This is a genomic window from Rhodobium gokarnense, assembly GCF_025961475.1.
Lineage (GTDB): Bacteria > Pseudomonadota > Alphaproteobacteria > Rhizobiales > Rhodobiaceae > Rhodobium > Rhodobium gokarnense.
In genome coordinates this window covers 111,198-167,898 of sequence record NZ_JAOQNS010000001.1, presented here as the reverse complement: position 1 = coordinate 167,898, position 56,701 = coordinate 111,198, and the positions used below count along the sequence as shown (strand labels likewise).

51 protein-coding genes and 1 tRNA gene (2 of these 52 only partly in view) are annotated in these 56,701 nt (G+C 65.9%); 17 read left to right on the top strand and 35 right to left on the bottom strand.

Annotated features, from left to right (window positions below):
* Positions 1-1,059 carry the 5' portion of an ABC transporter substrate-binding protein gene (locus tag M2319_RS00810; RefSeq protein WP_264599528.1) on the bottom strand. The gene continues 177 nt to the left of window position 1, outside the view, so 1,059 of the gene's 1,236 nt are visible here — the first part of the coding sequence; its start codon is at positions 1,057-1,059; its stop codon lies beyond the left edge, outside the window.
* A gap of 261 nt (positions 1,060-1,320) precedes the next feature.
* Here M2319_RS00810 and M2319_RS00805 point away from each other — a divergent pair, with 261 nt between their 5' ends.
* Complete coding sequence (locus M2319_RS00805; protein WP_264599527.1) at positions 1,321-2,340, top strand: LacI family DNA-binding transcriptional regulator; 1,020 nt, start codon at positions 1,321-1,323, stop codon at positions 2,338-2,340.
* Positions 2,337-3,110: a metallophosphoesterase gene (locus M2319_RS00800; protein WP_264599526.1), complete on the top strand. Its 774-nt coding sequence runs from the start codon at positions 2,337-2,339 to the stop codon at positions 3,108-3,110. The genes M2319_RS00805 and M2319_RS00800 overlap by 4 nt, the downstream gene beginning before the upstream one ends.
* Before the next feature lie 93 nt (positions 3,111-3,203).
* Here the strand turns inward: M2319_RS00800 and M2319_RS00795 are convergent, their stop codons facing one another.
* The 16 genes from M2319_RS00795 to M2319_RS00720 form a co-directional block, all read right to left on the bottom strand.
* Positions 3,204-4,178, bottom strand: a complete 975-nt coding sequence (locus M2319_RS00795; RefSeq protein WP_264599525.1) for a quinone oxidoreductase family protein — start codon at positions 4,176-4,178, stop codon at positions 3,204-3,206.
* A gap of 4 nt (positions 4,179-4,182) precedes the next feature.
* Positions 4,183-4,593, bottom strand: coding sequence for a carboxymuconolactone decarboxylase family protein (locus tag M2319_RS00790; protein ID WP_111432496.1), 411 nt, complete (start codon positions 4,591-4,593; stop codon positions 4,183-4,185).
* 17 nt (positions 4,594-4,610) lie between these two features.
* Positions 4,611-5,447, bottom strand: coding sequence for a branched-chain amino acid aminotransferase (locus tag M2319_RS00785; protein ID WP_264599924.1), 837 nt, complete (start codon positions 5,445-5,447; stop codon positions 4,611-4,613).
* A 48-nt stretch (positions 5,448-5,495) separates the two neighbouring features.
* A complete protein-coding gene (locus M2319_RS00780) occupies positions 5,496-6,992 on the bottom strand; it encodes a sugar ABC transporter ATP-binding protein (RefSeq protein WP_264599524.1) in 1,497 nt (498 codons plus the stop codon).
* Complete coding sequence (locus M2319_RS00775) at positions 6,992-8,029, bottom strand: SMP-30/gluconolactonase/LRE family protein (RefSeq protein WP_264599523.1); 1,038 nt, start codon at positions 8,027-8,029, stop codon at positions 6,992-6,994. Before M2319_RS00775 ends, M2319_RS00780 begins: the two co-directional genes overlap by 1 nt.
* Entirely contained in the window at positions 8,026-10,149 is a 2,124-nt protein-coding gene (locus tag M2319_RS00770) for an ABC transporter permease (RefSeq protein ID WP_264599522.1), read from the bottom strand. The genes M2319_RS00775 and M2319_RS00770 overlap by 4 nt, the downstream gene beginning before the upstream one ends.
* Positions 10,150-10,233: 84 nt before the next feature.
* Positions 10,234-11,253: a sugar ABC transporter substrate-binding protein gene (locus tag M2319_RS00765; RefSeq protein ID WP_264599521.1), complete on the bottom strand. Its 1,020-nt coding sequence runs from the start codon at positions 11,251-11,253 to the stop codon at positions 10,234-10,236.
* Positions 11,254-11,304: 51 nt separating this feature from the next.
* Positions 11,305-12,291 (bottom strand): ABC transporter permease, encoded by a 987-nt coding sequence (locus M2319_RS00760; protein WP_264599520.1) that lies wholly within the window; start codon positions 12,289-12,291, stop codon positions 11,305-11,307.
* A gap of 124 nt (positions 12,292-12,415) precedes the next feature.
* Positions 12,416-13,450 (bottom strand): LysR family transcriptional regulator, encoded by a 1,035-nt coding sequence (locus M2319_RS00755; protein ID WP_264599519.1) that lies wholly within the window; start codon positions 13,448-13,450, stop codon positions 12,416-12,418.
* 76 nt (positions 13,451-13,526) lie between these two features.
* On the bottom strand, positions 13,527-15,035 hold the full coding sequence (locus M2319_RS00750) for a tripartite tricarboxylate transporter permease (protein ID WP_264599518.1): 1,509 nt from the start codon (positions 15,033-15,035) through the stop codon (positions 13,527-13,529).
* 41 nt (positions 15,036-15,076) lie between these two features.
* Positions 15,077-15,592, bottom strand: a complete 516-nt coding sequence (locus tag M2319_RS00745; RefSeq protein WP_264599517.1) for a hypothetical protein — start codon at positions 15,590-15,592, stop codon at positions 15,077-15,079.
* A 66-nt stretch (positions 15,593-15,658) separates the two neighbouring features.
* A complete protein-coding gene (locus M2319_RS00740; RefSeq protein WP_264599516.1) occupies positions 15,659-16,678 on the bottom strand; it encodes a Bug family tripartite tricarboxylate transporter substrate binding protein in 1,020 nt (339 codons plus the stop codon).
* Between the two features lie 76 nt (positions 16,679-16,754).
* Positions 16,755-18,419 (bottom strand): hydantoinase B/oxoprolinase family protein, encoded by a 1,665-nt coding sequence (locus M2319_RS00735; RefSeq protein WP_264599515.1) that lies wholly within the window; start codon positions 18,417-18,419, stop codon positions 16,755-16,757.
* Positions 18,416-20,452 (bottom strand): hydantoinase/oxoprolinase family protein, encoded by a 2,037-nt coding sequence (locus M2319_RS00730; protein WP_264599514.1) that lies wholly within the window; start codon positions 20,450-20,452, stop codon positions 18,416-18,418. The genes M2319_RS00735 and M2319_RS00730 overlap by 4 nt, the downstream gene beginning before the upstream one ends.
* Before the next feature lie 281 nt (positions 20,453-20,733).
* Entirely contained in the window at positions 20,734-21,480 is a 747-nt protein-coding gene (locus M2319_RS00725; protein ID WP_264599513.1) for a GntR family transcriptional regulator, read from the bottom strand.
* 104 nt (positions 21,481-21,584) lie between these two features.
* A complete protein-coding gene (locus M2319_RS00720) occupies positions 21,585-22,529 on the bottom strand; it encodes a LysR substrate-binding domain-containing protein (RefSeq protein ID WP_264599512.1) in 945 nt (314 codons plus the stop codon).
* 244 nt (positions 22,530-22,773) lie between these two features.
* Between M2319_RS00720 and M2319_RS00715 the strand changes: the two genes are divergently transcribed.
* Entirely contained in the window at positions 22,774-23,847 is a 1,074-nt protein-coding gene (locus M2319_RS00715) for a GntG family PLP-dependent aldolase (protein WP_264599511.1), read from the top strand.
* Positions 23,848-23,950: 103 nt separating this feature from the next.
* Here the strand turns inward: M2319_RS00715 and M2319_RS00710 are convergent.
* From M2319_RS00710 to dnaG, 5 genes are all read right to left on the bottom strand, one after another.
* Positions 23,951-24,027 (bottom strand) — tRNA-Ile (locus M2319_RS00710).
* Between the two features lie 128 nt (positions 24,028-24,155).
* Complete coding sequence (locus M2319_RS00705; protein WP_264599510.1) at positions 24,156-25,397, bottom strand: adenylate/guanylate cyclase domain-containing protein; 1,242 nt, start codon at positions 25,395-25,397, stop codon at positions 24,156-24,158.
* 67 nt (positions 25,398-25,464) lie between these two features.
* Positions 25,465-26,853, bottom strand: coding sequence for a cytochrome-c peroxidase (locus tag M2319_RS00700; protein ID WP_264599509.1), 1,389 nt, complete (start codon positions 26,851-26,853; stop codon positions 25,465-25,467).
* A 229-nt stretch (positions 26,854-27,082) separates the two neighbouring features.
* Entirely contained in the window at positions 27,083-29,110 is a 2,028-nt protein-coding gene (gene rpoD, locus M2319_RS00695) for an RNA polymerase sigma factor RpoD (protein ID WP_264599508.1), read from the bottom strand.
* 601 nt (positions 29,111-29,711) lie between these two features.
* Positions 29,712-31,682, bottom strand: coding sequence for a DNA primase (dnaG, locus tag M2319_RS00690; RefSeq protein WP_264599507.1), 1,971 nt, complete (start codon positions 31,680-31,682; stop codon positions 29,712-29,714).
* 100 nt (positions 31,683-31,782) lie between these two features.
* Here dnaG and M2319_RS00685 point away from each other — a divergent pair, with 100 nt between their 5' ends.
* Both M2319_RS00685 and M2319_RS00680 read left to right on the top strand, forming a co-directional pair.
* Entirely contained in the window at positions 31,783-32,205 is a 423-nt protein-coding gene (locus M2319_RS00685; RefSeq protein ID WP_319801756.1) for a BrnT family toxin, read from the top strand.
* Positions 32,117-32,434 (top strand): BrnA antitoxin family protein, encoded by a 318-nt coding sequence (locus tag M2319_RS00680; RefSeq protein ID WP_264599506.1) that lies wholly within the window; start codon positions 32,117-32,119, stop codon positions 32,432-32,434. Before M2319_RS00685 ends, M2319_RS00680 begins: the two co-directional genes overlap by 89 nt.
* A 24-nt stretch (positions 32,435-32,458) precedes the next feature.
* On the opposite strand, the gene M2319_RS00675 is transcribed toward M2319_RS00680, so the two are convergent.
* Entirely contained in the window at positions 32,459-32,908 is a 450-nt protein-coding gene (locus tag M2319_RS00675; RefSeq protein ID WP_264599505.1) for a GatB/YqeY domain-containing protein, read from the bottom strand.
* 319 nt (positions 32,909-33,227) lie between these two features.
* Here M2319_RS00675 and carA point away from each other — a divergent pair, with 319 nt between their 5' ends.
* The 3 genes from carA to M2319_RS00660 all read left to right on the top strand — a co-directional run bounded on the left by carA (position 33,228) and on the right by M2319_RS00660 (position 36,646).
* Positions 33,228-34,451: a glutamine-hydrolyzing carbamoyl-phosphate synthase small subunit gene (carA, locus tag M2319_RS00670; RefSeq protein WP_264599504.1), complete on the top strand. Its 1,224-nt coding sequence runs from the start codon at positions 33,228-33,230 to the stop codon at positions 34,449-34,451.
* 303 nt (positions 34,452-34,754) lie between these two features.
* Positions 34,755-35,855 (top strand): GSCFA domain-containing protein, encoded by a 1,101-nt coding sequence (locus M2319_RS00665; RefSeq protein ID WP_264599503.1) that lies wholly within the window; start codon positions 34,755-34,757, stop codon positions 35,853-35,855.
* Entirely contained in the window at positions 35,852-36,646 is a 795-nt protein-coding gene (locus M2319_RS00660; RefSeq protein WP_264599502.1) for a hypothetical protein, read from the top strand. The genes M2319_RS00665 and M2319_RS00660 overlap by 4 nt, the downstream gene beginning before the upstream one ends.
* Before the next feature lie 36 nt (positions 36,647-36,682).
* Here M2319_RS00660 and ypfJ read toward each other — a convergent pair whose 3' ends face one another.
* From ypfJ to M2319_RS00640, 4 genes are all read right to left on the bottom strand, one after another.
* Positions 36,683-37,537, bottom strand: a complete 855-nt coding sequence (gene ypfJ, locus M2319_RS00655) for a KPN_02809 family neutral zinc metallopeptidase (RefSeq protein ID WP_264599501.1) — start codon at positions 37,535-37,537, stop codon at positions 36,683-36,685.
* Positions 37,538-37,716: 179 nt separating this feature from the next.
* Positions 37,717-37,842, bottom strand: coding sequence for a hypothetical protein (locus M2319_RS00650; RefSeq protein ID WP_264599500.1), 126 nt, complete (start codon positions 37,840-37,842; stop codon positions 37,717-37,719).
* 194 nt (positions 37,843-38,036) lie between these two features.
* Positions 38,037-38,162 carry a hypothetical protein gene (locus M2319_RS00645; protein WP_264599499.1) on the bottom strand — a complete coding sequence of 42 codons (126 nt, stop codon included), beginning with the start codon at positions 38,160-38,162 and terminating at the stop codon, positions 38,037-38,039.
* 399 nt (positions 38,163-38,561) lie between these two features.
* Complete coding sequence (locus tag M2319_RS00640; protein WP_264599498.1) at positions 38,562-38,687, bottom strand: hypothetical protein; 126 nt, start codon at positions 38,685-38,687, stop codon at positions 38,562-38,564.
* A 197-nt stretch (positions 38,688-38,884) separates the two neighbouring features.
* On the opposite strand from M2319_RS00640, the gene M2319_RS00635 reads away from it, so the two are divergent.
* The 3 genes from M2319_RS00635 to greA all read left to right on the top strand — a co-directional run bounded on the left by M2319_RS00635 (position 38,885) and on the right by greA (position 43,528).
* Positions 38,885-39,262, top strand: a complete 378-nt coding sequence (locus tag M2319_RS00635; protein WP_264599497.1) for a helix-turn-helix domain-containing protein — start codon at positions 38,885-38,887, stop codon at positions 39,260-39,262.
* Between the two features lie 146 nt (positions 39,263-39,408).
* Positions 39,409-42,927 carry a carbamoyl-phosphate synthase large subunit gene (gene carB / locus M2319_RS00630; RefSeq protein ID WP_264599496.1) on the top strand — a complete coding sequence of 1,173 codons (3,519 nt, stop codon included), beginning with the start codon at positions 39,409-39,411 and terminating at the stop codon, positions 42,925-42,927.
* Between the two features lie 127 nt (positions 42,928-43,054).
* On the top strand, positions 43,055-43,528 hold the full coding sequence (greA, locus tag M2319_RS00625; protein WP_264599495.1) for a transcription elongation factor GreA: 474 nt from the start codon (positions 43,055-43,057) through the stop codon (positions 43,526-43,528).
* Between the two features lie 30 nt (positions 43,529-43,558).
* On the opposite strand, the gene M2319_RS00620 is transcribed toward greA, so the two are convergent.
* Positions 43,559-44,032, bottom strand: coding sequence for an Lrp/AsnC family transcriptional regulator (locus tag M2319_RS00620; protein WP_264599494.1), 474 nt, complete (start codon positions 44,030-44,032; stop codon positions 43,559-43,561).
* 255 nt (positions 44,033-44,287) lie between these two features.
* Between M2319_RS00620 and M2319_RS00615 the strand changes: the two genes are divergently transcribed.
* Positions 44,288-45,265: a mitochondrial fission ELM1 family protein gene (locus tag M2319_RS00615; protein WP_264599493.1), complete on the top strand. Its 978-nt coding sequence runs from the start codon at positions 44,288-44,290 to the stop codon at positions 45,263-45,265.
* Positions 45,266-45,279: 14 nt separating this feature from the next.
* A complete protein-coding gene (locus M2319_RS00610) occupies positions 45,280-45,912 on the top strand; it encodes a 2OG-Fe(II) oxygenase family protein (RefSeq protein WP_264599492.1) in 633 nt (210 codons plus the stop codon).
* A 269-nt stretch (positions 45,913-46,181) separates the two neighbouring features.
* Here the strand turns inward: M2319_RS00610 and M2319_RS00605 are convergent, their stop codons facing one another.
* Positions 46,182-46,841 (bottom strand): 2OG-Fe(II) oxygenase family protein, encoded by a 660-nt coding sequence (locus M2319_RS00605; protein WP_264599491.1) that lies wholly within the window; start codon positions 46,839-46,841, stop codon positions 46,182-46,184.
* A 198-nt stretch (positions 46,842-47,039) separates the two neighbouring features.
* Between M2319_RS00605 and trxB the strand changes: the two genes are divergently transcribed.
* Together trxB and M2319_RS00595 are read left to right on the top strand one after the other, a co-directional pair.
* On the top strand, positions 47,040-48,002 hold the full coding sequence (trxB, locus tag M2319_RS00600; RefSeq protein ID WP_264599490.1) for a thioredoxin-disulfide reductase: 963 nt from the start codon (positions 47,040-47,042) through the stop codon (positions 48,000-48,002).
* Between the two features lie 126 nt (positions 48,003-48,128).
* A complete protein-coding gene (locus M2319_RS00595) occupies positions 48,129-49,019 on the top strand; it encodes a LysR family transcriptional regulator (protein WP_264599489.1) in 891 nt (296 codons plus the stop codon).
* A gap of 672 nt (positions 49,020-49,691) precedes the next feature.
* On the opposite strand, the gene msrP is transcribed toward M2319_RS00595, so the two are convergent.
* From msrP to M2319_RS00565, 6 genes are all read right to left on the bottom strand, one after another.
* The gene (gene msrP / locus M2319_RS00590) at positions 49,692-50,684 is read right to left on the bottom strand and encodes a protein-methionine-sulfoxide reductase catalytic subunit MsrP (RefSeq protein ID WP_264599488.1); all 993 of its coding nucleotides are present in this window, start codon (positions 50,682-50,684) and stop codon (positions 49,692-49,694) included.
* Positions 50,685-50,909: 225 nt separating this feature from the next.
* Complete coding sequence (locus tag M2319_RS00585; RefSeq protein WP_264599487.1) at positions 50,910-52,961, bottom strand: elongation factor G; 2,052 nt, start codon at positions 52,959-52,961, stop codon at positions 50,910-50,912.
* A 284-nt stretch (positions 52,962-53,245) separates the two neighbouring features.
* The gene (locus M2319_RS00580) at positions 53,246-54,448 is read right to left on the bottom strand and encodes a pyridoxal phosphate-dependent aminotransferase (RefSeq protein ID WP_264599486.1); all 1,203 of its coding nucleotides are present in this window, start codon (positions 54,446-54,448) and stop codon (positions 53,246-53,248) included.
* A 120-nt stretch (positions 54,449-54,568) separates the two neighbouring features.
* Positions 54,569-54,892 (bottom strand): c-type cytochrome, encoded by a 324-nt coding sequence (locus M2319_RS00575; protein ID WP_264599485.1) that lies wholly within the window; start codon positions 54,890-54,892, stop codon positions 54,569-54,571.
* Between the two features lie 109 nt (positions 54,893-55,001).
* Complete coding sequence (locus M2319_RS00570; RefSeq protein WP_264599484.1) at positions 55,002-55,244, bottom strand: hypothetical protein; 243 nt, start codon at positions 55,242-55,244, stop codon at positions 55,002-55,004.
* A complete protein-coding gene (locus M2319_RS00565; protein ID WP_264599483.1) occupies positions 55,241-55,639 on the bottom strand; it encodes a hypothetical protein in 399 nt (132 codons plus the stop codon). The genes M2319_RS00570 and M2319_RS00565 overlap by 4 nt, the downstream gene beginning before the upstream one ends.
* A 267-nt stretch (positions 55,640-55,906) precedes the next feature.
* On the opposite strand from M2319_RS00565, the gene M2319_RS00560 reads away from it, so the two are divergent.
* A complete protein-coding gene (locus M2319_RS00560) occupies positions 55,907-56,107 on the top strand; it encodes a YgaP family membrane protein (protein WP_264599482.1) in 201 nt (66 codons plus the stop codon).
* A gap of 142 nt (positions 56,108-56,249) precedes the next feature.
* Positions 56,250-56,701 carry the 5' end (the start) of a PQQ-dependent sugar dehydrogenase gene (locus tag M2319_RS00555; RefSeq protein ID WP_264599481.1) on the top strand. Its footprint extends 715 nt past the window's final position, so 452 of the gene's 1,167 nt are visible here — the first part of the coding sequence; it begins with the start codon at positions 56,250-56,252; the stop codon falls past the right edge of the window.

Genomic DNA, 56,701 nt, shown 5'->3' with positions numbered 1-56,701 from the left:
CCAGCGGTACTTGGCAACCACATCGGCATCCTTGTAGACGCTGGCGCGCGTCGGCGGGGTGCCGACTTCGAGCGCAAGCGTCTTCTGCATCTCAGGCGAGGTCAAAAAATCGATGAAGTCGCGGGCGCGGTCCTTGTTGTTGGAGTCCGCCGGAACGGCGACCAGCCAGGAGCCGAGCATCGGCGCCGGACCCTGGGCCTGGCCGGGAGCGGCCATGATCTCGATCTTGCCCGGCACCTTGGAGGCGGACGGGTCGTCGAGGGACGGCGCCCAGGCCGGCCACAACTCGATGGTCATCGCCGTCGTGCCCTGCATCAGCGCGTCGCGGACTTCCGTCGCGTTGTAGGTCTCAACGCCCTTCGGCGCGTAGGACTTCAGCTCCAGCCACAGGTTCAGGGCATCGAGCGCCGCTGCGCTATCGAGCGAGGCGTTGCCGTCGCCATCGACGATGCGGGCGCCATGGGCCCACAGGATCGGCAGGAAGCCGGTGACGATCGGATTCGCCTTCTGGCCGCGATAGACGACGCCGGAAACGCCGTCTTCCCCTTCCGAGATGACCTTGGCGGCCTTGACCACGTCGGTCCAGCTCTCCGGGGCGCCGAGGCCGAACTTGTCGAAGAGGTCCTTGCGATAGGCGAAGAGCTCCACATTGCCGACGAAGGGCACGGCGTAATAGGGGCCCGTCCCGACCGGATAGCGCGAGACGGCCCGGGCTGGGGCGACGAAATCCTCGTCGACGCCGCCGCCGAGCGCGGTCAGGTCGGCGAGCCAGCCCTTGGCCATGAACTCCACCGCCCACGGATCGTCGAGCATGATGACGTCATAGGCGCCGGACTTCTCGCGCATGGCGATGGTGACCTTCTCGAACAGGCCGCCGCCGGTCAGTTCCAGCCGTTCGATCTCAAGGTCCGGATTCTTTGCCTTATAGGCCTCGACGGCAAGGGCTAGCGCCTTGCCATAGCCGCCGTCGCGACCGGCGATGACCAGCGTCTCGGCCTTGGCGGCGACCGCCGTCAGCGCCAGGGCACCGGCCAGGAGGGCCGAAGTCAGCACCTTCATGTTGCATCTCCCGTGATTGCTTGGTTCCTGTCAGCGGACCGCCACCCGGCGCCCCGGAAAATTCGACGCCCGTGTTCCGGGCTAAAGCTGCTTCCCATGCATCGCACAAGGCAATTGCAAACGTTTGCACGACAGTCTCACATTACCGCTTCGAGGTGACGCTTTTGTGAAGCCGAAAGGAGCTTCGACGGCTAAAAACTGCGGCTTTGAAACATCAAAAACGATTGCAAAAATAACGCCGCTCTTCCAATAATCTCCGCCATGACTCGGGTTACCATCAAGGACGTCGCCAGGATCGCGGGGGTCTCGCCCTCGGCCGTCTCGCGCGTCTTCACCGACGGCGCCAGCGCCTCGGAGGCAACGCGCGAAAAGGTGCTGGCGGCGGCCAGGGACCTCGGCTACCGGCCCTCCCTGCTCGCCCGCGGCCTCGTCGGCACGCGCACCAACCTCGTCACCCTGGTGATGGGGCGGATGAACGACCCATTCGACGCCCTCTTCCTCGACGAACTCGCCGAAGCGCTGGCCGCCCGCGGCACCCGGCTGATGCTGGCCTCGGCCGGGCGCGACGCACCGGGCGACAGCGGCCTCCTGCAGGCGCTCGACTACAAGTCCGATGCGGTGATCGTCGCCGCCGGCACCATGTCGCCGGAGCATGCCGGGCTCTGCGTGCGCGCCGGCCTGCCGGTGATCCTCTCCGGCCGGGTGCTCGACGCCCCGGGCGTCGACAGCGTCCTTGCCGACAATGTCGGCGGCGGACGCCAGGCGGCCGACCTTCTTATCCGCACCGGCTGCCGCCGGCTCGCCTATCTCGGCCGCGGCGGCGCCACCTTTTCCGACCGCGAGCGCTATGAGGGGTTTTCCGCGACCGCCGCCAATGCCGGCCGCGCCGTTGCGACCACGGCCGTCACCGACCGCGATCATAACGCCGTCTTCCAGGCGGCAACGGACCTCCTTGCCGGGCCAGCGCCGCCGGACGGCCTGTTCGCCTCCACCGACAGCATGGCGGTGGCAGCGGTCGAGGCCGCCCGCGCCGTCGGCCTCTCGGTGCCGGGCGATATCGCCATCGTCGGCTTCAACAACGTGCCGATGGCGGCCCGGCGCAGCTACCGGCTTACCACCATCGACTACCCGATCTCCGCCGTCGTTTCCGGTATTATGGACCTGCTCGACAGCCGCCTTGCCGATCCGGACCGGCCAAGCGAGATCCGGCGCATCCCCACAAGGCTGGTCGTTCGCGAAACGACCCGCGAAAAAGCCCCCGCACAGGAAAGACTTCCATGAAGTTCGTCGTCATGAGCGATATCCACATCAAGGCAAACGCCGACATTTGCGGCCGCTCGCCCCAGGCGTCCCTCGCCCGCGCCGTCACCCATATCGGCGAGCACCATGGCGACGCCGACCTCTGCATCCTCCTCGGCGACCTCGCCGACGAAGGGCTGCCGGCGGAATACGCGGACCTTGCCGACCTCCTCTCGGGTCTGCCGATGCCGATCGCCTACACCCTCGGCAACCACGACGACCGCGCCAATTTCCTGAAGCAGTTCGGAGAAGTCCCGCGCGACGGCAACGGCTTCATCCAGTCGGTTGCCGATGTCGGGGACCGGCGCTGCGTGCTCCTCGACACCAACGTGCCGGGCTACCACGGCGGACGGCTCGACGGCGGACGCCTGGAATGGCTGGACGAAACGCTCGCCGCAAGCGACCGCCAATGCCTCGTCTTCCTCCACCATCCGCCGATCGACACCGCCCTGCCGGCCTTCGCCACCATCGCCCTCGACGATATCGAAGCCGTCGGCGCCTGCCTGTCGCGGCACTCCGAGACGGTCGAGGCGGTCTTCTTCGGCCATTGTCACATGAGCGTTGCGGGCATGGTGGGGCGCATTCCGGCCTTCGGGCTGAGGTCGCTGATCTACCAGGCCATCCCCAACCTTGCCGACGACACCTTCATCAGCGCACCCGGCCTGCCGCCCGCCTACAGCGTCATCGTCGAGACCGGCACCGGCCTTGCGCTCCATGTCGTCGAATTCGGCTATGACGGGCCGACCGAGTGAGGAAATGCGCGGCCGCACAGGGCTCCTGCCCCGTCGCCAGGCCTTGGCTGTGACGACGGGGCAGAAAGCTTGCGGTCCGCAGTCGGCCGCTCCTCAGACGAGGAGGATGGTCGAGCCGACGGTCTTGCGGGCTTCCAGGTCGGCGTGGGCGGCAGCCGCCTCCTTCAGCGGCCGCGTCGCCGCCACGTCGAGGCGGATGGTGCCGTCGAGGATGCGCTCGAACAGGGCCGAGGAACGCTCCAGCAGTTCGCTGCGGTCGACGATGTAGTCGAACAGCATCGGCCGGTTCGCCGACAGCGAGCCGCCCTTGGCCAGATCCGACATCTGGAAGTCGCGGAGCATGCCCGACGACTGGCCGAAATTGACGAACATGCCGCGCCGCTTCAGGCATTTCAGCGAGCCGCGCCAGGTATCGGCCCCGACGCTGTCATAGACCACCTCGCAGCCCGCCCCGTCTGTCAGCCGCTCGACCTCGGCGACGAAATCCTCCGACTTGTAGTCGATCACGTGGTCGTAGCCATGCTCCCTGGCGAGCGCGACCTTTTCCGGCCCTCCGGCGGTGCCGATGGCCGCGACGCCCAGCGCCTTCAGCCACTGGCCGAGGATCAGGCCGACGCCGCCGGCAGCGGCATGGACGAGGACGGTGTCGCCCGGCTTCACCTGATAGGACGAGGTGACGAGGTAGTGCGCCGTCAGCCCCTTCAGCATGGCGCCGGCGATCGCGGTGGCATCGATGCCGTCCGGCAGCGGCACCAGCCGTTCCGCCGGCAGCACCCGCTGTTCGCGATAGGCGCCGCGCGGCAGCACATAGGCGACCCGGTCGCCGACCTTCAGATCGGCAACGTCCGGACCGACTGCTTCCACCACGCCGGACGCCTCCGCGCCGGGGATCATCGGCGTCTCGGGCCAGGGATAGAGGCCGCTGCGGAAATAGACGTCGATGAAATTGACGCCGACGGCCGTATGGGCCACGACGACCTCGCCCGGCCCCGGCTTCTCCAGCGGCAGGTCCGTCCAGACCATCGCCTCCGGGCCGCCAGGGGCCTCGGCAATCAGTCCGCCGCCCATCGCCTCAGCCTTCCACCAGGAAGGCCGGATCGACCGGCAACTGCATGGCCGTCACCAGATGGTTGGTCTGGGCGGCCAGCCCGATCAGCGCCAGGAGTTCAGAATACTCCGCGTCGGTCATGCCCTTGGCGCGCGCCGAAGCGGTGTGCGAATGGATGCAGTAGTTGCAGCCATTGGCCGTGGAAACGGCGATGTAGATCATCTCCTGCATCACCGGCGAGAGCGCCGTGTCGCCCGTCATCACCGCCTTCAGGCCCTCCCAGGTCCGCTTCAGCGTCACCGGGTCATTGGCGAGGCCACGCCAGAAATTGTTGATGAAATCGGTCTTGCGGGTCGCCCTGATGTCGTCGAACACGGCCTTGACGGCGGGGTTCGCCTCGGCATCGGCATCGCTCAAAATCTTTACGGTCGCCATTGTTTCCTCCTGATCTGTCAGGCTTTCGCCCAGTCCCAATAAAGCTGGCGCGCCTTGCGCGCGATCGGTCCGAACTGCAATTGGGCGTCGTCGAAACCGATCACCGGCACGACCTTGGAAATGTTGCCGGTCGAAAAGATTTCCTCCGCCTCGCGGAAGTCGTCGACGCTCAACGTCGCCTCATGGACGGTCACGCCGGCATCGCGCAAAAGGCCGAGGACGCGCTGGCGGGTAATGCCGTTGAGGAAGGTGCCGTTCGGCATCGGCGTGAACACCTCGCCGCCGCGCGCCATGAAGACGTTGGACGTCGCCAGCTCCGCCACATTGCCGTTGGCGTCGCAGCAGAGCGCGTTCTGGTAGCCCTTGGCCTGCGCGTCGCGGACCATGCGCGCATTGTTGGCGTAGAGGCAGGCGGCCTTGGCGTTGACCGGCATGACTTCCATGGTCGGGCGGCGGAACCGCGTGGTGGTGATGGTGAAGCCGGTCGGCTCGACCATCGGCATCTCTTCCAGGCACAGCGCGAAATCGGTGGTGTCGGGCTTCGGCGGCAGGATGCCGATGTCGTTCTCCTCGGCCCAGTACATCGGCCGGATGTAGACGTCGGTGCCCGGCGCGAACTTCTTCAGGCCCTCGAAGGTCAGCGCCTCGATCTCTTCGCCGGTCAGCGTCGGCGCAAGGCCGAGGGCCTCCGCGCTGGCGTTGACGCGGGCCGAATGGCGGTCGAGGTCGGGAGAAACGCCGTCGAACAGGCGCGCGCCGTCGAAGACGAGGCTGCCGAGCCAGGTTCCGTGCGACGTCGCGCCGAGGATGCGCAAATCGCCCTCGTGCCAGTCGCCGCGCCAGTAAGTCCAGATAGTCTTAGCCACAAGTGCCTCCTTTGCGCCGCCCGAAGCCCTCGGGCCCTAATGGACGGCGGCGTACATGATCTTTTCTTCCGTCGCCTCGACGGGCGACAATTCTTCCACGATGCGTCCCTGCCGGCAGACCAGGATGCGGTCGGACAGGTTCATGACCTCCGGCAGGTACGACGAGATCATCACCACCGCGAGGCCGCGGTCGGCGAGTTCCTTGATGAGCTGGTGGATTTCCGCAATAGCCGCGACGTCGACGCCGCGGGTCGGCTCGTCGAAGATGACGACGCGCGGCTTCTGCACCAGCCCCTTGCCGATCACCACCTTCTGCTGGTTGCCGCCGGAAAGTTCCACGACGCGGGCATTGGCGTTGATCGTCTTGATGTTGAGGCGCCCGGTCCACTCCTCGGCGAGGTCGCGGATGGCGCGAAGGCGCACGACGAGGTTCGCCTCGCGGCCGGCCGCCAGCAGGCCGCTATAGAGGTTCTCGCCGATCCCCATCGTCTCGAAGAAGCCCTCGGACTTGCGGTCCTCGGTGATGTAGGCGATGCCGTCGCGGACCGCCTCGGCGGGCGTGTAGTAGCGCACCGCGCGGTCGTCGAGGGCGATGGCGCCGCCGCGCAGGAAGTCGCGCTTGTAGATGCCGGAGACGATCTTGAAGGTCTCCGTGCGGCCCGAGCCGATCAGGCCGAAGACGCCGGTGATCTGGCCCTCGAAGATCGAGAACGAGGTGTTGCGGACCGCCGCACCCATCGAGATGTCCTGCACCGACAGCACCTTGCGGCCGGGCTTGCGCAGATGGCTGACGTCGCGCTTGTTGTAGAGTTGGCCCGAGAGCGACCGGCCGACCATGGCGGCGATGATCTTGTCGCGGTCGAACTCCGCCGTCGGCCCGCTCGCCACCAGAACGCCGTCGCGCAGGATGGTGATGCGGTCGGAGATCAGGAGCGCCTCTTCCAGCGCGTGGCTGATGAAGACGATGGAGACGCCCTGCCCCTTCAGCCGGCGCAGTAGCGCGAAGAAGTGGCGCTTTTCCTCCGGCGTCAGCGAGGCGGTCGGCTCGTCGAAGATGATGACGCGGGCCTGGTGGTGGACGGCGCGGGCGATCTCCACCATCTGCCGCTTTGCGGCGCCGAGCGTCTCGACCATCGCCGTCGGATCGACGGGAAAGTTCAGCGACTGCAGGAACTGCTGGGCGGAGATGTAGACGCCGCGCAGCCGGTTGAGGAAGCTTTCCGAGCCGAGATAGAGGTTCTGGGCCACGGTCATCGACGGCACCAGGCTGGTCTCCTGGAACACCATGGCGATGCCGGCCTCAAGGGCCTCGTGCGGCGACGTGAACCGGGCCTCCTCGCCGCGGTAGAACATGCGGCCCGAGGTCGCCTCGACGACGCCGGCCATGACCTTGGTCAGCGTCGACTTGCCGGCGCCGTTCTCGCCGAGGAGGGCGTGGATCTCGCCCTCGCGCAGCTCGAAGTCGACGTCCTTGACCGCCGGCACGCTGCGATAGGACTTGGTGATCTTGTCCATCCGCACGATCGGGTCCATCACAAGCCCTCCGGTGCGAGGATGCAGTTGCCGCCCTTGGAGGCGACGAGCAGGCGGCCGTCCGCCTCGATGGCGCTGGTCGTGCCGTGGCGCTGGCCGTTGGCGCGGCTGTGGAGGCTCGCGACGGGCGCCAGATGCTCATCGAGCCGCACGACCATGCCGTAGGACCGGCTCGGCGCCCAGGCCTTGTGGACGCCCATGGTGCGGATGCCGCCGCATTGCAGCGGCTCCAGGAAGCTGCGGCCCGAGGACAGGGTCGGCGCGATCCAGTATTCGCGCGGCACCTCCAGCATCATGTCGTAGCGATAGTGCTTTTCCTGCAGCACCAGTTCGATGAGCCGGTTGCGCGGCGCAAAGATCGACAGCAGCACCCCGCCGTCCGCGGCGGGCGCGAGCCGCGCCGGATAGCCCGGCAGGTGCTTCAGGACCGGATCGGCCCCGCCGGCATCGACCCTGACGAGGCGGTGGCGCCAGCTTTCCGAGACGATCGCCATGTCGCCGCTGCGCGGCAGCACGCCATAGGGCCAGGCGAGGCCGCGCGCCATGCGTTCAAAGGCCCCGCCGGCCTTGCGCCGCCAGACCGAGCCGGAGGCGTTCTTTTCCATCAGGTCGGCGACCCAGGCCGAGGGCGGGTGCTGCCCGGAGCCGTTGGCCAGCCACAACGAGCCGTCCTCGCCATAGGCGAGCGCCGTGATGCAGGAAATGCCCTTGGGCAACGGCACCTGGACGCCGCCTTCGATCAGCGTGCCGTCGTCGAGGGCAACGGCGAGCGTGCCGTCGGCGCTGGCGGCCAGCGCGGTGATCGGCTCGGCAAAGCCCTCCACCCGTTCCCGCTCCCCGCCGTCGTCCAGCCTGTAGAGGCCCGGGCCGCTCGAGGCGTAGACGGTGCCGGCAGCAACGCACAGATTGTCGGCGACGGTAAGTTCGGTAACGACGGGGGCCTCGTCGAGCGCGGCATTGGCGAGAAACGCGCCGTCGAGCGGCGGGATGGTGATCGCCTTGCCGCGGAAGAGGTCGAGGATCGGATCGAAGATCATGACCGGCTCCCCCAATAGGCGGTGTTGGCGTCCCAGGTCGGATCGGCGCCCTCGATCTTGAACCGGCCGATGCGGTTGTTGAGGATGCCGCCGATGAAGAGTTCGCCCTTGTGCTCGCGCATGGAGGTGACCATCGGATGCGAGACGCCGGAGAGGTCGGCCATGGTGCGCACGATGTTGAAGGTCTCGTCGAACTTGACGACGCCGCCGGTATTGATGTTGGGGAACAGCCACTCGTCCTGGGGCAGCCGCCGCGTCATGCGCTTGCGCATCGCCGGATGGCGCAGCGACAGGTCGAAGGACGGCGTGCGCATGCCGAGCCAGGCCATCCAGTAGGTGCCGTCCGAGGCCCGGTTGATGTTGTCGGTGTAGCCCGGCATGTCCTTGATGACGCATTCGGCCGTCCCCGCCTTCGGCCCTTCCAGCCAGTAGCGGTGGATGCGGCAGCGCCAGCTCTCGGCAAAGAACAGCGACTTGTTGTCGTGCGCCATGCACACGCCGTTGGTGTAGCGGTAGCCGTCGAGCAGGGTCTTTGTGGTCCCGTCGGCCGGATCGTAGACCAGCAGCCGGCCGGTGCCGCGGTTCTCGATGGAATCGAGCGCCCAGTCATGGGCGTCGTAGCGCTTGGTGGAATCGGTGAAGTAGATCTTGCCGTCCTGGGCGATGTCGAGGTCGTTCGGGTCGCGCAGCCGCGCATCGTCGTTGACCGACGTCCAGGACCGCGCCGTCTCCGCCGAAAGCCGCGTCACCACGCCGTCCGGCGAGATCGCATAGAGCCCCATGGCGCCGACGCAGGTGATGAGGTTTCCGGCGGCATCGAAGGCAAGGCCGAGCGGGAAGCCGCCGATATGGGCAAAGACCTCCGAGCGCGTGTAGTCGGGGGCAAAGAAGCGGATGATCTCGCCGTGCCTGGTGCCGCAATAAAGGTTGTCGTTGCGGTCGAGGATGACGTCTTCCGGGCCTTCCAGCTCGCCGAGGCCGATATGGTCGGCCTCCGACAGCTTGTTGTTCAGCGCATAGGGCGTGCCCGAACCCGGCACGGCCGACTGCGGCTCGCCCATCCGCAGATAGACCGGCGCCACATAGACCTCGTTCAGCACCTTGTGGCGGTTCTTCAGCCAGCGGATGTCGATGGTCACGGCAACGGCGAGCAGGATGCCGAGCACCATCTGGTTGGTGCCGGTGCCATAGCCGAGGCGGATCAGCCCGTTGGTCAGGACAAGGACGATGACCGCGCCCATCAGGCCCTTGACCACCGAGCCGCGCCCGCCGCCGAGGCTGTTGCCGCCGACGACCGCCGCGGTCAGGGCAAGAATCTCCAGCCCGCCGCCGGTGCCGGGCCCGGCACCGGAGAGCCGCGTGGCGATCAGGAACCCGGCGAGCGCCGAGCACAGGCCCGAAAAGACATAGGTGAAGAACACCGTCAGCCGGACCTGGATGCCGGCATTGTGGGCCGACCGCCGCGAGCCGCCGACGGCCAGCACATGCCAGCCGGGGCGCGAGCGGGTCAGCGCCACATGGGTGACGACGGCAAGCACGATCGCCGACCAGATCGGCACCGAGATGCCGAGGAACGTGCCGTCGCCGATGAAATCCCAGGTGTCGGAGGAGACGAACGACATCTGGATCTTGGAGCCATGGGCGACGATGAGGATGTCGTAGAGCGCCCGGCCGATGATGAAGGTGACGAGCGTGGTGATGAAGGCGCGAAGGCGCAGGAAGCCGATCAGGTAGCCGTTGATGGCGCCGAAGACGAGCCCGGTCGCCAGCGAGGCGGCGAGCGCGACCCAGACCGGCTGTTCCAGGATGAAGAAGGTGGCAACGGCCGAAAATGCCGACAGGGCGAAGATCGAGCCGACGGCAAGGTCGATGCCGCCGCCCAGCATGACGACGGTCAGCCCGATGACGACGAGGCTGAACTCGCCGAGCTGGCGCGTCGATTCCTGCAGCGAATAGAGCTGGAAAAAGCCCGGAATGATGCTGCCGAACGTCGCCACCGTGATGACGAGGGCGAGGAACGGGATGGCGTTGTCGGTCCAGCGCTTGGTCAGGATCTCGCCGATCAGATGGTCGGGGACGAGATTGTAGCGCCAGGCCTGCAGCCGCTCGCGGAGTTTCATCGACGATTCACAAAACCAGGAGGGAAAGGCGGCCGGAAACTCCGGCCGCCCGTGTCAGGGCGAAATCGCCCGGTGTCGGTCGCGTCAGTTGCCGGCCATTTCCTGCAGGGCCTTCAGGTCCCAGCAGCTGTCCGGCATCATGTTGTCCTTCGTCGTCGCGTGCAGCAGCGTGTAGATGTAGGCCGACGAGGTGCCGGCCGGCTGGCCGCTCTGCAGCAGGTACTTGATCATGGTGACCATGTTGTAACTCTCCTGCTTCAGCTCGGTCATGACCACGGCGCCATAGGTGCCGTCGGCAATGCGGTCGCAGTCGGCCGTCTTCTCGCCGCCGCCGGTGGTCACCAGGAACACCTGATCCTCTTTCCCGGCATCGCGGATGGCGGCTGCCGCACCGGTGGCGTCGCCGTCCCAGAAGTCGATGATGCCGCAGATCTCCGGATGCTGCTGCAGCATGGTCGTGGTGACGTTGCGCGAGGTGGTGGCGTCCCAGTTGGAGTCCGGCTTGGCGACGACCTCGAAGTCGGGATACTTCTCCAGCACTTCCATGATGCCGGCATACTGGAAGAGGCTCGTCGCGTTGACCTGGTCGCCCTGCACCAGGCCGATCTTCTTGGAGGAGTCCGGACCGCATCCGGCGACCACGGCTTCCGCCTCGAGGCGGCCAAGCTCGGTCCAGTCGCTGCCGAGATAGGCGTCGGCCTTGAAGTTGGCCGGGTTGTCGACGAGCAGCACGTAGATGCCGGCCTGCTGGGCGCGCTTCATCAGCTTGGAGTAGGAGTTGAGGTCCGGCGACATGACGACCAGCACGTCGGGCTTGGGATCGGAGGCGATCGCCTCGGTGATCGCCTGGGCGCCGGCTTCCACGCTCCAGTTCGGATCGCGGGTCTCAAAGACGCCGCCGAAGGCCTCCACTTCGTGCTTGAGGATGGCGGCCCAGCCCTGCGCCAGGTCGAAGCCCATGGCCATAGGCACCAGGAGCACGCGCTTGTCCTTCAGCGCAGCGGCATAGGCGGCCGGCGCCGGATCCTCGGCGTTTGCGGGCAGCGCGGCGAGCGCCGTGGCAGCCATGACGGCCGCGGCCAGAAAGGTCTTGATCGGTTTCATGCTTGTGTCCTTTGCCCTGTTGGAAGGTTTGTTGTTGCGCGCCATCGGGGATCAGATGTCCCCCTGTTGCGCGGTTTGTTCGTCGCGTGGATTGAGCAGTCCATCGACGATGATCGCAGCGAGCAGGATCGTTGACTTGATGAGGTTCTGGTAGAGCAGCGGGATGTCGATGATCGTCATCGCGTTCAAGAGGATGCCGATCAGCGCCGCACCCACCAGCACATTGCGCACGCCCCCCTTGCCGCCGGAAAGGCCGATGCCGCCGATCACCGCGACCAGCACGATGTCGTAGAGCAGCGTGGAGTTGACGACGCGGGTGTTGATGGAATGAAGGCTCGCCGCCGTCAAAAGCCCGGCAAGGAAGGCCGTTACCGCCGACAGCGCATAGCGCAGCAACAGCATCGGCCTGACCGGGATGCCGATATTGCGCGCCGCGACCGGATTGTCGCCAGCGTAGTAGACGTAGCGGCCCCAGACCGTGAAGCGCAGGAACACGAAGACGAGGGCGGCAAGCGCCAGGAACAGGTAGACCTCGATCGGCACGCCGAGGAAGCGCAGGCCGCCGAGGAGTTCCACCCAGTGGCCGTCGGGGACGGGGACGGCGTCGGACGAGATGAGCTGCGAGCGCACATAGCCGAAGACGAAGGAGCCGCTCGCCAGCGTCACGAAGATCGCCGGCACGTCGGCATAGGCGACGAGGAAGCCGTTGACGAGGCCGATCGCCAGCACGCCGCCAAGGACCAGCGCGAAGGCCTGGTAGTCGGGCATGCCGTCGCCGAGGAGCTGCAGGTACCAGGCGACCGACATCGCCATCACCGCGACCATGGAAAGGTCGATGCCGCGGCCGATGATGACCACCGACATGCCGAATGCCAGAATGCCGAGGACCGCGATGGAGCGGACGATGGCGATCAGATTGCCGGCCGTCAGGAAGCCCGGAAGGCCGACCATGGCCGCGACGAAGACAGCGAGGGCGACGACTAGGACGATGCGTTCCTGGTTCAGATTCCGCAGGAAAACCCCCGCACTGCCGCCCATGCACGCCTCTTTTCTCGATTGCTCAAAGCCCCGAACGGAGCCCGTTGGGAAAAGCTTAGCGAGCGGCAAAACCTGCCGTCCAATGAAAGATTCGGCTTAAAACCCATGCAGAACGGGAATGTGTTCAAATAACGCGCAGGTGCCCGTGTGTGGTGCCGGCCGGCGCCTCGGTCATGCCCTCTTCGGCCATGATATGGGCGCGCAGCGCCTCCACGAAGCGGCGGCCATAGGCCGGCAGCGGCACCCGGCTGTCCCACATGGCGCAGATATCGAAGCGCACCTGTTCGCCGCGCAGCGTGATCGGCCGGCTGACCAGCGAGCGCCCGGCAAAGCGGGCGGACGAGGGCACGACCGCGATCCCGTTGCCGCCCTCGGCGAGCGCGAACAGCGTGTGCGGCGACGTCGCTTCCAGCACGATGCGCGGCACCGCCCGCGACAGCCGGCAGGCCGCATCGAACACCTCGCGCGAGGCGTGGCGCCGGTTGAGGGTCAGGATCGGGCTTTCCAGGAGGTCCGAGATCTCGATGGGCGACCCGGCATCCGGCAACAGGTCGGGCGTCGCCACCGCGACGAAGGCAAGGTCCCCGAGCCGCACCATCTCGAACGGCTCGATCGGCGTCGACGGCATCGAACTGATGATCACATGCACCGCGCCCGCCAGCAGCCGTTCCGACAGTTCCGGCCCGCCGCCGTCTTCGAGCCGCACGTCGATGCCGGCATTGGCCGCGCGCCAGTCGCTGAGGAACGCCGGCAGATAGCGCTCGATGAGCTGCGAGCAGGCGCCGATTTTCAGGAGCCCGCTCTGGTCGCGGGCAAGGTCGCCGGCAAAGGCGCGCAAGTCCCTGTCGGCGGCGAGCACGCCGTTGATCCGCGACAGCAGCGCCTCGCCGGCTGCCGTCAGGCGGATGTTGCGCTTGTGTCTCTCGAACAGCCTGAGCCCGAGGGAATCCTCAAGGCTGTGGATCTGCCGCGACAGCGCCGACTGGGTGATGTTGAGCCGCTGCGCGGCCGAGGTGATGTTGAGAAGCTCGGCGGCGGTGACGAAGCCGGCATAGGTGCGGATGTCCATCGGTGTGCCTTCGGCTGATCGCTCGACGCCCGCGCCGGCATCGGCGCCGGGGCTGTCGGAGGTTCTGTTCCCGAAGAGTATTTCCGGCATTGACCGTTCACGCAAGGCTGCCGCGCCGGCGCGCGATGGCGGGCCGGGCCCGACGGCACACCGCCCATCCGGGCCATCAATCGGCCGGCTTTCTGCGCCGACCGAACAGGCCCTGATAGAGCGCCCTTGCCAGAATGGAGACCAGGACGACCAGGAGGACGAAGGCGATCGGCCGCTCGAAGAAGGCGCGATACCAGTGCGAGCGGAACAATTGCAGGACGCGCACCAGCTCGTTGTCGGCGATCGAGCCCAGCATCACGCCCATCACCAGGGCAACGGGCAGGTAGCCGTATTTCTTCATCACGTAGCCGAGGAGGCCGAAGCCGATCATCAGATAGGCATCGAAGCTCACATTGCGCCCGGCATAGCTGCCGAGGATGGAAAAGATCATCAAGAGCGGGACGAGGATCCGGGTGTGGATGGCGAGCGAGCCGGAAAAGGCGTGGCCGAGCCCGCCGGCGATCGCCACCATGAAGACCTGCGACAGGATCGCCGCCGAGATCAGGCCGTAGACCAGCGGGCCCTGCTGCTGCACCAGCGCCGGTCCGGGCCGCAGGCCGTGGATGGTGAGCGCCCCGAGCAGCACCGCCGTCGCGACGCTGCCCGGCACGCCGAGGGTGAGCGTCGTCATCAGCGCGCCGCCCGAGCAGGCGTTGTTGGCGGATTCGGCTGCCACGATGCCCTGCGGATTGCCCTTGCCGAAGCTTTCCGGGTCCTTCGATGTGCGCCGCGTGATGGTGTAGGAGGCAAGGGCCGCAAGGGTGGCCCCCGTCGCCGGGATCAGCCCGATGACGATGCCGATGACGGTCGACCGGCCGAGGTTGACGGGATAGTCGAGCGCGCGCCGGAACCCGCGGAACATCCCCGCCACGCCGCGGTTCCCGGCCATCTTATCCCGGTCGACGATATAGTCCTGGTCGATCATCAACAGGAGTTCGGTGATCACCAGCATGCCGATCAGAACCGGGACGATCTGGACGCCTTCGACGAGATAGAGGCTGCCGAAGGTCGCCCGGGATTCGCCCGTCGGCACCAGCCCGATCGTCCCGATGAGAAGCCCGAGCGCGCCGGAGATCAGCGCCTTGACCGGATCGGCGGTGCCGACCGCACTGAGGATGAGGACGCCGAGGAGGGCCAGCAGAAAGAGCTCGGCCGGCCCGAAGCTGAGAGCAATATCGGCGACATAGCCGATGCCGCCCATCAGGAACAGGTAGGAGATCGAGCCGCCGAGTGCCGACGCTGCAATGGCAAGGCCGAGCGCCTCACCGGCCCTGCCCTCCCTCGCCATCGGATAGCCGTCGAAGGCGGTCGCCGCGTTTTCCGGGGCGCCGGGCGTGTTCAAAAGGATCGCCGAGAGCGAGCCGCCATAGGTGACGGCGACATAGACACAGGTGAGGAAGATCAGCGCGTTGAGCGGCGTCAGCGCGTAGGTCAGCGGCAGCAGCAAGGCCACGGCCATGCCCGACGACAGGCCCGGGATGGCGCCGACGATCATGCCGAGGAAGCTGCCGAGGATGATCCAGAAGATCGTCTCGAACGACAGGATCGAGAGGGCGCCGGTAGCGATCTGCTGAAGAGCGTCCATGGGGTTGGCGTCACCTTCTGTGCGAACGGGGATGCACCTGTTCAGAACAGGGAAAAGATGCCTGCGGGAAACACCGCCGCCAGCACGGTCTTGAACAGATAGACCAGCGTCACGGTCATGATCCCCGGCAACAGGACGAGGACGGCGATCCGGCGCTCGCCGAGGACGAGCAGGGCGCCGAGGAGAAACAGGAAGATGCAGACCATGGCGCCGAGGTCGCGCCAAAGCACCATCATCAGCGTCGCCAGCGCCAGGAGCCCGCCCCGCCGGAGAGTACCCAGCCAGGCACCGTCCGGCGCGTTCGCCGCCCTGTCCGCCGCAACCGCAGGCCCGGCCTCCTCGACCACGGCCCGTTCCGCCAGGAACTCCCGGCCGATCGCCACGCAGCGGATGACGATCAAGAGCAGCATGCTGGCCGAGACCAGCGCCGGAAACACCATGGCCAGGAACGACAGCGACGCGGCCTGCAACCAATAGGCCGCAAGGAACGCCAGGCCGATCGCCGGCACGACGAGTTCCCCGGCAAGCCGTCCGGTGCCTTCAGACGTCTTTTGCATGGCGATCTCCCTGGCGTGGCACCGCCGGCCCTTCAGCGCGGGCCGGCGGCCGACCGGATCGTCGGATCAGTTTGCGACCGTTGCCTTCAAGGCCTCCAGCGACTTCTGGAACGCGTCGCGGTAGTCGCTGCCGGGAGCCATCTTGGTCAGGTCGCCGGCGCCCTGGTCCTTGATCAGCTTCTGGTACTCCGGATCGGTCGCCAGCGAGGTGATGGCGTCCTGCAGTTTCTGGAACCGCGCGGGGTATTTCTCGTGCAGCGCGGAAGGAACCATATAGACCATGTGCCGGGCGAGGAAGTCCGGGGTCGGCGGCGTCACGCCGTAGGGCTTCAGTGCATCGACCATGATCTTGGCCTCGGGCCAGCGCGGGCTGCCCGTGGCGGAGCCGATCATCAGCGCCTTGGTCTGGTCGCGGACGTCGAAGCGGGCAAAATCATCGCCGACCAGCGAGGTGACGTGGCCGCCGAGCAGGGCTGCCGTGGTCTCGCCGCCGGACTTGTAGCCGACGAAGTTGATGTCGACATCGAGCGCCTTGAACAGCCACTTGGCGAACTGCTCCTGGACGGCGCCCGAATTGACCGCGACCGAGAGCTCGCCCGGATTTTCCTTGGCCGCCTTCACGAAGTCGTCGAAGGTCTCGTAGGGGGCGTCCTTCTGCACCAGGAGGAGGCGCGGGTCGACGATGTCGACGGCCAGCACTTCGACGTCCTCGCGGGCGTAGGGCGCGTTGCGCAGGGCGACCGTCATGGAGATGTCCGGTTCGTTGGTGGCAACGATGGTGTAGCCGTCCGGCTCTTCGCGCAGCATCGCGGTGATCGCGACCTGGCCGCCGGCACCCGGCATGTTCTGGACGACGACGGACGAGCCGAGCTTCTTTTCCAGGAAGCCGGCCATCATCCGGGCCTGGCGGTCGGTGCCGCCGCCGGCGCCGTAGCTGACGACCAGGTTGACCGGACGGGAGGGAAAGTCGTCGGCGGCCTCGGCACCCGACGAGGCCAGCACCGGCGCGGCGGCAAGCGGCAGGGCGAAAAGCGCGGCCGACACCAGGCACCTGGTGCCGTGCGCTATGCGATCAACGAAACTCATGGTCTTCTCCTCTGTGTGTTCTTTGCTTCAGGTGGTTGTTGTTCTCCGGTGTTCCCGCGACGGCCGCAAAGGGTCGTCAGGTGTCTCGTCCGGGCCGCGCACCGGCCTTCGTGGCGCTGACGCGCGCGGTTTTCGGGCCATATCCGCCAGCGCCCGGAGTCTGCACGCTGATCACCTCGCCGGCCCGAATCTCCCGCTCTCCAAGGGCGCTGTAGAGGATTTCCTCACCTGTCGTTCCCGGATTGAGGATGAAGGTTCCGGGTTGTCCGTCCTCGCCGCCGGCAAGGCCCTTGGCGGGCACCGTCTGCCGCTCGGCCGCCAGGGTGACGCGCATGTCGGCGAGCGCGCGGTAGCTGCGAATGATGCCCGCGCCGCCGCGATACTGGCCCTCGCCGGCCGATGCCGGGTTGAGGGCGTATTCCTCGATCAAGAGCGGATAGGACTGCTCCAGCGCCTCCACGGGCAGGTTGGAGGAACCCGACGCATGGACGCGGATCGCGTCGGTACCGTCCTTGTAGGGACGCGCGCCGAGCGCTCCGGCATAGGTCTCGTAATTGACCCAGAACTGGCCCGGCTGCTCGCGTTCGCCGGAAAAGATGATCTGGTGGTGCGGGCCGCAGCCGGAGAGCGCCCGCTCCGGCACCAGTTCCGAGATCGCCCGGGCGACGACGTCGCCGATGACGGCGCACGGCAGGGCGCGCGCGCCGACGGCCGCCCCCACATTCGGGTTGAGGACGCTGCCCTCGGGCGAGGAGATGTGAATGGCGCGGAAATAGCCCGAATTGGCCGCAAGGCCAGGGTCGAGCAGCATCTTGAGGACCGAATAGATGGTCGAATGGAGCGCCCCGAGCGGCACGTTGCGCGCGCTCTGCAACTGCTCGGCCGAGCCGGCGAAATCGAGGAAGATGTCGGTGCCGCGCTTTTCCAGCGTGAGGCGGATCGGCACCGGCCGCTCCGGCGCGTAGACGTCCGGATCGAGGAAATCCTCCACCGTCGCGGTGCCGTCGGGAATGTCGGCAAGGACCGAACGGAACCGGGTCTCGGTCGCGTTCATGTAGCTGGTCAGGGCACCGAGCGTCGCCGCCGCGCCGAACTTGGCGACGCACTCCTTGACCCGGCGCGATCCCACCTGGTTGGCGGCGATCTGGGCGAGGAGGTCGCCGCGGCGTTCGTCGGGCGTGCGCGAGTTCAGCGCAACGATCGACAGGATGTCCTCCACGATCTCTCCCTCGCGCATCACCTGCACGGTCGGAAACCGGATGCCTTCCTGGAAGATGGTCTTGCAGGCGATCGCCTCGCTGCCCGCCAGCATGCCGCCGACGTCGGCGTGGTGCGCGATGTTGGCAACGAAGGCGACGGGTTCGTCGTCGAAGAACACCGGCGCCATGACGTTGATGTCGGGAAGGTGCTGGCCGCCGCCATTATAGGGGTCGTTGGCGAGGAACATGTCGCCCGGCCGCAGCGTCTCCAGTGGCCGCGTCCGGACGAGTTCGCGCACGGACCCGATCATCGAGCCGAGATGGATCGGAATGCGCGGCGCCTGGGCCAGCACTTCGCCATCGAGACCGATGACGGCGGTGGAAAAGTCGAAGCGCTGCTTGATGTTCGGCGAATAGGCCGTGCGCGCGAGCGCGGTCCCCATCTCTTCGGCAGCACCGAGGACCTGGTTGTAGATGACCTCCGTCATGATGGGGTCGATGCTTGCCGGCGGTGTCGCCGCCGTCGTCTCTGCCGCGCTCATTCGGCCTCCTCCAGAACCAGGACACCGCTCGCAAGCAGCGTGAACGACATGCCGGGCAAGACGAGCGTGCTGGTGTCCATCTGCTCGATGATCGCCGGGCCGTCCATGCGCGTTCCCGGGATCAGGCTGCTGCGCTGGTAGATCGGCGTGTCGGTCCAGCCGGTGTCTTCGAACCACACGGATCTCGTGGCGGACGGGCGCCCGTCGCCGGCAGCAGAGAGATCGTCTGCGGGATAGCGCGGCTGCCGGCCGGTCGCGACGATGCGGATGGCGACCAGTTCGACCCGCTGCGCCCGCGCGGCATAACCGTAGTTCGCCTCATGGGCGTCGTGGAAGGCGTTCCTCAGGGACGCCGCGACGACCTCGTCGATGGCGCCGAGGCCGATCTCGACCTGCAGTTCGGAATCCTGGCCGCCATAGCGGAAGTCTCCGAAGCAGGCGATTTCGAAGTCGTCGGGCGCCTTGCCCTCGCGCAGCCGCCACGCCCCGACCTCGGCCAGCACGTCATCGCGCAAATCGGAGATCGCGCCGGACGCGCCGTCGACGACCGGGATCAGCCGCGTCCTCGAGAAGTCCGCCCGCTGCCGGGAATGCAGGAGGCCATAGGCGCACAAAAGGCCGGGATTGGCCGGCACGATGACCTTCCTGATACCGAGTTCGCGGGCGACTTCGGCCGCCTGGGCCGGCCCGCCGCCGCCGGCCGCCAAGAGCGCGAAGTCGCGCGGGTCGTGGCCCCGTTCAACGGAAATGACGCGAATGGCCTGGACGATCTGGGCATTGGCGATCCGGATGACGCCGAACGCCGCTTCCGTCGGGCTGAGGTTCAGCTCTCCGGCAAGGTTGGAGATAACGCCGTTGGCGGCCTCCCAGTCGACCTTCAGCCGGCCACCGAGCAGGGTGTCCGGATTGAGCCGGCCGAGCACCTGATTGGCATCGGAGACGGTCGGCATCGTCCCGCCGCGGCCGTAGCAGGCGGGTCCGGGCGTCGCGCCGGCGCTCTGCGGGCCGACCTTGAGAAGGCCCGACGCATCGATCCAGGCGATGCTGCCGCCGCCGGTGCCGACCGTGTGCACATCGACGGTCGGGGTCTTGACCGGCAGGCCGGCGATGCGCTGGTCGAGGCGGAGCTGCGACTGCCCGTTCTCCACGAGGCAGACATCGGCGCTGGTGCCGCCGACGTCGAGGGTGATGAAATCCCCCTGCCCGGCCGCCGCGGCCACGGCGACCGCGCCGATAACGCCGGCCGACGGACCCGACAGGAAGGTGTTGATCGGCTTTTCCCGAGCCGCCGTCGCCGACATGGTGCCGCCGCTCGACTGCATGACCCTCAGGAACGCCTTGCCGGAGAGGTCGCGCACGCCGCCTTCGAGCTCGGCCAGGTACCGGTCCATGACCGGCAGCAGGCTGGCATTGACCACCGTGGAGCAGAACCGCTCGTACTCGCGGAACTCGTTCACCACTTCCGCCGACGTGCAGACATAGACGCCCGGCAGGCGGCGGCGGATCTCGCCCGCGATCCGCTCCTCGTGCCGGCTGCTTGCATAGGCATGCAGGAAGCAGACCGCGACTGCCTCGACGCCGGCCGTCCGGAGCCACGGAACGAGCGCCGCGATTTCGGCCGCCGGCGGCTCCTTCAGGATGTCGCCGTTGCGGTCGAGCCGCTCGTCGATCTCGAAACGGTCGCCGGGCGCGGCGATGGGATCGGGCTTGTCCTTGTCGATGTCCCAGAGATCCGGCCGGCGCTGGCGGCCGATGTCGAGGACGTCGCGAAAGCCCTTCGTGGTCACCAGCGCGGTCCGGGCGTAGCGGCTCTGCAGCACGGCATTGGTCGCCACGGTCGTACCGTGCGAGACGCCTTCCAGCCGGGCATGGTCGGTGCCGCTCTGGGCGAGGATTTCGCGAAGGCCCAGGAGCGCGGCGAACGCCGGATTGTCGTTGGTCGAGGGGAGCTTGTGGAGGAAGACGCGACCGTTGACGGGGTCGAGCGCCACCACATCCGTGAATGTTCCGCCGATGTCGATACCAACGAGCACGCCCGCTTCCTTCTCTTCGCCCAGGGACGAAGCAAGCAAGGCATATCAAAAATGACTAGTCAATAATAATCTTGACCATGCATTTGAGCGGCGACGGCGACAAACCGCGGAAATACCCGGAACGGCGGTCGCCGCCCACCGGATGCGACCGCCGTTCTGCCCGGGCCGGAAAAGCGTGAAAAGTTGGGACGGATCGGCACCGGGCGGAGCATCCTTCCGGGGTCGGCCACCTGGGCGCGACGCACCGCAATGCCCGGCACCGCAGCGCAAACGGCTACCCGTCAGGCGCCGCTCGTGTACTGGAACCGGACATCGTTGCGATAGCAGGATTCGCCATGCGTCAGCGGCTGGTCGTCACCGTCGTAGAAGGTGTACTCGCGAAGGACGAGCGGGGTGCCCGGACGGATGGCGAGAAGGCCGGCCTGTTTTTCCGTTGCCGCGGTCGCCGTCAGCGTGCCGACGATCTTGTCGGGGCTGAGGCCCAGTTCGCGGTGCAGTATGTCGATAAAGGCCATCTCCTCCAGCGCGCGCACCGTGATGCCGCGGCCGAGATCGCGCCGGATATGGCGGATTTCCAGGCTGATCGGGCGGCCGTCCGAAAGCCGCACCCGCTCCAGCCGGTAGACGTCCTCGCCCTCGCCGAGACCGAGCGCCGCGCGCACCTTGTCATTCGGCTGCGTCAGGTCGAACCGCAGGAACTTGTAGGAGACCACCGCGCCCTGGCGCGCCAGCTGCTCCTCGATCGACTGCACGCCGGAGGAGACCAGCGCGGCATCGACCGTGCGTTCGGCGACGAACGAGCCGCGGCCGGCCTTGCGCACCACCCGTCCCTCATGGACCAGTTGCTGGAAGCCGCTGACCACCGTCGCGCGCGTCGTGCTGAACTGTTTGGCAAGCGCGTTTTCCGACGGCAGCTTATCCCCGGGCTGGAGCTGGCCGGACTCCATCAGCTCCAGCAAGTGATTGCGAATCTGCTGGTACAGCGGCACCCCCCTCCCGGCGCCGGCGGCATGGTTCGTCTCGGCCAAGGATATCCCCGTCTACCAGTCATTTCCAGACAATTGCATAGTCAATTGAAATCTGGCATCCGGCGGACACCTTGTCAACCACACGAAGCCCTGGCACCGGCGCCTCAACGCGTGCGGCCGCCCGGTGCCGCGAAGGCGCCGCGCAGGGCGTCGCCGATGGTCGCGCGTGAATAATCCTCGAACAGGTCGACCAGTCTCGTGCGTTGGCGATACGGCGGAAAGATCAGCCCCAGCGTCACCGTCAGTTCGGGCCGGACCGGGCGAACGACGATGTCCATCCCGGCGGCCTCCTCCAGCGCCGCCATCGGATTGATGATGCTGACCCCGAGCCCGGCGCGCACCAGCGCGCAGGCCGAAGCGCCGAGATCGGTCTCCACCGCGATCGCCGGCTCCACGCCCTCCTCGCGAAAGAACGCATCGACCTGGCGACGCAGGGAACCGCCGCTGGAAAAGGCGATGAAACGCTCGCCGGCAAGGTCGGCAGCGCCCACGGCCTCCCGGTCCGCAAGCCGATGCCCGGCCGGCAGGACGCACACGCACTGGGACGTCGACACCGGCACCATGTCGAGCCCCGTGCCGCCGGCGCCGTACAGCATGACGAGGCCGACGTCGCAGATACCGGACCCCACCCAGGTATCGACGGCGCTGGCCGTGCCCGAATGGATCGACACCATGACATCGGGATAATCGGTCTTAAGCGCCGCGACCGCCCGGGTGAGCAGTCCGCCGGCGAGCCGCGGCATGGCGGCGACCCTGAGGTTCTGCGCCCGGAACGAGCGGATATCGTCGGCCGCCGCCTCCAGGGTCTTCAGCCCGACGAAGGCCTTTTCCACCTCCTCGAAGAACTTCGCGCCCTCCGCCGATGTGGCGATGCGCGTGCCGTTGCGGGTGAACAGGGAAAAGCCGGCGATCTCTTCCAGTTGGCCGATCAGCCGGCTGATCTGCGGCTGCGAGGTGTGCAGTTCCTCCGCGGCACGGGTCATGGAGCCGGTCATGACGACGGCCCGAAAGGTCTCGATATGCTGCAGTCCCATGCGTCTGGCGGTCATGGATCCTCCGCGGCGGTTTCGGACATGCGGCCGGAGGGCCGGCGCCTGCCCCGCTTCGCCGCATTATATCAAATAAGTATGACAATGATCATAATACGCATTTCCGATATGTCACCCGCCATGCGATCATCCGCGCACCGAAGGACGGCTCGGGCGCGAGGGTCGAAAAGCGACCGCGGGGCCCGACGCGAACCGCCAGGGCGCCTGGAAGCGCCCGGCACCTTGCATGCGGAGAAATTTCAAGATGGTCGTTCAACACCCCGCCGCGATCGAACCTGGCAACGAGGCCATCGACCTGCGCAGCGACACCGTCACCAAGCCGACCGAGGCGATGTATGAGCGCATGCGGAGCGCGCCGCTCGGCGACGACGGGCTCGACGGCGATCCGACCGCGCTCGAACTGGAACGGCGCACGGCCGACCTCCTCGGCAAGGAGGCCGGCGTCTTCGTTCCCACCTGCACCATGGCCAATCTGATCGCCGTCCTGGCGCAGGCCCAGCGCGCCGACCAGATCCTCGTCGGGGACAACGCCCACATGCTCCGGATGGAGCGAGGCAACGCGATCTTCACCGGCGTTTGCATCAGGGCCGTCCCGACCTTCCGCGGCGCCGTCGACCGCGACGCCGTCGCGGAGATCCTGACCGTCGACCGCAGCCGCATCGCGACCTCGCTGATCTGCCTGGAAACCTCGCACAATGCCGCCGGCGGCACCGTACTGACGTTGCCGCACATGGAAGCGATCCGCGCCTTGGCGGCGGAATACGGCATCAGGGTCCATCTCGACGGTGCCCGGATCTTCAATGCCGCGGTCGCCCTCGATGTCGCCCCCGAGCGGATCGCGTCCCATGCCGATACCGTCGCCATCTGCCTGTCCAAGGGGTTGAGCGCGCCGGCCGGAGCCGTGCTGGTCGGCCCCGCCGAGACGATCCGGCGGGCGCGCCAGATGCGCAAGCTGCTGGGCGGCACGCAGCGCCAGATCGGCGTCCTTGCGGCGGCCGGCATCGAGGCTATCGAGGTCATGCGCCACCGGCTCGGCGAAGACCACGCCCGCGCCGCCCGCCTCAGCGAGGCCCTCAACAGGGCAGGAACGACGCTGGCGGCGAGCACGCCTGAAACCAACATCGTCCAGGTCGACGTCTCGAAAACGGGCCGCACGAGCTTTGAATGGGTCGACGCGCTGACCGCCGGCGGCGTCCTGACGCGCACCGTCGACCCTGCCCTGCTGCGCTGCGTCACCCATCGCCATATCACGGACGCGGACATCGACCGGGCAGCAGGCGTCTTCCTCACCCTCGCCGGCCAGGAGCAGCACGCGTAAGGCAGAGACCGCTCGCCGCCGATTGCCGGGCTCGCCGGAAAGGCGCGGAACATCGCCATTGCTGCCAGGACGGGGGTCCGCCGACGGGAACGGGCGGACGGAATGGTAGGCCCGGCAGGACTCGAACCTGCAACCAGACCGTTATGAGCGGTCGGCTCTAACCAATTGAGCTACGGGCCCGCGCCGCGTTGAGCGCCCGTCCCCTATAGCATGTGAGCCCGGCGCCGCAAGTCCGCGCGCGGCGTCCCGGCGCCGCGCCTTGCCGGCCGGGTTTTCGCAGCCATGTCGAGGAAAAACGCCGCCGCCGTTCAGGCCGGCGCGACGGACGGATCGGGGCCGCAGGAAACCTCGTGGATCTCCTGCAGGCCGGGAATGCCGCGCAACGGATAGGCGCCGAGATAGCGCGTCGGGTCGCCCTTCAGCCGCTCGGCGAAGTCCTTCGACATCAGGATCTTGCGCTGCAACTCGCCGCACAGGCTGGCGATCCGGCTTGCCGCGTTGACGTCGCGGCCGATCATGGTGAAGTCGAGCCGGTGGCCGGAGCCCACATTGCCATAGGCAACGCGGCCGAAATGCAGCGCCACGCCGACGGAAAAGCCGGGCTCGGCCTCCGCCCCGATCCGCGCTGCCCGCTTCTGCACGTCCTTGGCCGCCGCATAGGCCGCCTGGCAGGCATCGCCGCTCGATCCTTCCTCGGCCGGGAACATGGCAAGGACGCCGTCGCCGATGAATTTCAGGATCTCACCGCCCCGCTCCTCCACGGCCGGCACCACGCAGTCGTAGTAACGGTTGAGGAGCCCGGTGACGGCCTCGGCCGACATGTCGAGCGACAGGGTCGTGAACTGGCGCATGTCGGCAAAGAGGATCGCCGCGCGCACGCGCGTGACCTCGCCGCGGTGGACATTGCCCTCCAGCACCCGCCGGTGCGGCTCGTCGCCGAGATAGATCCGGAGGAGGTCGTCGAGCATGCGGTCGAGGGAAAGGATTTCCGCCGCCGCGGCAACGGCCGGGGCCAGCATCGCGATGACCATCAGATCGTCATCGGAAAAGCCGGCCGGATCACGGGTCGCCAGCGTCAGCCCGTTGGAGAGGCCGAAGCGGGAGGAGAACGGGATGCAGATATAGTGGGTATAGCCGCCCGCCTTCAGCTCCGGCACGATGCCATAGGCGTCGTCGGGCGTGTCGGCGAGCCACAGCATGACCCATTCGCCGGTGTCGTGGGCGGCCTTGTAGGGGCTGTTGTCATAGGCCGGCGAGGGCCCGGGCGTATAGGCGTAGGGGTTGATGGTCGCCGGCTGGCCGAGCTGCCAGTGGAAGCCGAGGCCGGCATATTCGGAATGCAGGAGCCGGATGGCGATCGCGGCCCGTTCCACGGGAAGGCCGGCGGCGCGGGCATGGGCGCACAGGCCCTCGATGAAGGTGGCGCCGTCGGTGGCGCGCCGGCCGTCGCCGAGCAGCCAGCCGATCGCGGCCTTGGCCTTCAGCCACCGCTCCTGGGGCAGCGGCTTGGTCTTGGTGAATTCCGGGGTCGGGAGATCGACAACGTTCACGGCAGCAGGTCGTCCTAGCAGGTGGAAGAAAGAAAGGACGGGCGCGGAAGAAGCGCCTTCCGCCGCGTCACCAACGGAATATGGTCCTTTGCCGGAAAATCGCCAGTCGCAATCCGTCACGCTTGGGTGATGGTTGCCAAAGTCGGAATAAGCGCAGCTGCATCCGTTTCTGGAAGGATGGTGCATCGACGACGGGAGCGACACCGGTCAGCGATCGCAGGAAGGCCGCGATATCGGCGATGTCCGTTTCCGTCAGGACGCGCCCGGGCCCGACGACCGGGCGCCCGGCACGATCGCGCACAAGCGATGTCGTGCCGGAAACGTCGCCCGTAGTCGAACGGCGAAGCTGGGCTTCGGCCATGATCCGGACGGCATCTTCGAGGGTGTCGACCGAACCGTTGTGAAAATAGGGCGCTGTCAGCGCCACGTTCCGCAAGGACGGCACCCGCCACACTCCGGCCCCGTTACGCCCTGCATCCGCCGTCAGGGCGAAGCGCGCCAGCAGCGGGCTTGTCCGGAAGACGGGGAAAAGCCGGTAGGGCGAAGCGTATCGATCGCCGGCGACCGTAAACCACGGATCGGCATGGCAGGTCCGGCATCCGATCTCGTCGAAGAGAAACAGGCCGCGCTTCTGGCGCGCACTGAGGGCGTCGTCGTCGCCCAGCACGAACCGGTCATAGGCCGATCCGGGCGTCACAAGGGTGCGCTCGAAGGCGGCGATCGCTCGGACAATATCCTCGGCGGTGACGGGCGCGGACAGCGCCTCGGCGAAACGCGCCCGGTAGTCAGCATCGCCGGCAACGATCGCCACCGCGCGCGCCATCGACGGCAGACCCATCTCCACCGGGTTGAGGAGCGGTCCGAGCGCCTGTTCCTCAAGCGAAGCGGCGCGCCCGTCCCAGAACAGGCGCCTCAGGAACCCGGCATTGAGGACGGTCGGCGCGTTGCGCGTGCCTGTCGCTCCGGCAATACCGACGGCGGTCGGGCGCCCGTCGTCACCGCCGCCGGCGATGTCGTGGCAGGACGCGCAAGAGACCGTCCCGTCGGCGGAAAGCCGTTTGTCGAAGAAAAGCCGGCGTCCCAGATCGACCAGCGCCGCGTCCGGCACATCGGTGGCGACCGGCAGGGCCTTCCAGGCCTTGTCGCGCCCGAAGGGCTGCAAAGACGGAGTGCCTAAGGAAAGACCGAGATCGGCGGAGCGCCCCATCCGCTCCGCCGACGCGGGGTCGATGGCACGCGCGGCGGCCGCAACGGCGGCCAAAGCGCCCGTCGGCTGCAGGGAGAGGAGCACCACGGCCTTGATCGACATGGCGAGAATGCCGAAGCCGAGGAGCGCAGCAAGTCCGATCCGGCCGGGCGACGCCACGCCGAGGCGCCGAGACAGCTCGCCGGACACGAGGACCAGCACGCCAAGACCGCAAACGGCCAGGAGCGGCAAAAGCAATGCGACGGTCACGGGCGTGGCTCCTGTCGATAGGGAACGATTGCCCTGACGACATAACGAAGGCGGCCGGAGCGTTCTGTAGCTTTGGTTACAGTCGCGACCGTTTATCCAGATTGGCAATCAACGCACCGTTGGCCGCACTCTCACGAAGAAAAGCCGCGCGGCCCTTCCGGACCACGCGGCTCTTTTGTCTCATCCGTCGTGCGGACGGCGACCGATATTTCGGCCACCCTGTCTCTGTCTAACTATCCAAGAAGCTCCTGAGCTTCCTTGACCGGCTCGGGTGCTTCAGCTTTCTCAGCGCCTTGGCCTCGATCTGGCGGATGCGTTCGCGGGTGACCGAGAATTGCTGGCCGACCTCTTCCAGGGTGTGGTCGGTGTTCATGCCGATGCCGAAGCGCATGCGGAGCACGCGTTCCTCGCGCGGCGTCAGGGAGGCGAGCACCCGGGTCGTCGTCTCGCGCAGGTTCGACTGGATCGCCGCATCGATCGGAAGGACCGCGTTCTTGTCCTCGATGAAGTCGCCGAGATGGCTGTCTTCCTCGTCGCCGATCGGGGTCTCGAGCGAGATCGGCTCCTTGGCGATCTTCAGGACCTTGCGGACCTTTTCCAGCGGCATCGCCAGCTTTTCGGCGAGTTCCTCCGGCGTCGGCTCGCGGCCGATCTCGTGCAGCATCTGGCGCGAGGTGCGGACGATCTTGTTGATCGTCTCGATCATATGCACCGGGATGCGGATGGTGCGCGCCTGGTCGGCGATGGAACGGGTGATCGCCTGGCGGATCCACCAGGTGGCGTAGGTGGAGAACTTGTAGCCGCGGCGGTACTCGAACTTGTCGACCGCCTTCATCAGGCCGATGTTGCCCTCCTGGATGAGGTCCAGGAACTGCAGGCCGCGGTTGGTGTATTTCTTGGCGATCGAGATGACGAGCCTGAGGTTCGCCTCGACCATCTCCTTCTTGGCCTGGCGCGCCTCGCGCTCGCCCTTCTGCACCATATGGACGATGCGGCGGAATTCGGTGATCTCAAGGCCGGTCTCAGTGGCCAGATTCTGGATCGCCTGGCGCAGCTCGCGGATCGTCTCGCGCTCGTTGGCGACGAATTCCTTCCAGCCGCGCGAGCCGAGATTGGCGACGCGGCGGATCCAGTTCGGATCGAGCTCGAAGCCCTGGTACTGCTTCAGGAAGTCGTCGCGGCCGGTGCCGTAGCTTTCCGCAAGGCGCAACAGGCGGCCCTCATAGCCCATCAGCCGGCGGTTGATGTCGTAAAGCTGGGCGACCAGGGAATCGATGCGGTTCTGGTTGAGGGAGAGGCTCTTCACCTCCTGGATGATGTCTTCCTTCAGGCGCTTGTAGCGGCGCTCCTGGCTCGGCGACAGGGTCTGGTTCTTCAGCCGGTTCTCGACGAGCTGGTCCTGCAGCTTGCGGAGCTTCTTGTAGTTCTCGGCAATGAGGTCGAAGGTTTCCAGGACCTTCGGCTTCAGCTCCGCCTCCATCGCCGCCAGCGAGATGTTGGCCTCGAAGTCGTCGTCGTCCTCGCCGTCCTCGTCGCCGCTTTCCTCCGCCTCGTCGGCGTCCTTGCTGTCGTCGGCCTTCTTGATGGCCTCCTCGCTGGAGGCCTCGCGCGGGCTGGCGACCGTGCTGTCGCTCTCTTCCTCGCTGTCCTCGCCGCTGTCGCTCTTGCTGCCCGGATCGGCGTAGGTGGCTTCAAGGTCGATGATGTCGCGCAGGAGGATCTGCGCCTCGTTGAGCTGGTCGCGCCAGATGATGATCGCCTGGAAGGTCAGCGGGCTTTCGCAAAGCCCGGCGATCATCGCTTCGCGTCCGGCCTCGATGCGCTTGGCGATGGCGATTTCGCCCTCGCGTGACAGAAGCTCCACCGAGCCCATCTCGCGCAGATACATGCGCACCGGATCGTCGGTGCGGTCGGCCGGCTCGCGGGTCGTCGTGGTCTTGGCGACGGCGGTGGAGGTGGTGGCTTCGACGAGGTCGCCGCCATTGCCGTCCTTGTTGTCGTCGTTTTCCTCGGCCTCTTCGGACTCGATCACATTGATGCCCATATCGGAGAGCATCGACATGGTGTCCTCGATCTGCTCGGAGGTGACCTCTTCGGAGGGCAGCACCTCGTTGAGCTGGTCGTAGGTCACGTAGCCGCGCTTCTTGGCCTGCTTGATCATCCGCTTGACCGCGGCGTCGGACAGGTCGAGGAGCGGTCCGTCGTGGCCCTCGGTCTGGGTCTCTTGGGTCTCTTCGGCTTCGGTCTTGGTGGCCATGATCGTCTTGCCTCGCTTGCGCGCTTTAACTCTCGGCGCCGGCAGCCGGACGCCCGCGGGTCGCGGGAGCCCGGCGGGCGCGCACTAGGATCGTCTCGAGTTCCTGGTGGTGGCGGACCGCAGCAACTGCGCGGCCGAATCGGTGTCTGCGGCGAAGGCGAACGGGCGCGACAGGCCGGCGAACGGCACAGAGCCGCCCGCCAGGAAACCGCGCGCCGGTCCACGGCCGCGCGTCAGTTCGTCTCGTCCCGAATGCATGTGTCGTGCTGCGCCCACGCCAAAATCTCGTCGTCGGTAAACGGTAGAGGAACTCTCTTAACTCCCGTTTAACCGAAATTTCTTTGCCGCATGAGGGTCAAAAAAACTGTCATACGGTGTCGGGCGGCAAAAGAAAACCGTTGCCGGTCCCTTTCGGCCTCGCGATCCGGATTGTGGAGCGGGTCTGAGATGCTTTCGTCGCCGATGCGTTGGGCGCTGATCTTCCGCTCGACCGTGATATGTAATGCGGGGGCAAAATTCCGCAAGGCTGATTCGCAAGCCAGGGCGAAGTTATTCCAAGGACTCGCGAATTCGCCCCGGTGGGAAAGCGCGGCGAAAGCCCTCAAACCGCCGTGCGATCGGCCGCCTCGCCGCCCGTCGCCGCCTCGAATTCCAGCCGGATGATCCGTGCCGCCTCGGCAAGATCGCGCTCCCTGCGCGCAACTTCTTCCGCGCGCCGGTTGACTTCCCGTGACAGCTCCAGGATGCGCGCCTCCGTTGCCGGGTCGATGTCGCCGTCGGCCGCCGCCACGTCGTGGTTGAGCTCGTTGCGCATGGAGCGAAGTTCCAGGTGGTCGAGCAGCAGTTCCAGATAGGACTCCACGAAGTGCTCCGGCGGATGGAACTTCAGGATCGGCTGGTCGGCCCACAGGCTGCGCCGCCGCTCCGCGCTGTCGCGGACCCGGGAGAGCACGCTTGCGTGCACCTCGTGCAGGACGTCGAAGAATTTCGGGTCGAGGTCTTCATAGAGCGCCGAGACCGCGTCGCTGTCCCGGTCGATGACGACCCGGTGCAGCTCCTCCTTGAAGCTGTCGAAATCGCCGCTGACGAAGGGGATCGCCTGCAGCCGCTCGTAGTGCTGCTCGAAGAGCTGCGGAAAGGAAACGCAAAGGCCGAGGACGGCGCGCTCCAGCGTCGTCGCCTCCTCCACCTTGAAGCCCGGGACCGTCCTCAGCGCCGGCGTCTCGTCGCCGTCGCGGGCGGACCGCCGCGCCCGGCCTTCGCGTGGCCCTTGCGACCCGCGCGTCTGCTGCCAGAACAGCTCGGAGAGCCGCACCCGGTAAGCCTGACGGTAGCGGCGGGAAACGAGGCCGTCGGCAATGGTCGCGACCAGGTCCTCAATACGCTTTTCCAGCGCCGCCTTGCGCTCCGGCGTATCGATCCGCGCCGCCGCCGTCTCGCGCTCCCACAGGACATCGAACAGCGGCAACGCCTTCTGCAGTTCGGCCATCAGGGCCTCGCGGCCGCCCTTGGCGATAAGGTCGTCCGGGTCCATCCCCGGCGGCAGGAAGGCGAAGTTGAAGGAAAGCCCGCTTTTCAGAAGCGGCAGGATGCGGTCGATGGCCCGGTGCGCGGCGGCCGTGCCCGCGGCGTCGCCGTCGAAACAGACGACGGGCTCGGACGCCAGCCGCCAGAGCCGCGTCATCTGCTCCTCGGTAAAGGCCGTGCCGAGGGTGGCGACGACCGAGGCAATGCCGGACTGGTAGACGGCGATGGCGTCGAGATAGCCCTCCACGACAACGACCGAGCCGGTGTCATGCGCCGGCTTTCGCGCCCGGTGCAGATTGAAGAGGACGGCGCTCTTATAGAACAGCGGCGTTTCGGGCGAGTTCAGGTATTTCGGCTCGCGGTGCGGGTCGATGGTGCGCCCGCCAAAGGCGACGACCCTGCCCCGCTCGTCCTCGATCGGCACGATCAGCCGGTTCCGGAACCGGTCGTAGCTCGCCCGCCCGTCCTCCGGCTTCAGGATCAGCCCGGCCTCGACCATGGAGGCCTCGTCGATGCCCTGGGCGAGCAGATGCTTCTTCAGACCGTCGCGCGCATCCGGGGCATAGCCGATGCGGAATTCGGCGATGGTCTCCTTGCGCAGCCGGCGTTTGGCGACGTAGTCGCGGGCGGCCTGGGAGCTCGGTAGCCGCAGCATTTCCTCAAAATACCGGCAGGCAAGTTCGACCACCTCGCCGAGACTCTTCTTGCGCGCCTCGCGCTTTTCCGCCTGCGGGTCCGGCGCCGGCATCGGCAACCCGGCCTGGCCCGCCAACCGCTCCACCGCTTCGGGAAAGCTGACCCCCTCGGTCTCGACAAGAAAGCGGAAATGATCGCCCGAGGCGCCGCAAGAAAAGCAGTGATAGCGGCCGCGCCGGTCGTCGGCATGGAAGCTCGGCGTCTTTTCCTGATGAAACGGGCAGCACGCCCAGAAGTCGCCCTTGGCCGGCTGCGACTTGCGCCGGTCCCAGGCAACGCGCGGCGCAACGACCTCCGAGATCGGCAGCCGAGCGCGGATTTCATCGAGAAAGGAGGTGGTGAACCGCATGGCGGCGACTATAGGCCAAAGCGAGAACGGGCGTCAGCCGGGAATCGCGTTAATGGGCCGCGATAGATGTTGACAAACCGGAAGCGTATGTATATACAAAATGCATATTTTCGTACCTTTTTCCGGTCGTGAATTTGGCCAAAATGGAATAAGAGGGATGACAGATAATGGGCAGGATAAACTTCTGGAATCCCAGCTATTTCCAGCATTTGAATGGGATGAAGAAAAACGAAACTCCAATATCAGAAAGCACGGCATCGACTTTTCTGCCGCCATATCCGTTTTCGACGGGCCCCATTTCTGCAGTCGCTCTGATCGGCTTGATGAAACGCGCTTCATCGCAGTTGGTACCGTCGGCACAATCGACATCGCCGTCGTGTACACGATCCGAACTGACCGTTGTCGAGTGATCTCCGCACGAAAGGCACGAACAAATGAGCGAAACGCGTATCATCAAGCAATCAGACAGGGCCAAACTTCGCGACAGGACGGACTGGGACCGGGTCCGGAACCTGACCGATGAAGAGGTCGAGCGCGCCGCACGCGAAGACCCCGACTGGGAAGGTCTCCTCGACATCGACTGGTCGAAAGCCGTGCTGGTGGTCCCGGCGCCGAAGAAGGCGGTGTCCATCCGCCTCGACGCCGATGTGCTCGATTTCTTCAAGAGTGAGGGCCGCGGCTACCAGACCCGGATCAACCAGGTGCTGCGCTCCTATATGGAGCACCGCAGGAAGGAGGCCGAGGACGCCTGACCGGGCGCCCTCGCCTCGCCGTACCTACTGAAGCTGTTCCTTGACGATGCCGCTGGCCTTGGAAAAGTCCATCTGGCCGGCATAGCGCTCCTTCAGGGCCGACATGGTCTTGCCCATGTCGCGCAATCCGCTCGCGCCGATCTCCGCGATCACCCCGGCGCAGACCGCCCGCGTCTCCTCCTCGGAGAGCTGGCGCGGCAGGAATTCGGAGATGATCTCGATTTCCTCGCGCTCTTCTTCCGCCAGTTCCAACCGCCCCGCCTCCTCGTAGATGCGGGCCGATTCCTCGCGCTGCTTCACCATCTTGGCGAGGATCTGCAGGATCTCGTCGGCACCGACGGCATCCTTGCCCTGGCTGCGGGCGGCAATATCGCGATCCTTGATCGCAGCACTGATGAGCCGCAGCGTCGCGACCCGTCGCTTCTGCTGCGATTTCATCGCGTCCTTCAATGCAGCCTGAATGGCTTCTCGCATGACCCACCTCGGGATGTCGCGGACCGAGTTTTGGAAATTACACCGAAAAACCCCGTCCTGGCAAGTTTCTCCTGGATTAACTGTTTGATATATATACAGATTTTATTTTTCGCACCTATTGACGGACCCATCGCCTTGGCCTAGTCTCTGGCGCTCGAACGCCTTGAGTCCGGGCGGGCGAACCCCATCTGTCATCACGGTAACGCCAGCCATCGCAAGGGAGTTCCGCGGCGAGGACGCTCTTGTGCGGAGCTATCGCGCACCTTACGCGCGGCGCGGCGACGGAAAAGACAACAGTTTCGGACGGAAAATCAGCATCATGACCGACCCATGGCAAGACCCGCGCCCGACCGGGGTGCTCGTGCTCGCAAACGGAACCGTGATTGAGGGGATCGGCTACGGCGCCGTCGGCGAGGCCGTCGGCGAGGTCTGCTTCAATACCGCGATGACCGGCTACCAGGAGATCATGACCGATCCCTCCTATGCCGGCCAGATCATCACCTTCACCTTCCCCCATATCGGCAATGTCGGCACCAATGACGAGGACATCGAGACGGTGAACATGGCCGGCTCCTCGGGCGTGCGCGGCTGCATCACCAAGACCGAGGTCACCGACCCGTCCAACTGGCGCGCCGGCAAGCATCTGGACGCCTGGCTGAAGGCCCGCGACATCGTCGGCCTCGCCGGCATCGACACCCGCGCCCTCACCGCCCTGATCCGCGAGAGCGGCATGCCGAATGCGGTCATCGCCCACGACCCGGACGGCAAGTTCGACCTCGACCGGCTGAAGGCCGAGGCCGCCGCCTGGCCGGGCCTTGAGGGCATGGACCTGGTGCCAATGGTGACCTCCACCCAGCGCTTTTCCTGGGACGAGACGCCGTGGGAATTCGGCACCGGCTACGGCCGGATGGAAGAGCCGGTCCACCATGTCGTCGCCATCGACTACGGCATCAAGCGCAACATCCTGCGCCTGCTCGCCCGCGAGGGTTGCAAGCTGACGGTCGTGCCGGCCGACACCAAGGCCGACGACATCCTGGCCCTTAAGCCGGACGGGGTGTTCCTGTCGAACGGCCCGGGCGATCCGGCCGCGACCGGCGAATATGCCGTGCCGGAGATCAAAAAACTCGTCGACAGCGACCTGCCGGTCTTCGGCATCTGCCTTGGCCACCAGATGCTGGCGCTGGCGCTGGGCGGCGCCACCAAGAAGATGCACCAGGGCCACCACGGCGCCAACCATCCGGTCAAGGACCACACCACCGGCAAGGTGGAGATCACCTCCATGAACCACGGCTTCGCCGTCGACCGCGACAGCCTGCCGGCCGATGTGGAAGAGACCCATGTCTCGCTGTTCGACGGCTCCAATTGCGGGCTGAAGCTGAAGGACCGGCCGGTATTCTCCGTCCAGTACCACCCGGAGGCCTCCCCCGGCCCGCAGGACAGCCACTATTTGATGACCCGCTTCGTCAACCTCATCCGTGAGCGCAAGAACGAGGCGACCATCGCCGAGCGCCCGGCACCGGGCGAGGCCCGCGCCGCGGGATAGCCGCCGGCGCCCTAGCAAACAGCCGTCGTCGCCCGGCGGCAGCGGAACTGTGCGACGACGCCTCCGATCGGGCTGCGTTTTCAGCCTGCGCCGTGCTGCGAAACGCCCGGCACAGACATGCCGGCTTCCGGGGGCGTGGCGACGAGCGGCTGAAAATCGTCGGTAACATCTGGGAAGATTGCCGACGACGACAAAAAATGCGCCGACATTGCGTCACTTTGAGCGCTCGACTCACAGCTATCCAGAATTGCATATACGCTGGATACATGATTTATTTGGTGCGATTTCCGGAGGCCGCCACCATTGACGCCCTATAACAGTCAGGGTCCGGCAGCATTCTGGCGCACCGCCGTCGCCGAAAAGAATGCCCTTGCGATAGGGCCGCTGTGGACCCCGAAATTTCCGATTTCAAGACGCGATGCCATCGTCACGGCCGGGTCGTGTTTCGCCCAGCATATCGGCCGCGCCTTCAGCGCACGGCGGTACAACTGGTTTGATGCCGAACCGGCTCCGCCGAAGATGCCAAAAGCCAGCGCCGACGCGTTCAACTACGGCATCTTCTCTTTTCGAACCGGCAACATCTACACCACCGCGCTGCTGCGCCAATGGGTTTCATGGGCCCTCAAACGCGAAGCCCCGCCGGACGAATTCTGGGAAAAGGACGGACGCTACTACGATCCGTTCCGGCCGGTCGTCGAGCCGGACGGGTTCGCATCCCTCGACGAAGCGCGCATCTCCCGGGCCGGTACGATCGATGCCGTCCGTCGGGCCATCGGCAACGCGAAGGTCTTCGTTTTCACCCTCGGATTGACGGAAAGCTGGTCGAACCGGGAGACCGGGATCCATTACCCGATGTGCCCGGGCACGGCGGCCGGAGAGTTCGACCCCGACCTGCACGTGTTCTCAAATCTCACCTACCCGGAGATTCTGGCCGATTTGCACGACGCGATCACCATGATGCGCGAAGTCAACCCGGACCTCCGGTTTCTCCTGACCGTCTCGCCGGTGCCGTTGACCGCAACGGCCACCGACACCCATGTCCTGGTGGCGACGACCTACTCCAAATCGACGCTCCGCGCGGTCGCCGGCGACACCGCATCGGCCTTCGAATTCGTCGACTACTTTCCGTCCTATGAGATCGTCACGAACCCGTGCTACCGGGGGCTCTTCTTCGAGCCGAACATGCGCTCGGTGGCGCCCGAGGGCGTCGATTTCGTGATGTCGTCGTTCTTTGCCTGCCTCGGCGACAAGGGCTTCAAAAAGAACATGGAGGCGGGCGAAGCGGCCAGCCCCGGCAAGGATACCACCGGCCACGACGCCTTATCGGCCGCCGACGAGGAGGACGATATCGCCTGCGAGGAAGAATTGCTCGCCGCCTTCGGTCCGGAAAGTGCCGTGCGATGAAACCGATCGTCATCACCGGAGACTCCCATATCGGCGTTTTGAAGCGGGGCTACGACCGGAGCCCGCTCGCACAAGGCTACGACATCCTCTTCGAGCCGATCGGCTCAGGGGCGGTTGCCAAGGAAGATTTCTTCAACGTCAACGAGGAAAAAAAGTTCGTCCGCGTTCGGGAGTTAAAAAAACCGGACGGGACAAGATTGAACAAAGGTCGCATTTTTCCCATCCAAAGCCTGCGTAAGCAAAAAAAAGCTGCCCATTACTTCGTAAGTCTGCCCTTGAACACATCGAGGATCCTCAGAGAATACAATTGGCGCACCTATGTGCCCTGGAACCTTCGTCAGGCCGATTGGGAAATCCCCTTGTCCGAGGCGGCGGTCGCCGCCCTGATCCAGCAGGATGCGCAATACGCCTGCGGCTTCGTCGAAGCGCTCGTCGATGTCGGGCTTCAGGTCGCCGTCGTCGAAGCGCCGCGGTTTTTTTCCGACTCCCCCTATCTGGAAAAGCACAGGCTCGAGGTGTGCAGCCACATATCGGAGCGCTATCGCAGCTATGTGAAAGACCGTTTGCGCGCGCGGGATATCGACATTGTCGAGCAGCCGGAAGAGACGATCGCCGCCGACGGCACGACGCGCATGGAATACGACCATGAAGGTCCCAAGGACGTCCACCACGCCAACGTCGCCTTCGGGCGCCTCATGGTCGAGCGGATCGTCGCCATGGCCCGGGCGCGGGAACCGAAGTCGCTGTTCGGAAGCTGGAAAACGCCGGGCCGAGCCGCGACGTCGAGATAGAACCCGGCACGCCTCCGGCGTGAACAGGACTTTTTCTTAAACCCGCCGCCCGGAAAACGTGTCGCAGTCCGAGACCTTGCCCGACGACAGCCCGCGCCGGAACCAGCGCGCGCGCTGTTCCGAGGTGCCGTGGTTGAAGGCGTCGGGCACCACATAGCCCTGCGTCCGCTTCTGGATCGCGTCGTCGCCGATCTGGTGCGCCGCGTTCAGCGCCTCCTCGATGTCGCCGGCCTCCAGCAGCCCCTTTTGCTGGGTGAAATGCGCCCAGACCCCGGCATAGCAGTCCGCCTGTAACTCGACCCGCACGGAGAGCTGGTTGGCCTCGCGCTCCGACAGGGTCTGGCGGCGCCGGTTGAACTCTGGCAGGACGCCGGTGAGGTTCTGAACATGGTGGCCGACCTCGTGGGCAATCACATAGGCCTGCGCGAAATCGCCCGGCGCCTTGAAGCGCCGGCGCAGCTCCTCATAGAAGGCCAGGTCGATATAGACCTGCCGGTCTCCCGGACAGTAGAACGGCCCGCTCGCGGCGCTGGCGAACCCGCAGGCCGAGCGGGCGCGGCCGGAAAAGAGCACCAGCGTCGGCTCCTCATATTTCAGGTCGTTGGCGGCAAAGACCCGGTTCCAGACGTCTTCCGTGTCGGCGAGGACGACGCTGACAAACGCCCTGCCCTCGTCGTTGCGCCCGCCCGCCGGCGCCGTCTGGCGTTGCTGCGAGACGGTCTGTCCGCCCTCAAGAATGCCAAGGACCTGGCGCGGATCGATGCCGAAGAGGAGCGAGGCACCGATGGCGATGAGCACGAAAAGGATGCTGCCGCCACCTGCCCGGCGCACCACGCGCCCGCCGCGCCGGTCATCGATGTTGGAACTCTGCCGTCGTCCCCGCCAGCGCATCGCCGGTCTCCCATATCCGTGGCTCGGCCACGCTCACGGGCCGCAATGCGCGACAGTAGCGCGTCACTGCCGGACCTGGGAACCGGTTTCGAAGGAAAAGAGACGGGCGGGCCGAAAACAGCGAAAGGGCGCGGCCGGGGCCGCGCCCTTGTCGTTCCTGCATCGGAAAGTGCGGGCCGTCAGGCGAAGGTCCGACGGATCCGCTTGACGGCGGAGGTCAGCTTGCACCAGGCCACTGCGGTGTTGTGCAGATTGACCTTGCGCTGTCCGAAATAGCTGCGGGCAACCAGAATGTTGAGAGCCATCTGCTCATCCTCGTGTCAGCCGGTCGAGGCCCGCAAACTACAATCCTAAAGTTGTGAATTCGTGCATATATTCGGTTAGCGCGGGCTTACCGTGACAGTTCCGTTCATGCCCCGTTGCCCGCCCCGCCGCAAACAACGAAAGGGCGCAGCCGAGGCCGCGCCCTTTCGTTCAGGGGGTCACAAATCGCCTTGGGTCAGGCGAACAGCCCGCGGAGCCGCTTGAAGGCGGCATTCAGCTTGCACCAGACCAGGGCGGACGTGTGAACGTCCACCTTGCGGTGCCCCATATAGCTGCGCGCAACAAGAATGTTGACGGCCATTTTTCTTCTCCTTGTGTCACCCGGCATCGCCGGGACTCCCTCTTGAGGGGAGCTTGTCGTCTTGGGTGCACTTGGTGCATCTTCGAAATGATAGATACGCACAGAGTGCCACTATTTCAAGCCAAAAAATGCACACTGTGCGCAAATGGCGATATTTACGGTAAATGTTTCCTGCAGCGGCCACGGCCGCCGGTCCGCAACCAGGAATTAGGGGACGAAAACCGCACATCCCGGCCGCTCGCCGTCGCCCGGACGGGCCGGCGCCGAAGAATCCGCCGACCGGTCGCGGCACGACGCGCCGGTGGCCTGCCGAGCGGTATGATGGGACGGAAAGCGGCATGTTGCAGGCCGCGAAAGGCCGGCAAGCGGTGCCCTCGGCGGACCCAAGAAACGCGGCCGTCAGGCGCCGAAATTCAGCACCTTGCGGATCAGGCGCGTCATGCTGCAGGAAAATGTCGCATGCCGATGGACATCGATCCCGTGCGGAGCGACCATCGCCCGTCCTATGATGAGATCAGCCAGCATCTCGCGTTCCTCCCGGCTCGTTCGAGCCTGCGCCCCGCTGCGAACCCACGACGTTTGCGGAGACTCTATTGACTCCGCAGGCCCATTCGGACTTCATTAGCACTGAGTGCACGTTGGCGTACTCGGTGCGCCTCTGTCAACGCCCAGGGTGCACAATGTGCGCTGATGCCGCATCCGATTCCGAACTGCGCGTTTCCATGAAAAAAGCTGAAAAATCCGGCGACGACGACATCCCGATGAGCCCGGAGAAATTCCGCGCCTGGCGCAGGGCCCTCGGCTGGAAACAGAAGGACGCCGCCGACGCCCTCGGGCTGAAAAAGCGGATGATCCAGTACTACGAAAAGGGCAGGCGCGACGGTAAGAAGGTCACCATCCCCAAATCGGTGCGCCTCGCCTGCTACGCGCTGTCGAAAGGCGTCACCGATTTCGACGGCGAACTGGTCGTCGCGGTCGCTCCGGGCGGCGACCTGGAGGCCCATTCCGGCCCGCTCGAGCCGGAGCTTTCCGCCGATGCGCCAAAGGCGGACGGCGTCGCCGTCGAAACGCCGCTCGATACCGCCAAAAACACCGGGTAGGCCGCCGGCGCGCCTGCGTCATGTTGGCCGGATTTGGCTGGCCATCGCCCATCCTATCGTGTAGAACCCGGCGCGGCTTCGCATAGCCATCCACGCACTTTCGGTGTTCGAATCCCGCGGGCCCACGGGCCCCCTTGCGAGAGCACATGCCCAAACGCACAGACATCCATACCATCATGATCATCGGCGCCGGCCCGATCGTTATCGGCCAGGCCTGCGAATTCGACTATTCCGGCACCCAGGCCTGCAAGGCCCTGCGCGCCGAGGGCTACCGCATCGTCCTCGTCAACTCCAATCCGGCCACCATCATGACCGACCCGGAGCTGGCCGACGCGACCTATGTCGAACCGATCACGCCCGAAGTGGTCGCCAAGATCATCGAGAAGGAAAAGGAAAATGTGCCGGAGGGCCGCACCTTCGCGCTGCTGCCGACCATGGGCGGCCAGACGGCGCTGAACTGCGCCCTCTCCCTGCGCCAGCTCGGCGTTCTGGAAAAGCACGGCGTGGAGATGATCGGCGCCACCGCCGAGGCCATCGACAAGGCCGAGGACCGCAAGCTGTTCCGCGAGGCGATGGGCAAGATCGGCCTTGCAACGCCGCGCTCCTACCTCGCCAACGCGTCCAGCCTGAAGCACGAGGATAAGGAAGCCAAGGCCAGGGAAATCGCCCGCATCGAGGCCCTCGACGTCGCGCCGGACGAGCACATCCGCCTCGTTGCCGAATTCGAGAAGGCCTGGGCCGCGGACGAGCCGAACCGGCGCAAACGCTACCAGGAAAAGGCCCTGATCGAGGCGCTGGAAGCGCTTGCCGACATCGGCCTGCCGGCGATCATCCGCCCCTCCTTCACCCTCGGCGGCACCGGCGGCGGCATCGCCTACAACCGCGAGGAATTCCTCGACATCGTCGAGCGCGGCATCGACGCCTCGCCGACGGCCGAGGTGCTGATCGAGGAATCGGTGCTCGGCTGGAAGGAATACGAGATGGAGGTCGTCCGCGATCGCGACGACAACTGCATCATCGTCTGCTCCATCGAGAACGTCGACCCGATGGGCGTCCACACCGGCGATTCCATCACCGTCGCCCCGGCGCTGACGCTCACCGACAAGGAATACCAGGTGATGCGCGACGCCTCGCTGGCGGTGCTGCGTGAGATCGGGGTGGAGACCGGCGGCTCCAATGTCCAGTTCGCCGTCAATCCGGAGACCGGCCGCCTCGTCGTCATCGAGATGAACCCGCGCGTCTCGCGCTCCTCGGCCCTTGCGTCCAAGGCCACCGGCTTCCCGATCGCCAAGGTCGCCGCCCGCCTCGCCGTCGGCTACACCCTCGACGAGCTTGCCAACGACATCACCGGCGGCGCCACCCCGGCCGCCTTCGAGCCGACCATCGACTACGTCGTCACCAAGATCCCGCGCTTTGCGTTCGAGAAGTTTGCCGGCGCCGAGCCGAGCCTGACCACCTCCATGAAGTCGGTCGGCGAGGTCATGGCGATCGGGCGGACCTTCACCGAGTCCCTGCAAAAGGCCCTGCGCGGCCTGGAGACGGGCCTTACCGGCCTCGACGAGATCGAGATCCCGGGCCTCGGCCAGGGCGACGACAAGAACGCCATCCGCGCCGCCCTCGGCTCGCCGACGCCGGAGCGCCTCCTCAAGGTCGCCCAGGCGCTCCGCCTCGGCGTCGACCACGCCCAGATCCACGCCTCCTGCGCCATCGATCCCTGGTTCATCGAAGAACTGCAGAAGATCGTCGATGCGGAAAAGGCGATCCGCGAGCGCGGCCTGCCGCCGACGGCTCGCGGCATGAGGATGCTGAAGGCGCTCGGCTTTTCCGACGCGCGCCTTGCCGGCCTCACCGGCCAGATGGAGGACGACGTCGCGGCCACGCGCAAGAGGCTCGGCGTCCATCCGGTCTACAAGCGCATCGACACCTGCGCGGCCGAATTCGCCTCGCCGACGGCCTACATGTACTCCACCTACGAGGTGCCGTTTAACGGCGCGCCGGAAGACGAGGCCCAGCCGTCCGAGCGCCGGAAGGTCATCATCCTCGGCGGCGGCCCGAACCGCATCGGCCAGGGCATCGAGTTCGACTATTGTTGCTGCCATGCCGCCTTCGCGCTGGATGAGGCCGGCTACGAATCGATCATGGTCAACTGCAATCCGGAGACCGTCTCCACCGACTACGACACCTCCGACCGGCTCTATTTCGAGCCGCTGACGGCCGAGGACGTCCTGGAGATCGTCCGCGTGGAGATGTCGAAGGGGACGCTGCACGGCGTCATCGTCCAGTTCGGCGGCCAGACGCCGCTGAAGCTCGCCGAAGCCCTGCAGGAAGCCGACGTGCCGATCCTCGGCACATCGCCCGACGCCATCGACCTCGCCGAGGACCGCGACCGGTTCCAGAAGCTTCTGGCCAAGCTCGACCTGCGCCAGCCCAAGAACAGCGTCGCCCATTCCATCGAGCAGGCCCGCATCGTCGCCGAGCAGATCGGCTTCCCGGTGGTCATCCGTCCGTCCTACGTGCTGGGCGGGCGCGCGATGGAGATCGTGCGCGACGCCGAGGCCTTCGAGACCTACCTGCAGCGCACCCTGTCGGAACTGGTTCCGCACGACATCCGCCAGCGCTATCCGAACGACAAGACCGGCCAGATCAACGCCGTTCTGGCGCGCAACCCGCTCTTGTTCGACTCCTACCTTTCCGGCGCCATCGAGATCGACGTCGACGCGCTCTGCGACGGCGAGGACGTCTTCGTCTGCGGCATCATGGAGCACATCGAGGAAGCCGGCATCCATTCCGGCGACAGCGCCTGTTCGCTGCCGCCGCACAGCCTGACCGCCGAGACCATCGGCGAGCTGGAGCGCGAGACCAAGGCGCTGGCAAAGGCGCTCGACGTCGGCGGCCTGATGAACGTGCAGTATGCGCTGAAGAACGGCGACATCTACGTCATCGAGGTCAATCCGCGCGCCTCGCGCACGGTGCCGTTCGTTGCCAAGACCATCGGCCTGCCAGTCGCCAAGATCGCCGCCCAGATCATGGCCGGCGAGACGCTGGATCAGGCCATCGCCCGCTACGGCAAGCGCGTCAATCCGCACGCCATCGACCACATCGCGGTCAAGGAAGCGGTGTTCCCGTTCGCCCGTTTCCCCGGCGTCGACACGGTGCTCGGCCCGGAGATGCGCTCCACCGGCGAGGTCATGGGCCTCGACCGCGACTATGCGCTCGCCTTTGCCAAGTCGCAGCTCGGCGGCGGCACCCGCGTGCCGACGGCCGGCACGGTGTTCATCTCCGTGCGCGATGAGGACAAGGAAGTGGTTCTGGAAACGGCGCGGCTGCTTAGCCGCCTCGGATTCGCCATCATCGCCACCGGCGGCACCCAGCGCTATCTCGCCGATCACGGCATTGCGGCGACAAAAATCAACAAGGTGCTTGAAGGCCGCCCGCACATCGTCGATGCTATCAAAAATGGCGAGGTCCAACTGGTCTTCAACACAACCGAAGGCGCACAGGCCCTCGCCGACAGCCGGTCACTCAGACGGGCGGCACTCCTGCACCGGGTACCGTATTATACGACCCTGGCGGGAGCGATCGCCGCGGCTCAAGGAATTGAGGCGTATTCTTCCGGCAGTCTTGAAGTGAGGCCGTTGCAGGCATATTTCGCCCCGGTCTCGTAATTTTCCGCCTGTTCCGGCTCCGCGCAAATGGCCGCGGTATCCGAGCGGGGGTTCATCTGTGTGCGGTTTCGCGCCGGGATGCGCGATATACAAGGCCGCATTGAAGACATGAAGAGGTCGTTGACCCATGGATAAGATTCCGATGACCATCGAGGGGCATCAGGCACTCGAGGCGGAGTTCAAACGGCGCACCGTTGAGGAGCGTCCGCGCATCATCCAGGCGATTTCTGAAGCCCGCGCCCATGGTGACCTGTCGGAAAACGCGGAATACCATGCGGCCAAGGAACAGCAGAGCCACAATGAGGGCCGCATCGCCGAGATCGAGGACCAGCTCTCGCGCGCCAACATCATCGATCCGACGAAGCTCGGCGGCGACACCGTCAAGTTCGGCGCCACGGTGACGATCGTCGACGAGGACACCGACGAGGAAAAGACCTACAAGATCGTCGGCGACATCGAGGCCGACGTGAAGTCGGGCAAGATTTCCATTTCCTCGCCGATCGCCCGCGCCATGATCGGCAAGAGCGTCGGCGATTCGATCGAGGTCGCGGCCCCGGGCGGCGCCCGCGCCTACGAGATCCTCGCGGTCAAGTTCGTCTAGAAAACGAGCCGTCTCCGGCCGCCGCCAGGGCTACAGCAGCTCCAGCGGCGCGCCGCCGGCGTCCTTGCTGTGGCGGATGGTGAGCGCGGTGCGCACGCTGTCGACCTGCGGCGCCTTGGTCAACTCGCCGATGATGAAGTTCTGGAACGACTGCAGGTCCGGCGCGACGCATAGCAGCATGAAGTCGATCTCGCCCGACAGCATCCAGCAGTCGCGCACGATGCCCCAGCCGCGCACCAGATCTTCGAACGCGACGAGATCGGCTTCCGCCTGGGAGGCGAGCCCGACCATGGCGAACGCCGTGACGTCGAAGCCGAGCGTCTTTTCCTCCAGAAGCGTCCGATATCCGCGGATGACGCCGGCCTGTTCCAGCGCCCGGACGCGGCGCAGGCACGGCGGCGCGGAGATGCCGACCCGGCGCGCCAGCTCCACATTGGTGATGCGACCGTCCGCCTGCAGCTCCGACAGGATCTTCCAATCGACGTCGTCCAACCGTAATTTCACCGCGAACTCTCCAGCAAGGGACGCAACCGTCTCTTGCGTACAATAAATGCCCAATTTCGCAATAAAATAATCGAAATGAGCAGGAATCGTACGCCTCACGCGTTGCCGCACCGAAGCGCTTTCCCCAAAAAGTGACAGACTTTTTGGATAGGAAATCGCGTTAGAACAATACCTGACGCATGTTACGCCGTTCGGACAAAACGCAACGTGCATCAGGAAGCGGCGGACGCGGCGCATGCAAGGAAAATGGCCGACATGACCCGAGCCGAGAACATCAGGATCCCCGAAACCGGCTGGGTGGTGACCAGCGGCCATGCCGGCCACCAGGAGCCGGCGATCGGCGTCTTTGAGGCGATGGGCATCCGGCCGAAGGTGATCCGCGTGGCGCCCGGCGCGCCGTTCCGCTTTCTGGCCCCCTACGGCCCGGCCGCGCGCCACCCCAAGATCGCCCCGCCCTGGCCGGACGTCGTCCTGGTCTCCGGCCGCCAGAGCATTCCCTACGCCCGCGCCATCCGCAAACGCTCCGGCGGACGCACCTTCACCGCCGTCCTGCAGAACCCGGTCGCCGGTATCAAGGGCTTCGACCTCGTCTGGGTCAACGAGCACGACGCGCTTTGCGGCGACAACGTCATCCGCACCGTCACCACGCCGAACCGGGTCAACGTCGCCCGGCTGAAGGACGGCGCCGCCGCCCTGCGCACCCACACCCCGGTGCTGACCGACCGGGTGCTCGGCGTCGTCATCGGCGGCTCCAGCCGGTTCTACCATTTCCGCGCCGTGGAAGCCGAAGCCCTCGGCGAGGCACTGGCGAAATTCGCCACGGAGCACGGCTTTTCCGTCGCCGTCACGCCGTCGCGGCGCACCGGCAAGGCAAACACCGACATCGTCCGCGACAAGCTTTCCGGCGTCCCCTCCTGGGTCTGGGACGGCACCGGCGACAATCCCTATTTCGGCATTCTCGGCATCGCCGAGCGGCTGGTGGTCACCTGCGATTCGGTCAACATGCTCGGAGAAGCCGCCTATACGGCCAAGCCGATCCATGCCTGGCGCCTGCCCGGCACCAGCGACAAGATCGGCGCCTTCCACAAGGACCTGATCGCCCACGGCGCCATCCGCTGGTTCGACGGCACCTGCGAGACCTGGGACTACGCCCCCCTCGATGCCACCCGCTATGTGGCCGACGAGATCATTTCGCGTTACATGGAAAGAAACGGCAGAAGATCGATCGAATAGGGAAGGACAACCGGATGAGCACGATCGACCTTGGGGCGTTCCGCGAAACGCCGCTTGAGACCGATCCCTTCGACTACCTGGTGGTGCCGCATTTCGTGCCGCCGGAAAGGCTCGCCGACATCATCGAAGACTTCCCCGCCGTCCCGGGACCGGGCTCGCATCCGCCCAGCCTCTTGAAGATCAAGGGCGCATTCGCCGACCTTTTGTCGGAAATGGACGCCGAACCGTTCCGCCGGGCCGTCGAAGAAAAATTCGCCATCGACCTTGCCGGCCGGCCGACCATGTTCACGGTCCGCGGCTTCTGCCGCCTGAAGGACGGCAACATCCACCCGGACTCCAAAACCAAGATCATCACCGTCCTCGTCTACCTCAACGAGGAATGGGAGGAAGAGGGCGGCCGGCTGCGGCTCCTCAGGAGCGACACCGACCTCAACGCCGTCGCCGCCGAGGTCCCGCCCCATGGCGGCACCCTGCTCGCCTTCCGCCGCTCCGACACCTCCTGGCACGGCCACGAGCCCTTTGAAGGTCGCCGGCGCGCCATCCAGATGAACTGGGTGACCGACGCCGCCGTCGTCGCCCACGAACAGCGCCGCCACCGCTTTTCCACGAGATTGAAGAAGCTGAACCCGTTCCAGCCGGCGGGGTAGAGCCGCATCTTGTAGGCAGACGCGAACCACGATCTATCGTCATCGCGAGCGCAGCGAAGCGATCCAGTTCGACATCTGAGAACAGGCACCAACGGCCACCCCGCCCTCCGCTGTCATTGCGAGCGAGCGAAGCGAGCGCGGCAATCCAGGGGCCACGCGCTGCGAGCAAGCCGCTCTGGATCGCCACGTCGGCCTTACCAGGCTCGCGTCACGCGCCGCTCCCCGTCCTGCGGACCCTCGCGATTACGACGATCTGGTATCGCCGTACTTCAGACCCGCACCGGCGCATCGGGGAACGCGAGTTGCTCCCGCGCGCGCCAGTCGTCGGTGACGAAATTGATGATCAGCGACTTGCGCACGCCCGGGATCGGACGCGGCTCGAAGCCGTGCCAGCTCCGGTCCGACGGCACGAACACCATCGCGAAATTCGGCCGGAACGGCGTCCGCTTCGCCCAGGTCTGCTTGTCGGCATAGATGTCCGTGCCGAGCGCATCGTGGCCGGCAACGTCGGAGAGATAGGCGAGCATCGTGAAGCGTTTCACGCCGATGTCGGTGTGCGGGCCGAGCCAGAAGCCGTCCGTGTCCTGGCCGTATTCGATTCGAAGATAGGTGCCGTCCAGGTCGGCGCCGAACACATCTGTGATTGTCCTTACCGTCTCCGGCGCCTGGAAAGCGTCCGCCACCGCGCGGCACACGGGGTGCTCGGTCTGGTTTTCCACATCGAAATAGACCCGGGTCGCATTGTGCGCCTCACGGGTGCCGGAGACACCACCGAGGTCCGGGGCGGGAAACGGCAGGGATTGCAGCGCCGCCAGCGCCGCGTCGTCGAAGAGACCGTCGACGTACCAGTGCGGATAGGGTGCGGCATGGCGCTCCGCGGCACGAATTGCCGGAATCAGGGTCTTTTCGGTGCTTTCCGGAATGGCCATATGGGGTGTCGCTCGCATCCTGATCGGCGCGACGCCGATCCATTGCGCTCGCCCTTGCGGTTACGCCGCAGGGTTTCGATTGCGGCCTCTTACGCCATGGCGCGGCGCCTGTCGAGCCGCCAGGGCGCGGCCGCCGATATTGGCATCACCGTGCCGATTGGGATAAACCTAGGACGAAAAGACGCCGAGGAGAAGGGAATGGCAACGCACAGCAGCAAGGTTCTGATCGTCGGTTCGGGACCGGCCGGTTACACGGCGGCGATCTATGCCGCGCGCGCCATGCTGGAACCGATCCTCGTCGCCGGCATCCAGCCGGGCGGCCAGCTCACCATCACCACCGACGTGGAGAACTATCCGGGCTTTGCCGATCCGGTGCAGGGCCCGTGGCTGATGGAGGAGATGCGCAAGCAGGCCGAGAACGTCGGCACGACGATGATCAGCGACCACATCGTCTCCGCGGACCTCTCGCGTCGCCCCTTCACGCTCGTCGGCGACAGCGGCGACACCTATGCCGGCGACACCATCATCATCGCCACCGGCGCACAGGCCAAGTGGCTCGGGCTTCCCTCGGAAGAAAAGTTCAAGGGCTTCGGCGTCTCCGCCTGCGCCACCTGCGACGGCTTCTTCTACCGCGGCAAGCACGTGCTCGTCGTCGGCGGCGGCAACTCGGCCGTCGAGGAAGCGCTCTACCTTACCCACCACGCCGACCGCGTCACCATCGTCCACCGCCGCGATGCCTTCCGCTGCGAAAAGATCCTGGAACAGCGCCTGCTCGCCCACGACAAGATCGACGTCATCTGGGACACCGTGCTCGACGAGGTCACCGGCACGGAGGGCTTCCCGCCCTCGGCCAACGGCGCCCGCCTGAAGAACGTCAAGACCGGCGAGATCACCGATTTCCCCGTCGACGGCATCTTCATCGCCATCGGCCATGCCCCCGCCGTGGAGGTGTTCCGCGAACAGGTCAAGCTGAAGCCGAACGGCTATATCTGGACCGCCCCCGATTCCACCGAGACGAGCGTGCCCGGCGTCTTCGCCGCCGGCGACGTCACCGACGACATCTTCCGCCAGGCCGTCACCGCGGCCGGCATGGGGTGCATGGCGGCGCTGGAGGCCGAACGGCATCTGGCGGCGCTGCCGGCCGTGGAAGCCGCCCAGTAACCCTTCTTGCGTTTGTATTAGGTTTCAATCGGGCGGCGGCCTTACGGGCCAGCAAGCCGCCCTGCCCGCGACCGCCGCTGCCGGAGGCAGGGGTCCCGCCCCGGATGGAAGGACGCTGAGAGCGCGATGGACTGGGACAAGCTTCGGATATTCCACGCCGCCGCCAGCGCCGGCAGCTTCACCCACGCCGGCGAAGAGCTCAACATGAGCCAGTCGGCGGTCAGCCGGCAGGTCTCCGCGCTGGAGGCCGAACTCGGCATCGCGCTGTTCCACCGCCATGCCCGCGGCCTGATCCTGACCGAGCAGGGCGAGCACCTGTTCCGCACCGCCCGCGACGTCTACATGAAGCTGGAGGCGGCCAAGTCGCGCCTGTCCGACACCAAGCAGCGCCCGTCCGGCACCTTGCGCGTGACCACCACGGTCGGCCTCGGCTCGACCTGGCTCGCGGCCCGGCTCAACGAGTTCGTCGACCACTATCCGGAGATCGAGCTCGACATCATGCTGTCGGACACCGAGCTGGACCTGTCCATGCGCGAGGCCGACGTCGCCATCCGCCTGCGCCAGCCCGTGCAACCGGACCTGATCCAGCGCAAGCTGTTCACGGTGCACTTCCACCTCTACGCCTCCAAGGCCTATCTGGAACGCTTCGGCAGTCCCAAGACCATCACCGATCTCGACCACCACCGGATCATCACCTTCGGCTCGCGGCCGCCGACCTATCTGCGCGACGTCAACTGGCTGGAGACGGCCGGCCGCTCGCCCGACAATCCGCGCACGCCGGCACTCCGGATCAACAACATCTTCGCCATGAAGCGCGCCGTGCAGTACGGCATCGGCATCGCCATGCTGCCGGATTACGTGATCGAGGCGGAATCGCGGCTGGTGCAGCTCATCCCGGGCGCCGACGTGCCGACCTTCGACACCTATTTCGTCTACCCGTCCGAGCTGCGCAACACGGCCCGCATCACCGCCTTCCGGGACTTCCTGCTGACCAAGGCGGAGCGCTGGATCTACTGATCCGGATTTACCGATCTGGATTTACTGATTCTGGGAAACCGAATCACGGTAACCAGCCTTCAAAAGTGGAAAGACGGCACTGTCTTTTGGCACAAATACCAATGTAGCCGGCCGGAAAACGCGGTTCAGATCAAGGCTTTTCTTTGGCCATTCTGTCGCAGCATTGTGGCGCACCCTGCCCGGCCCCGGCTGAGAAATAAACCGGATTCCGGTGCATCGCCTGTCGCGGTATTATTCACCCATTGACAAGACAGCGCTTTTCCGACCTGCCGCCCATTTTTTTAGCAGAGTTCTGCATGGTCTGAATATTAATCATGCGAATTCCGCATAACTGGCATGCCGCACTGCCTATAGAAAAGGCATCTCCCATCGGTCATATAAGCAATCAGCTGATGGCAATCGAGCTCACACCTCCCCGTGATCCTTTTGCGTGCAGCTGTTCCCCTCTGGAAGGTGATTTCATCGCGTCCGACAACGTGATGGATAACTGCCGGACCCGTAACCCGGGTCCGGCATTTTTCTTTTCCGGCCAAAGAATCCGATCCGTTCCGGGAGTCCTCAGGTGGCCTCCAACCGGAAAGTGATCGACTCCATTTAAAGCATTATTGCGAACGACTTGCAACCGACTGCGGGCTGCGCCGCGCGGCGGAAACGGCCCGAACGGCAGGCACCTCACATGAACAGCTTCTCGTTCGTGAGGCCGGCATAGATGCCGGCGACCTCATCGCCATAGCCGTTGTAGAGTGTCGTCGGATAGACCTCCCCCGACGGCAGCAGCTTTTCCGTCGCCTGCGACCAGCGCGGGTGCGGGACCTCCGGATTGACGTTGGCCCAGAAGCCGTACTCATTCGGATTGATCTTTTCCCAGAAGCTGACCGGGCGCTCGGCAACGAACGAGAAGCGGACGATCGACTTGATCGACTTGAAGCCGTATTTCCAGGGCGTCGCCAGCCTCAGCGGCGCGCCGTACTGCTTCAGGAGCGGCTTGCCATAGGCGCCGGTGACCATGAAGGCGAGCTCGTTGGTCGCCTCGACCATCGACAGCCCCTCCACATAGGGCCAGGGATACCAGCTCTGCTTCTGGCCGGTCGCCACGTCCGGGTCGAGGAAGGTCTCCATGCGGAGGTATTTCGCCTTGGATGTCGGCTTGGCGTAGTCGACCAGCGCCTTCAGGGGAAAACCGGTCCAGGGAATGACCATCGCCCAGGCCTCCACGCAGCGCAGCCGGTAGATGCGCTCCTCCAGCGGCACGCGGGCAAGGAGGTCGTCGATGTCGAAGGTGAGCGGCTTTTCCACCTCGCCGTCGATGGTGATCTCCCAGGGCCGGATCGGCAGCGCCTGCGCCGCCGAGGCGATGCTCTTGTGCGAGCCGAATTCATAGAAGTTGTTGTAGCTCGACGCTGTCTTTTCCGGCGTCATCGGCCGCTCGACCGTGAACGCCTCGTTGCGGTCCACCGGATAGCGGCCCGCGCTCGGGTCGTCGCCGGCAGCCTTGCCCTTGCCGGCAAGGCCGACCACTTCCTCGCTCTCCTCGCAGCCGCCGAGCGCCGCCGTCGCCATCAACAGGCCGGAGGAGACGAGGAACTTGCGGCGGTTGAGGAATATCTTTTCCGGCGTCACCAGGGATTCCGGGAGGTCCCAGGAGCGCGTGCGTTTGATGAGCATGGGCTTGCCTTTGGTCGCATTCTGTCAGGAGGCCCGATGAAGGCCCTTGCGCGCGACTGTGGGCGAGGCGCCCGTACAAAATCAAATCACAGCCGGGTGTGCCGCCCGTGAGGCAAGGCGCATCGGAGCGGACATCGCTGCCTTACAAAGCAAGAAAAGAAAACCGGCGGCATCGCTGCCGCCGGCCCAATTCATGCGCCGATGAGCCGGGAGACGCCCCGTCGATCAGGCCGCCTGCTTGCCGTGCCGTTCCAGCACCTGCTCGGCGAGCCGGCCGGTCAGCTCCTGCAGGTGGTCGAAGCGGGCCGTGTAGCTGGCGACGCCCTGGGTCGCCGACCTCAGCTCGATGATCAGGTCCTGGATCTCGGCCTGGGGCATCATCGCCTTGACCTCGTCCCAGCCCGGCCAGCCCGGCCGCGCATCGAAGCCGAGGAGCTGGCCTCTGCGCCCGGAGACGATGGCGTTGACCTTCGCCGTCGCATCCGACGGGCAGACGATGGACACTTCCAGGATCGGTTCCAAAAGCACCGGCTTGCACTCGGCCATGCCCTCGCGCATGCCGATCTGGGCCGCCATCTTGAACGCCTGGTCGGAGGAATCCACCGTGTGGTAGGAGCCGTCCGTCAGCGTGACCGCCACATCGACGACCGGAAAACCGAGCGGTCCGGAGACGAGATATTCCTCCACGCCCGCCTGCACCGAGGGGATGTACTGCTTCGGCACGACGCCGCCGGTGATGGTGTCGGCAAAGACGAAGCCTTCGCCGCGCGGCAGCGGCTTGATGTCGAGCACGACGTCGCCGAACTGGCCGTGGCCGCCGGACTGCTTCTTGTGCCGGCCGCGCTGGGTGACCGAGCCGCGAATCGTCTCCTTGTAGGGAATCTCCGGATCGAGCCGCTCGACCGAAATGCCGTATTTCGCGGTCAGGCGCTCGATGACGACGCGAAGGTGCATCTCGCCCTGGCCTTCCAGCAGCGTCTCGCCGGTGTCCTGGTTGTGCGAGACCTTCAGCGACGGGTCTTCCTCGGCGATCTTGGCGAGCGATGCGGAGAGCTTGACGTCGTCCTTGTGCTCGGTCGGCCGGATGGCGATCGCCAGCACAGGATCGGCCGCTTCCAGGGTGACGAGATTGGCCATGCCGCCCTTGGCGTCGGTCAGCGTGTCGCCGGTCTTGGCCATGTCGACCTTGCCGAGCGCCACGGTCTCGCCGCGCACCGCCTTCGGATGCTTAGTCGTCTGCGCGCCCATCATCGTGTAGACCGCCGAGATGCGGTCGTCGGTGCCGTCGCCCCGGTAGATGACGCCGCCGTCGGCGACAGAGCCGGACAGCACCCGCGCCACCGACATCTTGCCGCCATGGGGCGTGTGGACGGTCTTCATGACCTGCAGCACCGCATTGGCGCCCGGCTCGACGCCGAGCCGCTGGCAGGTCGCATCGATCCCCGGCGCCTCGTGGCGCAGCGCCTTCAGGAGCCGGAAGATGCCGTTGCCGCCCTCGGCCGAGCCGATGAAGACGGGACAGATGACGCCGTCCTGCAGTTCCTGGACGAGATCGTGGAAGACGGTGTCGCGCTTCGGCTCCACGTCCTCAAGGAGCTGCTCCATCAGATCGTCGTCATAGTCGGCGATCTTTTCCAGCATGGAGAAGCGGGCCTCGACCTCGCGGGCGCGGTCGTCGTCCGGGATCTCGATGAGCTCGCTCGGCGCGTGGTCGTGGTAGATGTAGGCGCGTTCCAGCGCGAGATCGATGAAGCCGGAAACGGCGCCGTCCGTGCGGATCGGGATCTGGCGCAGCACCAGCGGCACGGAGCTCGCCGTCTGCAGGTAGTTGAGGTTCTCGCGGACCGAGCCCTCGGCCTTGTCGAGCTTGTTGACGAACAGCACGCGCGGCACGCCGCGATCTTCCAGCGCCTTCAAGATGAGCTGCAGCGCTGGCACCTTCTTCTCGTCCGGCTCGGCGACGACGATGGCCAGGTCGATGCCCGGAAGGATGGCGTCGGTCTCGTGCAGGAACTCCACCGAGCCCGGGCAGTCGATCAGCGTGAAGCTTTCATCCATGAAGCTCAGTTCGGCGACGTTCGCCTCCACGCTCATGGCGTGGGCGCGGGCCTCCGGCGAGGCATCGCCCACCGTATTGCCCTCGGCCACCGTTCCCTGCCGGTCAATGGCCCCCGTGCGCGCGAGAATGGCCTCGAACAGAGTGGTTTTGCCGCTTCCGAACGGGCCGACCAGCGCGATGCACCGGGGCCCCGTTTCTCTGCCGTTGCCGTCTCCCATGATGACTCTCCTGTTTTAGGCTGGTTTTCCCGCGATCGCCGGACGGGTCGCGGTTGTGGCGCAGGGCGCCGTTTAACTTTGCATCGTCTCAGCACCAACGGCGCGACGCAAGGGAATCAACTGCCGCAGCGCAAAAACTTCACGCATTTTCCGACATTTCGCGGAGCTCCGGGATGAGCCATGTCAAACCGCGCCGAAACGACCGCCGCCGGACCCTTTCGGACCCGGCGGCAACGGTGTTTGACGGATAAATCGTATGCAGAAAGGGCGCGGCAAACGCGGCCTCAGTCGAGGGCGCCGCAGAACCGCTGGATGCGCTGGCAGGCCGCCTCCAGCGCCTCGGTGGAGGTGGCGTAGGAGATGCGGAAGTTGGGTCCGGTTCCGAAGGCGGAGCCCTGGACGACGGCGACGCCCTCGGTCTCCAGGAGCTCGGTGACGAAGTCCTCGTCGGTGTTGATGACGTTGCCCGACGGCGCGGTCTTGCCGATGGCGCCGGCGCAGGACGGATAGACGTAGAACGCCCCCTCCGGCACCGGGCAGGACAGCCCGCTCGACTGGTTCAGCATGCCGACGACGAGGTCGCGCCGGCCCTTGAAGACGGCGGCGTTCTTCGGGATGAAGTCCTGCGGCCCGTTGAGGGCCTCGACGCTCGCCCATTGCGAGATCGAGCAGGGGTTCGACGTCGACTGCGACTGCACCTTGGCCATCGCCTTGATCAGCGGCTCCGGGCCACCGGCATAGCCGATGCGCCAGCCGGTCATGGAATAGGCCTTGGAGACGCCGTTGACGGTCAGCGTCCTCTCCTTCAGGTCCGGCGCCACCTGGGCCAGCGTCGTGAACTCGAAATCGTCGTAGACGAGGTGCTCGTACATGTCGTCGGTCATCACCCAGACCTGCGGGTGGCGGCGCAGCACCTCGGCGAGCGCGGCGATCTCCGCGCGGCTGTAGGCGGCGCCCGACGGGTTCGACGGCGAGTTGAAGATCAGCCACTTGGTCTTCGGCGTGATCGCGGCATCGAGCGCCTCCGGCGTCATCCGGAAGCTGGTCTCGATGGTCGTCTCGACCGGCACCGGGGTGCCGCCGGCCAAAAGCGCCATATCCGGATAGCTGACCCAGTAGGGCGCCGGGATGAGGACCTCGTCGCCCGGGTTCACGGTGGCGATCAGGGCGTTGTAGAGCACCTGCTTGCCGCCGGTGCCGACGGTGATCTGGCTGGTCTTGTAGTCAAGGTCGTTCTCGCGGGCGAACTTGGCGACGATCGCCTCCTTCAGCTCCGGGATGCCGTCGACGGCCGTGTATTTGGTCTTGCCCTCACGGATCGCCTTGATCGCAGCTTCCTTGATGTTCTCCGGCGTGTCGAAATCCGGCTCGCCGGCGCCGAGCCCGATGACGTCGCGACCGGCGGCCTTCAACTCGCGCGCCTTGTTGGTGACTGCAATCGTTGCAGAAGGTTTCACCCGTTGCAGCGCATCGGCGATGAAGCCCATGACAGTATCTCCCGGATTGGAAAAATGAGGACGCGCCTGTGGCGCTCGCCGCGACCCTAGTCTTGAAGCCGGCGTGAAGCAAGGCGCCGCCGGGGCGACAGAGGCGTTTTCGCCGGTGGCCTATTCGGCGGGAGTCCCGCGTGCGGCGAAATAGGCGACGATGTGGTCGATGTCCGAGCGCGACAGCACGAACTGCTCCATCGGCCAGTGCGGATCCTGCAGATAGGCGCGCAGGCGCCCCTCCGTGTAGGTCGCCTTGTCGGCGGCGATGGCGGCAAAGCTCGGCGCGCCGACATCGGCGGCCTTTCGCTCATAGCCGGCGATCAGGTGGCAGTCGGCGCAGCGGTCGGCGATGAGGCCCTTCACCTCGTCGCCATTGGCGCCCGCGGCCGGCGGCACGGCGAGCAGCAGAAAGGCCAGAAGCGCGGCGAGACGGCGAAGCATTTTCGGTTCCTCCCGCAATTTCCGTGGTCAGTTTCAACACCACAGAAATGGGGATTTCCTGCCGCCCAACCAAGAACTTGCGACGATTTCGCCGGCTCGTCGAAAGACCTCAAGAGGGCCGGTCGAGCGATGGCGGAACCGAAATCCGGGCATCGCCAGAGACGGGCTCGATGATCTGCTCCACCGGCGCCGGGGCGGCAGCGCCCAGCATGTCGCCGAGGGTCGCGCCCGCCTGCAGGAAAAGGCCCTGGCTGATCAGGCCGACGCCGGCCAGCGCCGACAGCACGACGGCGACGATCGCCATCCGCTCCAGCACGGCCCGTTCGCGGAAATCGTTGTTCGGTCCGGTCATTGCCAGTCCTCCCAGGTCGAGCGGCGGTCGCGGTTGAACGAGCGCGCCAGGTGGCGCCACATGACGAGGACGACGAACAGCATGGCCGAAAACAGGATCGCATTGAGCCCGGTGACGATCTTCTGCTCCGGCTTGGTCAGCGGCAGACGGTCGGATTTGGGGATCGCCGCAATGCGGCCCGGCGCCGTGCCGGACGTCCCGTTGAGGACGGGGCCGATGACGACGGAGGGCGCCAGCGCCAGCGCCGCCGGGCCCTGAAGCGTCTCGGCCGCGATCTGCGGCGAGGCCTCGGCGATCACGGAGCCGGCGACCGGCACGGCGGACACCGACAGCAGGACGGCAAGGACCGCGGCCCTCAACCAGCCGCTGCGGCGGCGCCAGGTGGTCGACGGCATCGGCTTGTCGGTGCGCCAATGCTTATCAGACCGTTGTGAAATCCGTTCAATCATGTCCCGCAAGTCCCCGTTTTCGTTAAGCACGATAGAGCCGGACAAATTCGACGGGGGTTTGCTTCCTTTTGGGCAATGGCCAAGTCATTTCTGGGCGAGAATGTGACGGCGTTAACACTTCTAAACACTTGGTTTACGGCCCCTTGCGCACGAGAGGCCCAATCTGTAGATTGGCCATTAAATTAGACAAAACTAATGTAATGGAGATCCCCCATGTCCATCGACCGCATGGTGCTCGCCTTCGCCGGCATCGTCATCCTCGTCTCGCTGCTGCTCGCGCTCTATGTGAGCCCCTATTTCCTGTGGCTGACGGCCTTCGTCGGCGCCAACCTCCTGCAGTCGGCCTTCACCGGCTTCTGCCCGCTGGCGATGATCCTGAAGCGCTTCGGCGTCACCCCCGGCGCGGCGTTCTAAGACAACGCCGTTCTCCCTTTCGATGTCACGATTGTGAGCCGCGCCAGGCCGGTGCGGCTCTCGCCTTGCCGCATCCATTGCCTATCTGAACGGTCGAGAACCCATTTGCCGCCAACGGCCGGCACAACGCGGAGACCGACCGATGACTGACCTTCCCGCAACCGATGTCCGTCCCCGAGGACGGCGCTCCGGGGCCATCCTCACCGCCCTCGCACTCATCACCGGTGCAGCGCCGGCGGCGGCCGAGACGTTTCGGACCGACGACTACACCGTCGACGTTTCGACCGTCGCCTCCGGCCTGGAGCATCCCTGGTCGCTCGCCTTCCTGCCGGATGGAACCATGCTGGTCACCGAACGGCCCGGCCGGCTGCGCCTTGTGGTCGATAGAACGCTCGTCGATGCCCCGGTCTCCGGGGTGCCGGACGTCTATGCCAGCGGCCAGGGCGGCCTCCTCGACGTCGTCCCCGCGCCCGACTTTGCCGACAGCAACCTGATCTTTCTGAGCTATGCCGAACGCGGTGACGGCGGCGCCGGCACGGCGGTTGCCCGCGCCCGGCTGGTGCGCGAGGGGATGTCGGCGCGGCTGGAAGACGT

What these genes read in the sequence shown, in the direction of transcription:
- M2319_RS00735 (WP_264599515.1), bottom strand. Translation starts at nt 18,419, where the DNA reads ATGAGCGCGGCAGAGACGACGGCGGCGACACCGCCGGCAAGCATCGAC.
- M2319_RS00685 (WP_319801756.1), top strand. Translation starts at nt 31,783, where the DNA reads ATGCATATTTTCGTACCTTTTTCCGGTCGTGAATTTGGCCAAAATGGA.
- M2319_RS00805 (WP_264599527.1), top strand. Translation starts at nt 1,321, where the DNA reads ATGACTCGGGTTACCATCAAGGACGTCGCCAGGATCGCGGGGGTCTCG.
- M2319_RS00795 (WP_264599525.1), bottom strand. Translation starts at nt 4,178, where the DNA reads ATGGGCGGCGGACTGATTGCCGAGGCCCCTGGCGGCCCGGAGGCGATG.
- M2319_RS00745 (WP_264599517.1), bottom strand. Translation starts at nt 15,592, where the DNA reads ATGCAAAAGACGTCTGAAGGCACCGGACGGCTTGCCGGGGAACTCGTC.
- M2319_RS00585 (WP_264599487.1), bottom strand. Translation starts at nt 52,961, where the DNA reads ATGGGAGACGGCAACGGCAGAGAAACGGGGCCCCGGTGCATCGCGCTG.
- ypfJ (WP_264599501.1), bottom strand. Translation starts at nt 37,537, where the DNA reads ATGCGCTGGCGGGGACGACGGCAGAGTTCCAACATCGATGACCGGCGC.
- M2319_RS00560 (WP_264599482.1), top strand. Translation starts at nt 55,907, where the DNA reads ATGTCCATCGACCGCATGGTGCTCGCCTTCGCCGGCATCGTCATCCTC.
- msrP (WP_264599488.1), bottom strand. Translation starts at nt 50,684, where the DNA reads ATGCTCATCAAACGCACGCGCTCCTGGGACCTCCCGGAATCCCTGGTG.
- M2319_RS00770 (WP_264599522.1), bottom strand. Translation starts at nt 10,149, where the DNA reads ATGAAACTCCGCGAGCGGCTGCAGGCCTGGCGCTACAATCTCGTCCCC.
- dnaG (WP_264599507.1), bottom strand. Translation starts at nt 31,682, where the DNA reads ATGCGGTTCACCACCTCCTTTCTCGATGAAATCCGCGCTCGGCTGCCG.
- M2319_RS00755 (WP_264599519.1), bottom strand. Translation starts at nt 13,450, where the DNA reads ATGCCGGAAATACTCTTCGGGAACAGAACCTCCGACAGCCCCGGCGCC.
- carB (WP_264599496.1), top strand. Translation starts at nt 39,409, where the DNA reads ATGCCCAAACGCACAGACATCCATACCATCATGATCATCGGCGCCGGC.
- M2319_RS00610 (WP_264599492.1), top strand. Translation starts at nt 45,280, where the DNA reads ATGAGCACGATCGACCTTGGGGCGTTCCGCGAAACGCCGCTTGAGACC.
- M2319_RS00750 (WP_264599518.1), bottom strand. Translation starts at nt 15,035, where the DNA reads ATGGACGCTCTTCAGCAGATCGCTACCGGCGCCCTCTCGATCCTGTCG.
- trxB (WP_264599490.1), top strand. Translation starts at nt 47,040, where the DNA reads ATGGCAACGCACAGCAGCAAGGTTCTGATCGTCGGTTCGGGACCGGCC.
- M2319_RS00660 (WP_264599502.1), top strand. Translation starts at nt 35,852, where the DNA reads ATGAAACCGATCGTCATCACCGGAGACTCCCATATCGGCGTTTTGAAG.
- M2319_RS00680 (WP_264599506.1), top strand. Translation starts at nt 32,117, where the DNA reads ATGAGCGAAACGCGTATCATCAAGCAATCAGACAGGGCCAAACTTCGC.
- M2319_RS00780 (WP_264599524.1), bottom strand. Translation starts at nt 6,992, where the DNA reads ATGGACCCGATCGTGCGGATGGACAAGATCACCAAGTCCTATCGCAGC.
- M2319_RS00605 (WP_264599491.1), bottom strand. Translation starts at nt 46,841, where the DNA reads ATGGCCATTCCGGAAAGCACCGAAAAGACCCTGATTCCGGCAATTCGT.
- carA (WP_264599504.1), top strand. Translation starts at nt 33,228, where the DNA reads ATGACCGACCCATGGCAAGACCCGCGCCCGACCGGGGTGCTCGTGCTC.
- M2319_RS00775 (WP_264599523.1), bottom strand. Translation starts at nt 8,029, where the DNA reads ATGATCTTCGATCCGATCCTCGACCTCTTCCGCGGCAAGGCGATCACC.
- M2319_RS00800 (WP_264599526.1), top strand. Translation starts at nt 2,337, where the DNA reads ATGAAGTTCGTCGTCATGAGCGATATCCACATCAAGGCAAACGCCGAC.
- rpoD (WP_264599508.1), bottom strand. Translation starts at nt 29,110, where the DNA reads ATGGCCACCAAGACCGAAGCCGAAGAGACCCAAGAGACCCAGACCGAG.
- M2319_RS00790 (WP_111432496.1), bottom strand. Translation starts at nt 4,593, where the DNA reads ATGGCGACCGTAAAGATTTTGAGCGATGCCGATGCCGAGGCGAACCCC.
- M2319_RS00650 (WP_264599500.1), bottom strand. Translation starts at nt 37,842, where the DNA reads ATGGCTCTCAACATTCTGGTTGCCCGCAGCTATTTCGGACAGCGCAAG.
- greA (WP_264599495.1), top strand. Translation starts at nt 43,055, where the DNA reads ATGGATAAGATTCCGATGACCATCGAGGGGCATCAGGCACTCGAGGCG.
- M2319_RS00645 (WP_264599499.1), bottom strand. Translation starts at nt 38,162, where the DNA reads ATGGCCGTCAACATTCTTGTTGCGCGCAGCTATATGGGGCACCGCAAG.
- M2319_RS00615 (WP_264599493.1), top strand. Translation starts at nt 44,288, where the DNA reads ATGACCCGAGCCGAGAACATCAGGATCCCCGAAACCGGCTGGGTGGTG.
- M2319_RS00580 (WP_264599486.1), bottom strand. Translation starts at nt 54,448, where the DNA reads ATGGGCTTCATCGCCGATGCGCTGCAACGGGTGAAACCTTCTGCAACG.
- M2319_RS00765 (WP_264599521.1), bottom strand. Translation starts at nt 11,253, where the DNA reads ATGAAACCGATCAAGACCTTTCTGGCCGCGGCCGTCATGGCTGCCACG.
- M2319_RS00675 (WP_264599505.1), bottom strand. Translation starts at nt 32,908, where the DNA reads ATGCGAGAAGCCATTCAGGCTGCATTGAAGGACGCGATGAAATCGCAG.
- M2319_RS00740 (WP_264599516.1), bottom strand. Translation starts at nt 16,678, where the DNA reads ATGAGTTTCGTTGATCGCATAGCGCACGGCACCAGGTGCCTGGTGTCG.
- M2319_RS00720 (WP_264599512.1), bottom strand. Translation starts at nt 22,529, where the DNA reads ATGACCGCCAGACGCATGGGACTGCAGCATATCGAGACCTTTCGGGCC.
- M2319_RS00760 (WP_264599520.1), bottom strand. Translation starts at nt 12,291, where the DNA reads ATGGGCGGCAGTGCGGGGGTTTTCCTGCGGAATCTGAACCAGGAACGC.
- M2319_RS00565 (WP_264599483.1), bottom strand. Translation starts at nt 55,639, where the DNA reads ATGCCGTCGACCACCTGGCGCCGCCGCAGCGGCTGGTTGAGGGCCGCG.
- M2319_RS00640 (WP_264599498.1), bottom strand. Translation starts at nt 38,687, where the DNA reads ATGCTGGCTGATCTCATCATAGGACGGGCGATGGTCGCTCCGCACGGG.
- M2319_RS00595 (WP_264599489.1), top strand. Translation starts at nt 48,129, where the DNA reads ATGGACTGGGACAAGCTTCGGATATTCCACGCCGCCGCCAGCGCCGGC.
- M2319_RS00715 (WP_264599511.1), top strand. Translation starts at nt 22,774, where the DNA reads ATGGTCGTTCAACACCCCGCCGCGATCGAACCTGGCAACGAGGCCATC.
- M2319_RS00575 (WP_264599485.1), bottom strand. Translation starts at nt 54,892, where the DNA reads ATGCTTCGCCGTCTCGCCGCGCTTCTGGCCTTTCTGCTGCTCGCCGTG.
- M2319_RS00570 (WP_264599484.1), bottom strand. Translation starts at nt 55,244, where the DNA reads ATGACCGGACCGAACAACGATTTCCGCGAACGGGCCGTGCTGGAGCGG.
- M2319_RS00635 (WP_264599497.1), top strand. Translation starts at nt 38,885, where the DNA reads ATGAAAAAAGCTGAAAAATCCGGCGACGACGACATCCCGATGAGCCCG.